Source organism: Microcoleus sp. Pol12B4 (genome assembly GCF_036701385.1).
Taxonomy (GTDB): Bacteria; Cyanobacteriota; Cyanobacteriia; order Cyanobacteriales; family Microcoleaceae; genus Microcoleus.
The window spans coordinates 1-45,337 of sequence record NZ_JAUBQR010000026.1; the positions used below are offsets into that span (position 1 = coordinate 1).

General features: G+C 46.6%; 30 protein-coding genes. 11 read left to right on the plus strand and 19 right to left on the minus strand.

Annotation, left to right across the window (positions count from 1 at the left end):
* Positions 1 to 244: 244 nt before the first annotated feature.
* Positions 245 to 2,659 (minus strand): tetratricopeptide repeat protein, encoded by a 2,415-nt coding sequence (locus QUA38_RS05940; protein ID WP_333160052.1) that lies wholly within the window; start codon positions 2,657 to 2,659, stop codon positions 245 to 247.
* Positions 2,616 to 4,814, minus strand: a complete 2,199-nt coding sequence (locus QUA38_RS05945) for a tetratricopeptide repeat protein (RefSeq protein ID WP_333160054.1) — start codon at positions 4,812 to 4,814, stop codon at positions 2,616 to 2,618. The genes QUA38_RS05940 and QUA38_RS05945 overlap by 44 nt, the downstream gene beginning before the upstream one ends.
* A gap of 361 nt (positions 4,815 to 5,175) precedes the next feature.
* On the opposite strand from QUA38_RS05945, the gene QUA38_RS05950 reads away from it, so the two are divergent.
* Together QUA38_RS05950 and mnmE are read left to right on the plus strand one after the other, a co-directional pair.
* Positions 5,176 to 5,343, plus strand: a complete 168-nt coding sequence (locus tag QUA38_RS05950; RefSeq protein ID WP_333160056.1) for a hypothetical protein — start codon at positions 5,176 to 5,178, stop codon at positions 5,341 to 5,343.
* Between the two features lie 170 nt (positions 5,344 to 5,513).
* The gene (mnmE, locus tag QUA38_RS05955) at positions 5,514 to 6,899 is read left to right on the plus strand and encodes a tRNA uridine-5-carboxymethylaminomethyl(34) synthesis GTPase MnmE (RefSeq protein ID WP_333160058.1); all 1,386 of its coding nucleotides are present in this window, start codon (positions 5,514 to 5,516) and stop codon (positions 6,897 to 6,899) included.
* A 251-nt stretch (positions 6,900 to 7,150) separates the two neighbouring features.
* Here mnmE and QUA38_RS05960 read toward each other — a convergent pair whose 3' ends face one another.
* The gene (locus QUA38_RS05960) at positions 7,151 to 8,689 is read right to left on the minus strand and encodes a SagB/ThcOx family dehydrogenase (protein ID WP_333160060.1); all 1,539 of its coding nucleotides are present in this window, start codon (positions 8,687 to 8,689) and stop codon (positions 7,151 to 7,153) included.
* A gap of 223 nt (positions 8,690 to 8,912) precedes the next feature.
* Here QUA38_RS05960 and QUA38_RS05965 point away from each other — a divergent pair, with 223 nt between their 5' ends.
* The 4 genes from QUA38_RS05965 (at position 8,913) to QUA38_RS05980 (ending at position 13,741) form a co-directional block, all read left to right on the plus strand.
* Entirely contained in the window at positions 8,913 to 9,434 is a 522-nt protein-coding gene (locus QUA38_RS05965; protein ID WP_333160062.1) for a pentapeptide repeat-containing protein, read from the plus strand.
* A 165-nt stretch (positions 9,435 to 9,599) separates the two neighbouring features.
* Positions 9,600 to 9,932, plus strand: a complete 333-nt coding sequence (locus QUA38_RS05970) for a hypothetical protein (protein ID WP_333160064.1) — start codon at positions 9,600 to 9,602, stop codon at positions 9,930 to 9,932.
* A 33-nt stretch (positions 9,933 to 9,965) separates the two neighbouring features.
* Positions 9,966 to 12,044, plus strand: coding sequence for a dynamin family protein (locus QUA38_RS05975; protein ID WP_333160066.1), 2,079 nt, complete (start codon positions 9,966 to 9,968; stop codon positions 12,042 to 12,044).
* 14 nt (positions 12,045 to 12,058) lie between these two features.
* Entirely contained in the window at positions 12,059 to 13,741 is a 1,683-nt protein-coding gene (locus QUA38_RS05980; protein ID WP_333160068.1) for a dynamin family protein, read from the plus strand.
* Here the strand turns inward: QUA38_RS05980 and QUA38_RS05985 are convergent.
* Positions 13,708 to 15,000 carry an endonuclease/exonuclease/phosphatase family protein gene (locus tag QUA38_RS05985; protein WP_333160070.1) on the minus strand — a complete coding sequence of 431 codons (1,293 nt, stop codon included), beginning with the start codon at positions 14,998 to 15,000 and terminating at the stop codon, positions 13,708 to 13,710. The two genes, QUA38_RS05980 and QUA38_RS05985, sit on opposite strands and share 34 nt — an antisense overlap.
* Positions 15,001 to 15,043: 43 nt before the next feature.
* A complete protein-coding gene (gloA2, locus tag QUA38_RS05990) occupies positions 15,044 to 15,430 on the minus strand; it encodes an SMU1112c/YaeR family gloxylase I-like metalloprotein (protein WP_333160072.1) in 387 nt (128 codons plus the stop codon).
* A 178-nt stretch (positions 15,431 to 15,608) separates the two neighbouring features.
* Here gloA2 and ilvC point away from each other — a divergent pair, with 178 nt between their 5' ends.
* Positions 15,609 to 16,658, plus strand: coding sequence for a ketol-acid reductoisomerase (ilvC, locus tag QUA38_RS05995; RefSeq protein WP_333040067.1), 1,050 nt, complete (start codon positions 15,609 to 15,611; stop codon positions 16,656 to 16,658).
* Positions 16,659 to 16,930: 272 nt separating this feature from the next.
* Here the strand turns inward: ilvC and QUA38_RS06000 are convergent, their stop codons facing one another.
* The 4 genes from QUA38_RS06000 to QUA38_RS06015 all read right to left on the minus strand — a co-directional run bounded on the left by QUA38_RS06000 (position 16,931) and on the right by QUA38_RS06015 (position 23,516).
* The gene (locus tag QUA38_RS06000) at positions 16,931 to 17,155 is read right to left on the minus strand and encodes a hypothetical protein (protein ID WP_333160074.1); all 225 of its coding nucleotides are present in this window, start codon (positions 17,153 to 17,155) and stop codon (positions 16,931 to 16,933) included.
* 332 nt (positions 17,156 to 17,487) lie between these two features.
* Positions 17,488 to 19,146 (minus strand): alpha/beta hydrolase, encoded by a 1,659-nt coding sequence (locus QUA38_RS06005; RefSeq protein ID WP_333160076.1) that lies wholly within the window; start codon positions 19,144 to 19,146, stop codon positions 17,488 to 17,490.
* 695 nt (positions 19,147 to 19,841) lie between these two features.
* A complete protein-coding gene (locus QUA38_RS06010; protein ID WP_333160078.1) occupies positions 19,842 to 21,845 on the minus strand; it encodes a cation:proton antiporter domain-containing protein in 2,004 nt (667 codons plus the stop codon).
* Between the two features lie 273 nt (positions 21,846 to 22,118).
* Positions 22,119 to 23,516 (minus strand): amidase, encoded by a 1,398-nt coding sequence (locus QUA38_RS06015; RefSeq protein ID WP_333160080.1) that lies wholly within the window; start codon positions 23,514 to 23,516, stop codon positions 22,119 to 22,121.
* 305 nt (positions 23,517 to 23,821) lie between these two features.
* Between QUA38_RS06015 and QUA38_RS06020 the strand changes: the two genes are divergently transcribed.
* Positions 23,822 to 25,084, plus strand: a complete 1,263-nt coding sequence (locus QUA38_RS06020) for a type IV pilus twitching motility protein PilT (protein WP_333160104.1) — start codon at positions 23,822 to 23,824, stop codon at positions 25,082 to 25,084.
* Positions 25,085 to 25,145: 61 nt separating this feature from the next.
* On the plus strand, positions 25,146 to 25,946 hold the full coding sequence (locus QUA38_RS06025; RefSeq protein ID WP_333160082.1) for a circadian clock KaiB family protein: 801 nt from the start codon (positions 25,146 to 25,148) through the stop codon (positions 25,944 to 25,946).
* Positions 25,947 to 26,272: 326 nt separating this feature from the next.
* Here QUA38_RS06025 and QUA38_RS06030 read toward each other — a convergent pair whose 3' ends face one another.
* From QUA38_RS06030 to QUA38_RS06075, 10 genes are all read right to left on the minus strand, one after another.
* Positions 26,273 to 27,913: a thioredoxin-like domain-containing protein gene (locus QUA38_RS06030; protein ID WP_333160084.1), complete on the minus strand. Its 1,641-nt coding sequence runs from the start codon at positions 27,911 to 27,913 to the stop codon at positions 26,273 to 26,275.
* A gap of 180 nt (positions 27,914 to 28,093) precedes the next feature.
* Entirely contained in the window at positions 28,094 to 29,092 is a 999-nt protein-coding gene (locus tag QUA38_RS06035; RefSeq protein ID WP_333160086.1) for a type II restriction endonuclease, read from the minus strand.
* Positions 29,073 to 30,500 (minus strand): site-specific DNA-methyltransferase, encoded by a 1,428-nt coding sequence (locus QUA38_RS06040; protein ID WP_333160088.1) that lies wholly within the window; start codon positions 30,498 to 30,500, stop codon positions 29,073 to 29,075. Before QUA38_RS06040 ends, QUA38_RS06035 begins: the two co-directional genes overlap by 20 nt.
* A gap of 161 nt (positions 30,501 to 30,661) precedes the next feature.
* Positions 30,662 to 30,790, minus strand: coding sequence for a hypothetical protein (locus tag QUA38_RS06045; RefSeq protein ID WP_333160090.1), 129 nt, complete (start codon positions 30,788 to 30,790; stop codon positions 30,662 to 30,664).
* Between the two features lie 30 nt (positions 30,791 to 30,820).
* Positions 30,821 to 32,152: a two-component system sensor histidine kinase RppB gene (gene rppB, locus QUA38_RS06050; protein ID WP_333160092.1), complete on the minus strand. Its 1,332-nt coding sequence runs from the start codon at positions 32,150 to 32,152 to the stop codon at positions 30,821 to 30,823.
* Position 32,153: 1 nt separating this feature from the next.
* The gene (rppA, locus tag QUA38_RS06055) at positions 32,154 to 32,867 is read right to left on the minus strand and encodes a two-component system response regulator RppA (protein ID WP_333160094.1); all 714 of its coding nucleotides are present in this window, start codon (positions 32,865 to 32,867) and stop codon (positions 32,154 to 32,156) included.
* Positions 32,864 to 36,013, minus strand: a complete 3,150-nt coding sequence (locus QUA38_RS06060; protein WP_333160096.1) for an efflux RND transporter permease subunit — start codon at positions 36,011 to 36,013, stop codon at positions 32,864 to 32,866. Before QUA38_RS06060 ends, rppA begins: the two co-directional genes overlap by 4 nt.
* 103 nt (positions 36,014 to 36,116) lie before the next feature.
* On the minus strand, positions 36,117 to 36,779 hold the full coding sequence (locus QUA38_RS06065; protein WP_333160098.1) for a hypothetical protein: 663 nt from the start codon (positions 36,777 to 36,779) through the stop codon (positions 36,117 to 36,119).
* 282 nt (positions 36,780 to 37,061) lie between these two features.
* Complete coding sequence (gene arsM, locus QUA38_RS06070; RefSeq protein ID WP_333160100.1) at positions 37,062 to 38,030, minus strand: arsenosugar biosynthesis arsenite methyltransferase ArsM; 969 nt, start codon at positions 38,028 to 38,030, stop codon at positions 37,062 to 37,064.
* 81 nt (positions 38,031 to 38,111) lie between these two features.
* The gene (locus QUA38_RS06075) at positions 38,112 to 39,674 is read right to left on the minus strand and encodes a hypothetical protein (RefSeq protein ID WP_333160102.1); all 1,563 of its coding nucleotides are present in this window, start codon (positions 39,672 to 39,674) and stop codon (positions 38,112 to 38,114) included.
* Between the two features lie 643 nt (positions 39,675 to 40,317).
* On the opposite strand from QUA38_RS06075, the gene psaA reads away from it, so the two are divergent.
* Positions 40,318 to 42,612 carry a photosystem I core protein PsaA gene (psaA, locus tag QUA38_RS06080; RefSeq protein WP_333037062.1) on the plus strand — a complete coding sequence of 765 codons (2,295 nt, stop codon included), beginning with the start codon at positions 40,318 to 40,320 and terminating at the stop codon, positions 42,610 to 42,612.
* 110 nt (positions 42,613 to 42,722) lie between these two features.
* Positions 42,723 to 44,951: a photosystem I core protein PsaB gene (psaB, locus tag QUA38_RS06085; protein ID WP_333037061.1), complete on the plus strand. Its 2,229-nt coding sequence runs from the start codon at positions 42,723 to 42,725 to the stop codon at positions 44,949 to 44,951.
* Positions 44,952 to 45,337 lie beyond the last annotated feature (386 nt).

Below are 45,337 nucleotides of genomic sequence, written 5' to 3' on the forward strand. Positions count from 1 at the left end.
CGAGAGAATACGCTTTCATTAGGTTTGACTACAACAATGATATTTTGTTGTACCTCATTACAGCGGAATCCGCTGTAAAAGCTGGCATTAACAGCGCTCCGGGGCTGGTTTACCTGCATTTTCTGTTTGTATGAAAGATTAGCGTGACCCAGCCCCGGAGCAATCTGAGATTATAAAAATCTGCCACATAAGAAATATAACACCCAGAAATAATGACTAATGACCAATGACTAATAACTAATGACTACTTGAGCTTTTCAATCTCAAATTGTGCATCTTTGTAACCGCCGGTAAGTCCTTGATCTAAAAACATTTTGCCGGCTTTTTCTAAATCGCTAATTGCTCCTGCTTTGTCTCCCAATGAGCGACGAACCATCCCTCTACCGTAGTAAGCAGCAGCATAATTCGGACTGATCCGAATAGCTTGCACGTAATCGGCGATCGCACTATTGTAATTCTTTAACTCCTGATAAATCTTAGCCCGATTGGCATAAGCTTCAGCATTGTTGGGATTGAACCCGATTGCTGCTGTAAAATCTGCGATCGCCCCCTGCGCGTCACCCCCTGCGCTGCGAGCTAAAGCACGATTGTTATAAGCATTATAATCATTCCGATTCACTTTCAGCGCTTGAGTGCAATCGGCAATTGCTTTCGGATAATCCTTCAAATTTAAATAAGCAATGCAGCGATTGTTGTAAGGAACCCCATCCTCCTCGCTCAGCGAAATTGCCTGAGTGCAATCGTCAATTGCCGCTTGATGCGCTCCCAAATTCAACTGCGTGCTGCAACGATTAGCGTAAGCATCTCCACTCTTGGGATCGATCGCAATTACCTGCGAATAATCCGCCAAAGCTCCCTGATAATCTCCTAGGTGAAAGCGAGCTCTCCCCCGACTGTAAAAAGCATCAACATTCTTAGCATCAAGTTTAATTGCCTCAGTATAATCTCCTATCCCGCCCTGCAAATCGCCACTCCCAGCACGAGCCAACCCCCGCGAATGATAAGCTTTAACAAGGTTCGGCTGCAACCGAATTACTTCGGTAAAATCCTGAATAGCCATCTTGTAGTCTTGCAGTTCTAAATAAGTAACTCCTCTTTCATAATATGTATCAGCATCCTTGGGCTGGAGATTCAAAGCTTGAGTGTAATCCTCAATCGCCCCGCGCTTGTCGTTAAAATCGTGACGGGCTAGCCCGCGGTTAAAATAAGCAGGAACATATTTAGGATTGAGAGCGATAGCTTGAGAATAATCCGCAATAGCTTCTTGATATTTTTTTAAATCATAATTAGCATTACCCCGCCAATAAAAACTTTCAGCATTTTTAGGATTCAATTGAATTGACTTATTAAAAGCCTGCAAAGCTGCCGCCGCATCTTGATTGCGAGACTTTTCCACTCCCTCTTCGTAATATTCCTTAGCTTTAAGCGGATTCGGGCGGCTCCAATAACTCAACAAAAATATCAGAACTATCGCCGCCCCGACGCCAGCCAAAATCAGCAACCAAAAGCGACTTCCCAAACGTGAATAAAAACTATCAGAAGACACCAAGCTGGGAGCAATACTTTTCTTGTGAGCCGTATTGACAGGCTCTTGGCGGTGCCTCAACTTGCTGAGAGCTACCAAAACTTCCTCCGCAGATTGATAGCGCTTGGCAAATTGGTGACAGACCATTTTGTCAATTATATTGGCTAATCCCACAGAACATTGAGCTCGGTTTCGCCATACAATTTCCCCCGTATGAGAAGGACTCGGATCTTGCAATTTGGGCAAATCCGTACCGGGTAAACCAGTGATAGCTTGGACTGCCATCATCCCGACTGCATAGAGGTCGCTGCTAAATTGCGGGTTGCCTTGAAATTGTTCGATCGGCATATAAGCCGGAGTTCCCGTAGCAATGGTGCGCGGAAATTCTGTATCGTAGTCACTGACGTGACTCGCAACTTCTTTAACCGAACCGAAGTCAATTAAAACTAATTTGCCGTCTGGTTTGCGACGGATTAAGTTGGAGGGATTAACATCGCGGTGAATCACTCCCTGAGAGTGTACGAAGGCGAGAACTTGTAACACTTCTTGCAACAGATCCAGCACACGTTCTTCTCGCCAAGGTTGACCGGCTACAATTTCCCTATTTAGGGCGTGTCCGGGGACAAACTCTTCGACGAGATAGAACTGATTGGCTTCTTCAAAATAAGCTAGTAAAAATGGAATTTGATCGTGTTTTCCCAGCTTTTCTAATATTTCTGCTTCTTGTTTAAATAAGCGATAAGCTGTTTTGAGAACTGTGGAAGTGTTGCTGGGAGGGCGCAGTTGTTTGACGACACATTGAGGGTGGCCCGGTCGGCGAGTATCGACAGCTAAATAAGTTTGTCCAAAAGCTCCTGAACTGAGAATCTGCACTACGCGATAACGCCTGTCTAAAAGTTGACCAACCATGTTCATATCTATAAGTGAGAATTGGTAACGGGGAGGTGGTAATTTTGAATTGGTAACGGGGAGTTGGTAACGAGAAGTTGGTAATTGGGAATTGGTAATTTGGTCTTTTTGTTTCTTCCTTCTTCCTTCTTCCTTCTCCCTTTTTTCTTCTTTTTTTAACATCTGAATGGTGACTAATATTTTATTTAGGGTCGTTGATTTGTGCTTGTGCGTTTTGGAAACCATCGGCTCTTCCTTGTTCTAGGAAGAGGGTTGCAGCTTTCTGAAAATCCTCGATCGCCCCGGTACGGTCTTTGAGTAGGCGGCGGACGAGGCCTCGGCTGTAAAAAGCGCTAGCATTGTTGGGGTTGAGCCGCAGCGAGTGAGCGAAATCCTCAACCGCTAAAGGGTAATTTTTTAGTTCTGAGTAAATAGTACCGCGATTGCTGTAAGCTACTGCATCGCTTGGATTGAGCCGAATTGCTTGAGTAAAATCTTCTAAAGCTCCCTGCTTGTCTCCCGAAGCCGATCGAGCTAATCCTCGATTGCTGTAGGCTTTGGGATTGTTGCCGTTGAGTCCGATCGTCAAACTGCAATCTTCGCTGGCCTTTTGAAATTGTTTTAAATTCAGATAAGCAACGCAGCGGTTGTTGTAAGCTGCTTCATCTTTTGGATCGAGGCGAATTCCTTCGGTGCAATCTGCAATCGCTTTGTCATAGGTGGCCAAATTCAAGTAAGCGCTGCACCGATTGGTATAAGCATCAGCGAGATCTGGTTGCAATTCGATCGCCTTAGTATAATCTTCCATCGCTCCTTGATAATCTGCCAGATTAAACCGCGCTCGACCGCGACTGTAGTATACGCCAGCTTGTTTGGGGCTAATTTGAAGGGCTTGAGTAAAATCTGCCATTGCTCCTGTTTTGTCGCCAGCAGCCGATCGAGCTAACCCCCGATTGCTGTAAGCTGTAGCATCGTTGGGACTGAGGCGAATTGCTTGAGTGTAGTCTTCAATTGCCGTGCGGTAGTCGCCCAAATCGTAGTAGGCTAAACCCCGCTGAGAGTATGCCTCACCGTCGCTGGGATTGAGTCGCACTACTTGGGTGAAATCTTCCACTGCGCCCCGCTTGTCCCCGATGTCGAGGCGGGCCATACCTCGATTGTAGAGAGCTTTGGTGTGGCTAGGATTGACTTTAATTGCTTGCGTGTAATCCTGTATTGCTTGCTCGGTTGCGCCCATGTCGTAGCGAGCGTTTGCCAGCTTGTAGTAAGTTTCCGCATCGCTGGCATTCAGGGCGAGCGCTTGAGTATAATCGGCGATCGCGCCTGTTGTGTCACCTTGCTGCGCCTTGGTAACGCCGCGGGCTAACAATTCTTTTGCCCTCCCCGGAGTTTGACTCTGCCAAAAGGAAATTATGACAGCAGTCAAGATTAAAGCTGCCGCTGTTGCAGCCAATAGCAGCAGTTTGGTTTGGCTTTGTCTTCGCGGTTGACTCATAGCGTCCGTGATGATTGTGGCTGGCGGCGGCTCAACCTCCAATTTTACGGCGATTTGTTTGAGGTCGGCTAAAACTTCAGCGGCCTCCTGATAGCGTTCCTCGCAGTCAGGGCGCACCATTCGATCGATAATATCTGCTAGGGCTGCCGAACAAGTTGCCCGGTTTCGCCAGGGAATTTCGTTTTTGTTGCTTTTTAAGGCACTCAATTCGTTGGGTGAGAGTCCCGTCACGGCAAGCTGAGCGATCGAACCTAGAGCGTAGATATCGCTATTGTAACGGGGGTTGCCGCTCAATTGCTCGATCGGCACGTATAACTCCTGAGCCGCCAAATCCTGTTTTTTTGCCACAGGCCGTTTAACAGAGTTCGGGGAGGTTTGCGACAACAAATGACAGTTAGCAAGTTCCGGGTTAATTTCTTTGTCTAAGCTAAAGTCTACCAATACAAATTTGCCGTCTGACTCGCGCCGGATTGCTCTGTCTGGTTGAATTCTGCGGTGAATGAAACCTTTCTCGTGGATGAACACCAAAATTTCTAATATTTCTGATAGCAGACCAATTACTTGGTCTTCATCCCAAGGTTGACCGGGTATTATTTCTTGACTTAAAGGTAATCCAGCAATAAATTCTTCAATTAAGTATAAACTTTGATTTTCCTCAAAATACGCCAATAATTCCGGGATTTTGTCGTGTTTTCCCAATTTTTCAATTATTTCTGCGTTTCTTTGAAATAAAACTTTGACTAATTCTGGAGTTTGCGAACTTGTGCCGGGTAGCCGCATTTCTCTAACCGTGCATTGCGGATACCCGGGACGGTGAGTATCTGCTGCTAGATAAGTTTTTCCCACCTCACTTGAGTCTGTGACTTTAATGATGCGGTAACGTCTGTCTAGAAGTTGACCAATCATGCTTTGCCCTCTACCCTATCAATTTTCCATTATCGCATGAAATCAGGAGACATCACTTTGGTGTCAAACTTTTAGCTATTGATTCGGGTGTGCCAAGCAGCCGAAAAAATTGCCAGTAGTAGGACTACAGGTGCTGGAAATTTAAAGGCTATCGCCCGGACTTTGAGCCTTATCTGAATTTGAGCAGTCCTGGACGCAGTGTTAAAAGCCGGGATGCAGTATTTCCCTAAAAAAAAACAATTTCTGCGTCGAGGACTATAGCATTAAGATTAGTCCCAGTCTGCTGCTCGTATCCGTTGATTTTAGATGAAACCACTAAACTTATAGTATAATTTAGTAACCGAGCAACAGATGACTTAAAATGAACGTACAACTCGTTGACTCCCTAATTCAAGTTATCTTATCTCTCTCCGCAGACGAGCAATTAGCTATTACGGACAAATTACTAGAAAACATCCCGTACCCTTCGACTCAGGAACTTATGCAGCTCGATCAAAGTGGTTGCTGTTTTGACTTTTTGCATGACTAACCTGATATTTACACGATAGAAGATGGAGAACCTATTGCGTGAGACTAAAAAAAGTAAAAATTAGGCATTTGAATGCAATTAAATCATTTTGACTGAATTAAAAAAATCAAATTATTCCTATATAAATATTCTTCCTTGTTCCTTGTTCCTTCTACTTAGAGTCATTAAAAATGTCTGAATCATTAACAAAAGGAGGAACGATCGCAGCGATCGCAACTGCCATAGTTCCCCAACAAGGCAGCGTCGGCATTGTGCGAGTTTCCGGTTCCGCAGCCTTAAAAATTGCCGAAACTCTGTTTCGCGCCCCAGGACGGCAAATATGGGAGTCTCACCGCATTCTTTACGGCCACATCCGCCGCCCCAAAACTCAAGAATTAGTCGATGAAGCTTTGCTGCTAATCATGAAAGCACCGCGTTCTTTTACTCGCGAAGATGTGGTGGAATTTCACTGTCACGGCGGCATTATGGCTGTGCAGCAAGTCTTGCAGTTGTGTTTGGAAAATGGGGCGAGATTAGCGCAGTCAGGAGAGTTTTCGCTGCGAGCTTTTTTGAACGGGAGGCTCGATTTAACTCAAGCTGAAAGTATCTCAGATTTGGTGGGAGCAAAATCGCCCGCTGCTGCACAAAGTGCTTTGGCTGGTTTGCAAGGAAAATTAGCGCAGCCAATCCGCAAATTGAGAACAACTTGTTTGGACGTGCTGGCAGAAATTGAGGCAAGAATTGATTTTGAGGAAGATTTGCCACCTTTAGATGAAGCTAAAACTTCTTTAGAAATCAATCATGTTTTGGAGGAATTGTCAACAATTTTGGCAACGGCAGATCGTGGAGAATTGTTAAGAACCGGTTTGAAAGTAGCGATTGTCGGGCGACCGAATGTGGGAAAATCGAGTTTGTTGAATGCGTGGAGTAAGAGCGATCGCGCGATCGTCACGGATTTACCAGGTACGACGCGGGACGTGGTAGAATCGCAGCTAGTTGTCGGCGGCATTCCGGTGCAGGTGCTCGATACTGCGGGCATTCGAGAAACCGAAGACAAGGTAGAAAAAATTGGTGTTGAGCGATCGCGCGCCGCAGCAAAACAAGCCGACTTAGTGTTGTTGACAATTGATGCGGAATCTGGCTGGACAGAGGAAGATTGGGAAATTTACGAACAAGTAAAGCACCGCCAGCTCATTATAATTATTAACAAAATTGACCTAGTAACAACAATTCCTAAATTACCTTTTACCCCTGAAATTAACGGCATAGTTACCGCAGCCGCAGCCCTCGATCGAGGCATAGAAGAGTTAGAAACAGCAATCTTAGATGCCGTCAGCGCGGGAAATTTGCAAGCAGCAAACTCAGACTTAGCAATCAACCAGCGACAAGCAGCGGCGTTAACCAGAGCTAAAATTTCTCTGGAACAGTGCACAGATACTATAAGCAACAAATTGCCTTTAGATTTCTGGACAATAGATTTGCGCGGGGCAATTCAAGCATTGGGGGAAGTTACGGGCGAAGAAGTGACAGAATCCGTGCTCGACAGAATATTTAGCAGGTTTTGTATTGGTAAATAGTCATAGAAAAAGAGTAAATTAAATAGGTAAGCTGTCTGGCATTTAAGTTGTATTTTTAGGGCGGGCGTCCCGCCCACCCCACAAAAATTTCACTTTTTATGGAACACCGAATTTCACTCTTTTTGGAACAGACCTCTTGCCCGTTCTTGAGAATGGTGTAAGATGTTAATTTCATCAAACTTGATTGTAAAATTTAGATGCGCCTGGGCTTAGTGAAGCAATACTACTGACAAATAACAACTAACTTATTGTCACGATCGAGGTCTTCCAAGACTTGTAATATAAAGCACAGCTTCACCCGCCGGAATACCTAGAACGTCATTGACCCGATCGTCAAAAAAGCCCGCGATACCGCTGACACCCAAACGCAGTTGCATAGCTGCTAAATTCAACCGCTGGCCCAAATGACCCGCGTCCATGTGCAAATAGCGGTAAACTCGATCGCCATATTTTGCTACAGCCCGGTTCAAATCGGCCGTGTGAAATAACAGCGCCCCCGCATCTCTGCCCAAGTCTTGCCCCAAGCACAAAAAATGCAACTCCCTGCGGAAATTTTTAAACCGAATTTGCCGCAATTCTTGAGCTTTTGGAGCGTAATAGTAACAGCCTTCTTCTAACCCATTCACTCCCGAAACAGCAATAAAAGTCTCGATCAAACTTATATCGAAATAGTCTGGATAACCGTCTAATCCTTGGTCGATATAGTGCTGGGGCTGGTAAGTAAAATCGAGCATAGCTAGCAGTTCGCCCAAGCTCAAAGAAGCACCTGTATAAGCACGGGTCGAACGCCTTTTGAGCATAGTGTTTTCTAAACTTTCCAGGTTCACTCCCCAAGGAATGGAAGGAGTGACTGTCGAAACTTTAGTACAAAATGGAAAGTTATATTTATCCTCTAATTCCCCTTCACTTTCCTCAATTTTCCAGCCGTCAGATCCGGTAGGATCTGCTTCTAAATGCGTGGCTTTGTGGAGGTATTTTAACAGTTGACCGTCGGAAATTTTAGGGTAATCTGTGGTGGTGTTTCCGGGCAAAGCTGTTTTAAATTTAGGCAAGTTTTGGTCAATATCTAGCAAGTCGGCTAAAGCAACTACACAAATAGCTCCTTCTTGCTCCGAGTCGATGTACAGTAATTCATTGACAGCTTCGTCGGCGAATCCTCCAATCAGGTGAGGTCGGTAATCGTTGACGGCGCAAGCTAACTCGATATTACTCAATAAATGACCGGTGTCTAGAAAAATTCGCCTATAAGCTCGGTCTTCGTAACGCCAAGAAGAACGGAAAAAAACAGTGGTAATGGCGATCGCCAATTGGGTATTTTCTAGCGCTGGCGGCTGGAAACAAGCGGCTTGCAATGATGGCCAAACTTGACTGTCCCAAAAATGAACAAGTGAATGAGTTCTGCACTGATAGTTGTACAGTCCGGCCGGCAACTGGGCAGTACCACGGGAGATTAAATAAACCTCTGCTGGGTAGAGTCCACCCGCCGACGGTGCAGATCGCAAATACAGGTAGCTATCGTCTACCGTCTGCACTTTCGCCGTCAACCCGTAGCTGCACAGCAACAAGCTAGATAACCGATGCCACCAAGCGGCATCGGGATCGGCATCGGCATCCTCCGAGGGGGCTTTTAGATAAGGCTTGAGGTCAAAATACGCTCCAATTTTATATTCTTTGAAAGGCACAGGTTGCTCTGTCCAATCTAGCTGTTTACTTTTAGCAGCAATGGTTTCAGGGTCGTATTTTGTCCGTTCGTGGTAGTGCTGAGCAATGGAGAGAGGAAGTTCTGGCATATTTCAGTAGAGGATTCGCTTTGGTTTCTCGATCTTGACATTACTAACCGCTTACTGGTTGAGCAAGGCAGAAATTTACAAATATAAAAAAAATCTTAGAAAAAATGCGACTGTTGTTACACAAGCTTAACATAAGAAGAGACATAAGTATAAATACGCAGAATAATAACCATTAATTACTGTTATGGATTGGCTGCAGTAGCTGTCGTCATGAGGAATGAAAATGCAAAAGCTAAGCGCTGAGGAATTGCTTGCTCAGTATGCTGAGGGCCAGCGAAACTTTAACGCCGTTGACTTAAGTGAACATAACTTGTTTCAAGCAGATTTAACAGAAATAAATCTTTCTGGTAGCATTCTGAGGCGAGCTTATTTGCCCTACGGAAATTTGACTCAAGCCAATCTTTATAAAACTGATTTGCAAGATGCTGAATTGGGCGACATTCAACTTTATCAAGCTAACTTGTCGGAAGCAACTTTATCAAGAGCTAACTTATCAAGAGCAAATTTGCGTCACGCCAATTTGCAAGGTGCTAATTTGCAGAAAGCCAATTTGCAAGGTGCGGATTTGTACAATGCAGATTTGACAAATGCCGATTTGAGATATGCGGATTTGAGCCGAGCTAATTTGGAAAAAGCAAAGTTAAGCAAAGCTCAATTAGCGGGCTGCAACTTATTTCGATCGCGCTTGGTTGATTTATCAGAAGCCGAGTGCGATCGCACTACTATCGGACCCGAAGGCTATTGATGATTTGCAGCGGCTAGTCTAGGGCGTAGGGGGATCGCCCTTTTTAAAATTTCTTAACATTTCTCGACACGCGGGAAAATGTGAGTTACAGTCGTAGAGAACTTATCGCTCCGCAACATAGACAATAAATAACACATTTTTCCAGCGAAAAAAAGGCTAAAATTTATGAATTCTCCTGACGAAAAATCCAGAGAACTCCGGCACAAAGAACAAGAACTGCGGAAGCGAGAACAAGAACTTCGACTCCGCGAACTAGAAGCCGAAATCGACCGCTCAGTGCCCGAACATCTAACAAGCAAGTACCAAGAACCCGACAGCCAAGCTAAGGGCAAACTCAAACAGTGGCGCAGAAAAATTATAGCAGCAGCTCAATTTACAGGCATTGTCATTGCTGTTGTTGTTGCAGTTCGCATAGCATCTTGGCTGGCAGCCGCCCTGATAGTGGGAGGCATTGCTTTGATAGCTTACAAAATGTTTATTGAAGAAGACAGAAGTTGAAAATCCCAAGCCGGGAAATATTAGGAAATACCCATGAACATTAAAGTAGAAACTAGCAATTTTCTCAACGATTTAGAGCGCGTAGCCGCCGTACGCCGAGAAATTGCCGCTCGCCTCAGCAACATCGCGACAGCCATCAACCTATCAGAATTAGCCGCAGGAGAAGCATCGGGAAAACTCGGTTTAGAAACAGACAACGCTGACATCAATGTCGCCAGTAAAAACTTGCGCCAAGGAGTTTTTCGGCTGCTAGTGCTAGGCGACATGAAACGCGGAAAAAGCACTTTTCTAAATGCGTTAATCGGCGAAAACTTACTGCCTAGCGACGTAAATCCCTGTACAGCTTTACTGACGATTTTGCGCTACGGTTCAGAAAAAAAAGTTACCGTTTATTTCAATGACGGCAAAAGCCCCAAACAGCTAGATTTTAAAAGTTTTAAACAGAACTACACAATTGGCCCCGCTGAGGCAAAACGCTTAGAAGAAGAAAAGAAACCAGCATTTCCAGATATCGACTGCGCCGTAGTAGAATATCCCTTACCTTTGCTGGCAAAAGGCATAGAAATAGTAGACAGTCCCGGACTAAACGATACAGAAGCCCGCAACGAATTATCTCTCGGTTATATCAACAACTGCCACGCTATTTTGTTTGTACTCAGGGCAACTCAGCCTTGCACAATGGGTGAAAGACGCTATCTAGAAAATTACATCAAAAATCGCGGATTGAGCATTTTCTTTCTGATTAATGCTTGGGACCAAGTACGAGAAAGTTTGATTGACCCGGATGATCCTGAAGAATTGGCAGAAGCCGAAGAGAAACTGCGACGGGTTTTTCAAGCTAATTTGGCTGAATATTGTTTAACAGAAGGGCACGATATTTACGACGAGCGAGTGTTTGCAATTTGCTCAATTAAGGCACTCAGGTTGCGGATGAAAAACCCGGATGCGGATTTGGCAGGAACTGGTTTTCCCGAGTTTATGGCCGCATTGAATACGTTTTTAACCCAGGAAAGGGCGATTTCAGAATTACGTCCGGCGAGGACTTTGGCGCGTCAAATTTCTGCTCGCGTCCGCGAAGCTGTTGGGCGCAGATTACCATTACTCAATCGCGATGTCAATGAGTTGAAGGAAAAGATTAATTCAGTTGAGCCGGAGTTTAAAAAGCTGACTCACATTCGCGATGAATTTCAACAAGAAATTATCGAAGTTAGAGATACTAAATCGCGGGCGATCGCAGATTCTTTCCGCACCTACGTTCTCAGCTTAGAAAATACCTTTGAAACAGATTTTTTGCGGTATCAACCGGATCTGAAATTTCTGGATTTCTTCAGCCAAGGCAAGCGAGAAGCCTTTGAAGCATCGCTAAAACGAGCATTAGAGCAGTACATCAACGACAAATTAGCAGCTTGGACTCTCACAGCAGAACAAGAGATGAATTCCGCATTTTCCCAGCTATCGAAAAGTGCGGCAAATTACGGAGCATCTTACACGAAAGTGACGGAAAAAATCACAGAAAAACTGACTGGGCAAAAAATACCAGCAGCCGTCAGCAACTCAAACGAAGATAACTCGCCCGCTTGGGCAAAATGGGCGATGGGATTGTTCTCCTTAACGACCGGAAATCTGGCGGGCGTAGCAATGGCAGGAGCGGGTTTTGATTGGAAAAATATCCTGCTTAATTTAATCACTGTGCTAAGCGTTAGTACAATTCTTGCTAGTTTGACTGGGATTGTTTTGGGACCGCTGTACTTGGCTTTATTGGGGATGGGTGTTGGGTTTTTGCAAGCAGACGGAACTCGCAAAGAGTTGGTGAAAGCCGCGAAAAAAGAGCTGGTGAAATATCTGCCGCAGGTGGCTCAAGAGCAGTGGCAGCCGATTCACGATGCTGTGAAAGAGTGCTTTGATGTTTACGGGCGAGAAGTGGGCGATCGCATGAATGCGGATATTAATTCTCGGAAAGCAGAGTTAGATAATTTGCTGGAACAAAAGGAATCTCGCGAGATTAATTGTCACGCTGAATCTGAGCGGTTGAAAAAATTGAAGGCTGATGTTTCTGCAGAGTCGCAGAGTATTGAATCGTTATATCAAGCTTTCCTAGCATCCGCTAAATGAAATAAAACAGCAATATGCAACAAACCGAAATTTATCAAAACCTGACCGACAATCTCAAATCAGCACTCGGTATTCTCGAACTTGACAAAAACTCCCAACTGTATCGAGATACCACCTCAATCTGCGACTATCTCGCCAAACCAACTTTTCAAATTGCTGTCTTTGGCCCGTTTAATTACGGCAAGTCAACTTTGCTCAATGCTTTGCTAAGAAATCGTGCTTTGCCGATCGACCTAGTACCCACTACAGGTGCTGCTATTTATGTCAACTACGGCGAGGAATTGCGCGCAAAAATTACCCTGAAAGACGGCACGGAAGTTAGCGAACCGGGGACTGATGTTTTGAAACGCTACGCCATCCTTGATGACGCGAGACAAATGCGGGGTGATGTGGCGGCTGTTAATGTTTACTGTCCTCACCCTTTCCTGAAAACGGGTGTGGAATTGCTGGATTTGCCGGGAACCAACGATCGGGAAGAACAGGATAATTTGGTTCGGGATAAATTGCTAACGGCTGATTTGGTTGTGCAGGTTTTAGATGCTCGCAAATTGATGACTTTAGGCGAACGAGAGAACTTGAGAGATTGGTTGAGCGATCGCAACATCAACACTGTCCTCTTTGTTGCCAATTTTCTCAATCTACTCGAACCAGACGACCAAAAACAAGTTTACAATCGCTTGTTGTTTGTTGCCGAAAGTTTTCGCTCGAACTTGCCGAACAATATCAGCAATATCTACCGCGTCGATGCTTTGCCGGCTTTGAGGGCGAGGCTGAAAGGAGATGTGGCGGCTGCCCAAACTACAGGAATTGCCACGTTTGAATCGGCTTTGCAAAGTATTGTGGCAGCTCAACAGGAACAACTAGCAGTTAAGTTGCCCAGAATTGAAGCTATAGCTACTAAAATTTGCCAATCTCTCCGAGCCAAAGCTGAAACTGTCACTGCAGAAATAGCAGCAGCTCAAAAAAAGCACAAAGACAAAATTGAAATTAAACAAAAAGCCGAAAAATTGATATCAAAAGGCTTTCAAGCCAGCGTTTCCGACTTCGAGATTTGGCTTTACCAGCCCACACTTTTGCAGCGGTATCAATCGGAAATGGCGCTGTCGCTTCAGGAAGGAAGTTTTGATGCGTGGAAGCTAAAATTTCAGCGAGAGGTCTTACATCAGCAGCAAACAATCGCAGAATGGGTAAATAAAGCTTGCGAATTCTTTGATAAAGAACAGCCGATCGCACTTTTGATTTCGTTTCCTCCAGCCCCGCAAGTCAGTTTACCGGAACCGCCACCACCTCCAGCTCAAAAGTCGATCGACAGCGAAGTGGCTCCAGTGGCGATCGCCACCGGCTTAGGTTGGCTGCTGGGCGGGCCTGTGGGAGCCGCAGTAGTCGGCGGTGCTAGCTATATTTTGAATAAAAGAACAGGGTATGAAAAGCCACCTGAATCGTCAGAAGCTTATCTAAATCAAGTAAATGAAATTTGCAGTGAGGCTGCTAAAAACTATCTCGCTCGCTTTAGCACCGATACTTTTTCCATGCTGCAACACTACAAGGAAATCGCCGGAAAAGTTATCTGTTTTCAAGACAGCAAAGAGCCGCTACAGACAAATATTCAGCAATACCAGATACAGTTAATCAATAATTTGTTAGAAAATATCGAATCCTGCCTTCAAATAACCAAATCTGTAATTAATGGCAAATGATCCGAACCGACCTTGCGGCCAGTACGAATCTTCAACACACCAATTTCTTTGCTGACTAAAAAGTGATCGATCGGAATATAAGCTAGCGGCATAAAAGTCGGCCAAGTCGGTAAAATACCAAACCCCGATCGCGCATTTCGCAAATTTCCGGTTTTTACCATATTTTTGTAGAAGGGCGACCACATTGTGGTATTGAAGTCCCCAACCACAATCAGCGGATTTTTGACTTGGGCGGCATACTCGCCGATGGCTGCTAGCTGTTTATTGCGATTGATAAAACTCTCCTGTTTGACTGGCACAGTCGGATGAGCAAGAATCAGAGAAATGATTTTACCTTGAAATTTAACATCCGCCGACAAGCTCTTTCTTCGATTTGAAAAGGCTTTAACAGAGGAATTTTCTAAAGGCAGCTTGCTGTATATTGCACTGCCAAATCTCTCAGATTCTTGCTGGGTAGAAGAGTAAGGAAAAATCTCGCTTAAAACCGATAATTCTTTTGCCCAAGTTGAGTTGACTTCTACAAAAACCGCGATATCAGGTTGTTCTGCTTTAACCAGCGAGATCACCTCAGAATATCGCCGATTACTCCTTAAAACATTGGAATGCAAAATCCGCAAGTTATGTCCGGGAGTTACTCCGGCAACTGCTGGCACTGGAAAATACCAAGGAACTATTTCCGCTAAATTAATAATAATGCAAAATGCGCTCACCAGCAACCATATTTTTTTTGAGCGCACAAGAGTGAAGAATATAAAAGTAGAGAAGCCCACCAGCAGATATTGTAGTTTAAAATGAGAACTCAATTCAAAAAAAATGTTTAATTCTCCCAGATAACCGACTATTGACAGTATGATATTTACAGTTGCTGCGATAATAAACCATTTTAAAATTACGTACTTCAAACTAAGGTTTTTGTTGGGGATGCTGTGCATCACCGCCCATTTGAGCTTGATTTTAAGGTCGTCAGTAATCGGCAATTTATCAATTTCTCTTACCAGTCGTTCTTCCTGTTCCAACACTCGCCGCTTTTGATAAAATCTCACCAGCAAGCTATCTACCACAAAATAACTAAAATAATTGGCAACAAATCCTACAAATACCAACACACCTAAACCGATCAGCATACCAAAGGAACCGCCGACTTTGACTAAACCCGACCAAACGGCTGCGTCACCTGTTTTCCCTGTAGCTAATATGGCTATAAATAGCATTAAAGCCGGCAATCCGATCGTGATTGTGTTTCTGATGAGAGAGTCCATTGTTTATCTTCTGTGCTAAGCTTTTTCAAATGGGGATATGGGTCTAAATCTCATAAATTTCTAACGGTAAGTTGTCGGGATCTCTGAAAAATGTAAATCGTTTTTCGGTGATCTCGTCAAGGCGAATTTCTTCTACTTCTACTTGTTGGGATTTTAAATAAGCAACTGATGCTTCTATCTCCTCAACTGCAAAAGCTAAATGTCTCAAACCGCAGGCTTCAGGATTGTTAACTCTTTCAGGAGGATGCGGAAATGAAAAAAGCTCAATGATGTCGCCGTTTCCGACTCGCAAATCTAATTTGTAAGAATTCCTCTCGGTTCGGAAAGTTTCTTTGATAATTGAACATCCCAATACTTCTACATAAAATTTCTTCGATGCTTCGTAATCCGAGCAAATAATCGCCACATGATGTATTGCTTTTATTTTCATATTAAAAAAGTTAGTTAGTGGCGTTTTTGCAAATGCACAGCACGCTATTGACAATTATATTTGACGATCGCAGACTCGGCGCAAAACCCTGCTAAATTCAGGGCGATCGGTCTTTATTTTCCCCCGCACAAATCTTAATCGAAAAATTTCTGTAAAAAAAGTACCCTACTTTGATAAAATGAGAGTTTTGCAGTCAATCACTCAATTTGCATCTCAGGAAACAAGCACTATGGCCCGTATGTATTACGACACCGACGCGAACCTAGACCTCTTAGCCAACAAAACGATTGCTATCATCGGCTACGGTTCCCAAGGACACGCCCACGCCCTTAACCTCAAAGACAGCGGCATGAATGTCGTTGTTGGTTTGTATCCCGGTAGCAAATCGGCAGCCAAAGCAACCGACGCGGGTTTAACAGTTCACCCGGTAGACAAAGCAGCCGCCGCCGCTGACTTCATCATGATTTTATTGCCCGATGAAGTTCAAAAAACTATTTACAAAGAACAAATCGAACCGAACCTTTCTGAAGGAAATGTTTTAGCATTTGCTCACGGTTTTAACATTCACTTCGGCCAGGTTGTTCCCCCTGCCAATGTAGACGTAGTAATGGTTGCCCCCAAAGGCCCCGGACACTTGGTGCGGCGGACTTACGAACAAGGGGAAGGCGTTCCGAGTTTGTTTGCAGTATATCAAGATGCTTCCGGTCAAGCGCGCGATCGGGCAATGGCTTATGCTAAAGGTATCGGCGGCACCAGAGCCGGCATCCTTGAAACCACTTTCCGCGAAGAAACAGAAACGGATCTTTTTGGCGAACAAGTAGTTTTGTGCGGCGGTTTGAGCGCATTAATTAAAGCTGGATTTGAAACTTTAGTTGACGCCGGATACCAACCGGAATTAGCTTATTTTGAATGTTTGCACGAAGTTAAACTTATCGTTGACTTAGTAGTAGAAGGAGGCCTCGCCAAAATGCGCGATAGCATCTCCAATACCGCAGAATACGGCGATTTAACTCGCGGCCCCCGCATCGTTACGGATCAAACCCGCGCCGAAATGCGGAAAATTCTCAGCGAAATTCAATCAGGCCAATTTGCCCGCGAATTCGTTCTGGAAAACCAAGCCGGCAAACCGGGCTTTACCTCCATGCGCCGTCAGGAAGCAGAACATCCTATTGAAGAAGTTGGTAAAGATTTGCGAGCTATGTTTAGCTGGTTGAAAAAGCACGCCTAATCAATTTTAGATTTTAGATTTTAGATTTTAGATGGGAAGACCAATCTAAAACAGTCCTGGAGGCATAACCTCTATTTGTAGGGTGTGCAATGCACACCTTACTGCTTTGAGGAAAATCTAAAATCTCAAGTTTAATCGATTTGAGATTGGAGGAAAAATCTAAAATCTACAATCTCAAATCTTCATGTTTGGTTGTGCTTCGCTTAACAAAAGCTACAAGAAAATGGCTGAGTATTATTAGAGGAACCGGGTTTCTCGCTGGTAGCTCAAAACTATCGACTGGGACTAGGACTTTTTTGCAATTTATCAATATCCTGTTGCCTTTTCTCGTTGAAATCTCTCGGCCTCAACCAATCTGGCCACAACCCCACGAAGAACTTTCGACTTGCTACGCTACTATCTCTTACAGGTTTGGGGAGAAAAGTTAAGGTGTCGCCGTAAAGGGTAAACAGGGCTGCAAACAGCAGCAACAGCGGGATAAGATTTTTTTTAGGCATGGCAGTTTGGGAGTAGAGTTTGTGAAAGCGCTTTGTTATATTTTGCCCTTGCACGGACAAAATATATCAGAGACAGCTTAAGAAGAAAAATACACCCTTCGGGGCTACGCGGTCGCGCAGAGAAAAGGAAAGACTGCTGCTCACAATATGAGGTCCTCTCAAACGACCACTACAAACACTTTTATTATAGGTGTTGGACCGGACATCAAATTATTAGCTAATGACTAATAGCCGTAAGGTGCGCACTGCGCACCCTACATAATTATTTTCGATGTCGAGACCTGTAGCAGATACTAAGGTTTTTGGGCGCTTACCTACTTAATTATTAATGACTACTTATTTCCTTGAATAAAAGTTTGCACTACTGCATTAATTTCAGGGGAAATTTCTGTTACCAGCCGCACCGGAATTTCATTTGTAGAGGCAAATTGTGCGTATTCTGGCGTTAGAAAAACTGCATATTTGTCAGCTTCTGGAGTTAGTTGAGCGGCGGTCGCTAAACTTACAGCTTTTATATAATTGCGTATGCTAGCAGCTTTGTCGCCAACAAGTTCATCCCCGGTAATTACTGTGCTAGGTCTGCGAACTTGGTTTAAAGTTGTACTGGGATCTTTGACGCTTAAGTGGGTTCCTCCTACAAAACCGACTAGCCATTTTGGAGATGGAATCTTTGGGAAGCCGGCAATTTGTTCTGCTAAGGCGGGAGTGGTTTTGTCCGCAGAAGATGCTACTATTAATGTGGGAATTTCAATTGAACTCAAACCCGTTTCTCCAAATAGTAATGAGGTTATGGGATTCATGGCGATCGCCCTTTTAATCCTCCCATCCCGCAATTGATACCGTTCTTCGGGCAATCCGGCCGCCGCGCACTGAATGCCTTCGCCTAAGCTGAACCCAATCAAATCTCCCTGACACCGCTGTTTGAGTGCGCTCAGTTGCAGTTCGGCACCGACCAAGGACAAGGCTGTGGCACCGCCGAAAGAATAGCCAATTATTACCGATGGGTCGATCGCGATTTTCCCCTGCAAATTATCATCAGTTTGGTTCAATTTTGTCAGTTCGTCGAGTACAAAACTGATGTCTTTGGGACGGTCTAAAAACTCTTGAGGAGCTAGCAAGGGACACTTTCCCGCCATCGCAGCATTGGTATTCGTCTCGTTGCTGCCCGGATGTTCTAAAGCTGCTACTACATAGCCGTGAGACGCCAAATGTTCGGCTAAGTAGCGCAAATCCGTGCGGACGGAACCCAACCCGTGAGAAAAGACGATCGTCGGTTTGTCGGCTGTCGCAGCTTTCGACCAATACACATCGACTTGAATACGCCGATTGCGGGCGCTATCGTTTAAATCTAGCGCCTCTACCTGCACGAAATTAGAGCCTGGCTGGGTTGGATCGAAAGGCAGGTTAAACACGGGTTTAACCGGTGCTAACTGAGGTGCGATCGCCGCCATAAAGCGCTGAGTTTGCCAAAAACTTGCGTTCATATTTCCCAAAACTGCGAAAGCTCGATCGAGATCCACCACGACCCGCGAACTCGGATAAGATTCAATAAAACTCAATACCGATAAGCCTTCCGGCGCATTTGCTCCCTGCAGCAGAGCCGCTCGCAGCGCTTCCACACCCCCACCGTCGCGCCTGGGTATCACTGTAGTCAAATCCGTCAGGATGGCAGTGCCGATGCCCGTATTTAGCAAGTTGCTCAGGCCGACTACATTTAAGGGAATTTTCGCTTGCAGCGCCCGAAAAATTTTACTCCGCTGTTCGGAGGACAGGAGATTGGCATAGGCTTGCAGTTTTGCCGGGACATTTCCTGTTTCTGCGAGTTCGCGCAAATCTGCCACCGATATTGAAGATTCTAAAATACCTTTGCGGACAACAACCGTTTCTGCAGCTTTTACAGGAGATGTCATGTCGCTGAAAGGATTAATCGAAATCGAACCCAAAACACTCGCCACCGAAGAAAACCATCTGAAATTTGGTCTGATGCTCATTTTTACCTTATTGAACTAGAGGGGGTAGATCACCATATTCTCAAAATTCTCCCAGATACCGAGAAATTGTCCTAGATGCCGAAAATTGTCTTCATCGGGGTGCGATCGGCAAAGCATCTACGCATATTTACTTGCCGATCGCACATTCGGTACCTAAGTGCACTTCTTGTGCGGGTGCTAACGATGATGAGTTGAAGGATTTTTTAATCGACCTCCCAAAAAATACAAACTTCGCGAGTGCAAAGAGCGATCGGCTCGCCCGATTAATTTTCCGAAAATTGCACGGCGCGCGTCCTGACTGGGCGTAATATTAATTCTGATGATACCGGATTTGATATTTATTAAGGCACTAAGCCAAGTTGCAGTAAAGGAAAGATTCAAAATAGGGTCTATCGATTAGCTATCAAAGCTTTGCCTAAAAACTATGTACGGCGATCAAGTGTATTTCAGAGTCGCCCAGCGGAAATTTTGCTAGCAATTCCGTTGGATTATGATTTAATATAGAACTTACACAATTGTCACAAATAGGCGGGTTAAATTTTAGGTATGCAGTTGCGCTTGTGGGCTCTTTCTTAAGCTAAGAGCCCACAAGCACAACTACATACTTTTGTTTAATTTGCCACTTGGCTTTAGTCTTCAAACATTAACTGCAGATGAATGCAGATTCATAACATCATCGGCGGTTAAAATCTTCCTCAAGATACAGGAAAATAAACAACAAGCATCGAAATATTTTGGTGAGTCCGAGCGATCGCTTCCGGTTCTTTGAGAGTTCCCGGTTTTTCCCACAAATTCTGTTGCTGAGGAATTGTTGTTAAAATGAGCAAATCGTGTTCTAACAAATTCTGCGAAACTAGCTTTATAAAATTTCCCCGCATCAGATTTACTGGTATCTCAGAAAGAATTTCCACCTCCGCCGCACTTTTCTGGCTTTTCTCCCGTTGTGTCTCCACCAACAACACTTGCAAACTCGCCTTAAGTTCCGCGGCCAAACTCTTAGCAATATCCACGGTTTCCTGAAATCCAAACCGCGTCAACTCGCTGTCAGTTACCGCCAAAATAACTCTGGCTGTATTCTGGAGAGGATCGGGAAATCGAGCAATAAGTACGGGTACGGGCGATCGCCTTACCACATTGTCAATGATGCTGCCAAAAAAATTGTCGCGAGTTGTGGAAAATCCCTTCCAACCACAAACTATTAAACTAGCCTCGCGTTCGGTTGCACTCCGCAGGATTCCGCGATCGATCGCATCATCTATCCTCGCGATCGGTTCAACCGCACAAGCAGCAGCATGAGCCACAGTTTCCGCAGCCGTCAAAAGTTGAGTTTGCTGCATTTTATCTGCAGGTGAAATTGCTTCCCCGCGATCGGACAAAATATGCAGCGGCAGCAAAGTTCCCTGATATCTTTTTGCTAATATCAAAGCCAAACGCAGCAAATTATCTTCCGTATTCGGATTAGCAACAGGCACTAAAACTCGATCTCCCCATGAATTCTTTCCCGAAGTAGCAGTCGGCAAACTCGACCCCGGCTGCTGCATTTCTTGACCCCACCGAGATACAATCCAAGGAGAAGCGACACAAGTTACTAAAATCATGGCAATGATGCCGTTCACCGTTACGCGATCGACCAATTTAATGTCAAAAGCAACCGTAATCGCCGCCAAAGTAGAAGCAGCTTGAGCCACAGAAAGACCGAACATTACCATAATGCTGGGAAACTCAAAACGAAATAATTTCCCCGGTAGCCAAGCTGCCAAAAACTTACTCACGACCTCTGCTAAAATCATCACCACCGCCACCAACAAAGACTGCGGCTGCTTCACCAAAATTAGCGGGTCAATTAACATCCCCACAGAAATCAGAAAAAACGGCACAAACAGCGTGTTGCCAATAAACTCAATCCGATTCATCAACGGACTCATTTTGGGAATAATTTGAGTAATAGCAATTCCCGATAAAAACGCACCAATAATTGCCTCAATCTCAATTAATTCTGCTGCGTAAGAAACTACAAACAGGGTAGCTAATACAAATATAAATTCGGCATTTTCGTCGTGTCCGAATTTCTTAAAAAACCAGCGACCGATTTTGGGAACGCCCCACAAAGTAGCAAAAGTGTAGATAGCAAGAGATGGAATTAGAAACAGCCAAAATTCGAGAGTGAGATTTCCTTTGAAAGCTTTGACAACAATTGCCAGCACCAACAATCCCAACACATTCGTAATTAAAGTCCCGCCCAAAGTCGTAGTAATAGTCTGAGTTCGCATCAATCCCAATTTGGTGAGAATTGGCAGCGCTAAAAGTGTGTGCGTAGCGAAACAAGAAGCAACTAAAATTGAAGCTAGCCAGCTATATCCCAACAGCAGCATCGCTCCTGTCCCCAATATCATCGGTAGCGAAAAAGTAGCCAGCCCAAATATGACAGCTTTGTCCGCATTGAGTTTGAGGTCGTCGAGGCTAGTTTCCAGTCCCGCTAGGAACATCAAAAACAGCAATCCTACAGTACCTAACAAAACAATAGTAGCGTCCCGTTGCAGCAAATTGAGACCGTTTGGTCCGACAATTACGCCAGCAATAATTAAACCGACTATCCCCGGCAGCCGCAAGCGCTCAAATAACAGCGGTGCGAGTAGCATGATTGCTAAAAGAACCAGAAAAACGGGAACGGGAGCGGTAATCGGGCCCGAAGTTAACATGAATTTTACCCTAAATATTGGCAGCGAACTGGTACTATATTTAAGATAAAACCATCAAAATATCTATCAATCTAAAGAGGTATTCTTAATGATTTACGGCATTATTGATAATAACTATGACTGGGGGGGAGAAGCCCTGTTTCTTGGTAAAATATGGGTTTGATGACAAGCAATTCCTTAGAAAAACCTGGTTTCTAGTTCCCCGCGCACAAGTCCTGCATTTGGAATAATACCCATAAAAAAGGGAAACGTGCTCTTATCCCTTGCTCTTCCCTATTTAAAATCTAAAACGGGGAAAGGTTTTGCCACTTCCATCTGCGCCGCTAAAGCAATTAAAGTTGCTTCCGCCGCCGGCCGCCCGATAATTTGAATTCCCACGGGCAAACCGTTGTTATCTAAAATAGCAGGAAGTGCGATCGCAGGCAAACCGCTAGCATTAAACGGCGGACAAGGAGCTACCCAATTAATAATGCGCTGCAAAGTTTCTTCAAAACTCAAATCCGCCCACTCCCCAACCCGGATTGGCGAGTGCATATAAGTTGGCAAAACTAACACATCAAATTTTTCAAAGAATCCCACAATCCGCCGTGAAATAACCTGCATTTGATTCACCGCCCGCAAATATTCCCCAGCGGAAATAGTTCTTTCTAACAGCCAGCGATTTATCGGTTCCAAAGCATGGCCTGGAATGCCACTTGCCGCCGCCCCCGACTGCCAAATTGCGATAAACGGTTCGATTAAACCTGTAAAATCTGGGCATCCAGGTTCGACATCATGACCCAAATCTGTCAGTAACTTGACGGTTTCGAGTACCGCTTGCTGACAGATAGGCGCAGCCTCGCCCACAGGGGAAATAGTCGTAGAAAACGCAATTCGCAGTTTGGCTTGCTTTTGACGGGAAGCCTCTAAAAATGTCGGATTTGAATCAGGTAGCCAATACGGATCGCCTGTTGTGTAGCCTGACATCACATCCAAAAGTGCGGCGGCGTCAGCTACTGTACGCGCCAATGGTCCGTTGGCAGAAATGCCGCTGAGGTAATCTCCGACAGGTGCCCAGGAAACTCGCCCCCGCGATGGTTTAATGCCCACTAAACCGCAGCAGGAAGCTGGGCCTCGAATCGAACCGCCGCCGTCTGAACCTTGGGCGATCGCGCACAAACCCGCTGCTACAGCCGCCGCTGAGCCGCCGCTGGAACCTCCGGGCGTATAGTCTAAATTCCAGGGATTGCGCGCCGGTGGGAAACCTTCTGGTTCGGTGTAAGGTAATGAGCCAATTTGAGAGGTTGCTGTTTTCCCCAGAATGTTAAATCCCGCTGCTTTGATCCGCCATACTACTGACTCGTCGTAGGCAGAGATGTTACCCAGCAAAGCCTGAGTGCCGTAGGTACAGGGAACGCCGGTAACGGGTGTCAAGTCTTTAATGGCGATCGGCACTCCGAAAAAAGGTGGCAATTCCTGTGGCTTGTTTAACCCAGCTAGTTTTTCGGTTTGAGATTTAGCTAGGGCGATCGCCCGCTCGGCCGTTACAGTAAAATAACTGCCCAGCTCAGGGTTTAATCGCTCAATGCGTTCCAAGTACAGATTGACAATTTCTAAAGGCGACACTTCCAGGGTGCGGATCGACTCCGCCAACTCCAGAGCTGGAGTAAAAGCCCGATCGACAGAATTCATCGGTTTAAGTCCTTAATATTTGGCTAAAGTATCAATTTATACTGCTTGGTTGCGGAAAACTCTTTTCATTAAAAAAAATCTCCAAAAAAGTCGAAAATCCATATTTGCTCGGAAGGCGAGATTGATCGCATCCTCCAATTGGCACAATATTTCCTTAGTATTGCAGCATTATGACTCCCTCTTAGGATAGACTGAGTACAACAGTTAAGCTTTTGTGCAAGACCCGCACAATGGCGATCGGCATTGTTCAACTCCCACAAATCATCTGTTCGAGTCAGCCTTCTCACCAACTTAAGGTAGCGCATATGACACAGCAGCATCCGCCAGCTCCTCGCCCGCCCGTACCCGGAGCTCCCCCACCGCCAGGAATGCCCCGTCCTCCAGCTCCAGGGATGCCCCCCAGAGCAGCAGGAATGCCGCCAGCACCGCCACCAGCACCAGCACCAGCACCAGCACCGCCACCCCAATCCTTCGCCACACCTAAAGCCCCGATCTCCAGCAGCGGCGGATCTCCAACTTTGAAAGAGCTAGTGCTGCGAGCCAAAGATGAAGGAGTATCCGACCTTCACCTCGGAGTAAACGAAGTGCCCCGCTTCCGCACGCGGGGTGAGATTGCCGACATCGGGTATCCACCAACAGACTTAGATACGTTTTTTGGCTGGTTGCGCGAGTGCATGAGCGATGAAGAAATTGAAATTTTCCAAAAAACCCTAGACTTTGACGGCGCTTTCGACTTCGGGTTCGTGCGGATTCGGATTAGTTGCATGGACTCCTTGGCCGGCCCGGCAATGGTGCTGCGGCTAATTCCTTCCAAAATAATGACACTGGAGGAATTGAAGCTGCCGGAAGTCTTTAAGAAAATATGCGGCTACCACAAAGGGCTGATTTTGGTGACTGGCCCGACAGGTTCGGGTAAGTCTACCACCTTGGCCGCGATGATCGATTACATCAATAAGAATAAAGCTTACAATATCATCACGATCGAAGACCCGGTAGAATTCGTACACGAAAGCAAAAAATCCTTGATCAAGCACCGGGAAGTCGGCAGACACACCCTCAAGTTTATGAACGCTCTCAAAGGCGCTCTGCGACAAGACCCCGACATGATGCTAGTAGGAGAAATTCGGGACAGAGAGACGGTGGAAATCGCCCTCAAAGCCTCTCAGACCGGTCACTTAGTTGCAGGAACCCTGCACACCAACAGTGCCATTAAAACTCTGAACCGGATTCTGGATATGTTCGGACCCGAAGAACAGGAGGCCATACGGGTTTCAATTTCCGAATCCCTAGTGGCAATTATTGCTCAACTGCTGTGCAAAACCACAGACGGGAAGCGGGCTGCTTTCCACGACGTTTTGATCAATACCGACGTGGTTAAGGAATACATTCTGAAGGGCCAGAATGAGGAAATTAATCAAATCATGATTAAAGATACTTATGAAGGCATGACGACGATGAATAAGTCGCTCTACGGCCTTTATCAAGAAGGTCGGATTACTGAAGAACTTTGTGTAGAGAACTCGCCATACCCGAACGAAATGGCTCAGATGCTGCGAGGTCGAGTCTAAAGGTGGAGTGTTAACAGTTAACTGTTAACAGTTAACTGTTAACTTTTATTGGTGTACTGAATTGAAAGTCGATCGCCCGATTTTGCCAGAAATTTTCAAAGGCATTGCGCTGTTTACGCCAGGGGGAGACTTAATCTATTGCATAGACCCCCGCAAGCAAACTCGGTGGCACTTGCAGTTGTGCGTAGCTCTACAGGAGATCCTCGGTTTGTCGGAACCCCCGCATTTTCTGATACCTTGCTACACGGCAACCGTTGACTGCTGGCTCGATCCAGGCGATCGGCAAGTGCGGCTTGCTGCCGAGGCTTACCCCCCCGTGCTGCGACATCAAACGCTGCTGAATGCCATTTTTGGGACTGGCGACTTAGTGTGGCATCCCCGGAGTGAAGAAATGTGCGAACCGATGGCAATTGCTACTTATCACCAACAATTCCCCGAACTTTGGGAAAATCACGACTTAGTTGTACAGTATGCCAGCCCAGAAGCTAGATCGGGCTGGAGCAGTTCGATCGTAACTCCCTTGGACCTTCCGCCATCGCAGCAGGCTCGGCTGCCCAAACCAACAGCACTTACCCCACCGCCACAAACTCAAGGGTACGTTTTGCGTCTGTTTGTTTCCGGCAGCAACCCCAGCACCGAACGCACTCTCGAAACTTTACACCAGTTTTTAGAGAAATGCCTTGATCGTCCCTACACTTTAAAAGTAATTGATGTTTTGAAACATCCAGAACAAGCTGAGGCAGATCAGATTTCAGCAACTCCTACTTTGATTAAAATCTGGCCGAAACCCGTGCGACGAATTGTCGGCGAATTGAATGATAATGAAAAAATAGTGCGGCTGCTGAGCTATTCGGAATTTTAGATTGGGGCGAGGATTTTTGCGATTATTTAATACCGGCGATTGCGGTTTTAGTAGCCATGGAATTAACAACATTTAGTAATTCAGTCCTGGACGCAAAAAGTGGTTTGGCGTTCTACTTATATCGGTTAGGTATTGTTGGGCAGTACACCCTAAATATATAGGTTCTGCATCCAGGAGTGAATTGCGGGTGAGGCACTGTACTCACCGCGAATAATTAGGGTAACTTACTTGGCTTAAAAATTGTGGTAAGGTGCGCTGAAGAGCACCCTACTTTACCACAATCAATCTGGCAATCAGGAGAATTGAAGTCAAAAAAGTTGATCGACTCAATCAGGAAGACAAACATCTGGAGCGCACAAACTGGGGAAATCCAAAGTTGTGACTTCCAGCGTATCCAACTCAACTCTCCGAATTACATGATTGTTCGTATCAGCAACAAACAAATGAGGCCCGATCGCACTCAACCCTGAAGGTTCAAAAAATCGAGCGTTGAGACCTTTAGCATCAACCAAACCTGCTGTACCATCTCCAATCATTGTTCTGCACGTACCGCCCCGGTGGTCGATCCGCTTAATTTTGTGATTGTAAGTATCAGCCACCCAGAGGTAATTTTGAGCGTATTCAACACCCAAACAGTGCTGCAACCTGACTTCATCACCGCGACCATCTTTATCCCCAAAACCAAACAATTCACCGCTACCACAAACAGTGCGAACCTTCGGGTCTTCATCTATACCCACAGCCCTAATCGAACTAATTTCGCTGTCGGCAACAAACAACTCCGATCGATCCGTAGCGAGGCCACTGGGCTGAGAAAAAGCAGATTCTGCAAGATTCCCGTCCACACAGGATTCTCGGCCTATACCCGCATAAGTGCCGATCGTGCCAGTGTCTAACTGCATTTCCCAAATTTGGTGGGAACCCGCCATTGCAATAAAAAGTCTATTTCCAACTCTTTCTAAATCCCAAGGCGAATTCAATTGTGTTTCTAAACCCTTGCCGCTGCGGGGTGAAATTTCGTGACTTTGTTCGCCGGTACCAGCAACAGTTTCTACCCGTTGAGTCGTAAAATCAATCTTTCTGAGAGCATGATTTTCCGTATCAGCAACATATAGAATTTGACTTTCTGCATCAAAAGCCATACCTTGAGGTGCAAAAAACTCAGCCTCTTCAAAGTCCCCATCAGTTAAACCCGGTTTGCCGCTACCGATGACGTGCAGCACCTCACCTTCGAGGGTGCTGACAACAATCCTATTGTGGCCGGAATCGGCAATAAATAAGCAAGAACCGACTAAGTTTTGTATGACTGAATTAGCAGGCCCGGGCAATACAGTTTCATCTACAGATTCATTTTCCTGAGTCATTTCGCCCAAAAGCGCCACCTGTTGGTGAAGCTGTTTTGCCTCCGTTGCAGCGATCGCAAATGCCAGCACTTTACCGGGAAAAGCCAGCGGTGTTGATACAGGTTGGCGCTGTTTTTCTAAGCGAAAACTGAGTTGTTTAAAGTTAAGTGCATTTTTATCTTTGTATTCAGCAATTAACTTGCCAACTAACTCGTCAAGTGCTTCTCTATTGCCTTCGCCGGAAACAAAGCCGACGACATAACTTTCAGGATCGATCACCATTAAAGTCGGCCAAGCGCGAACCGCGTAGCTTTGCCAAACTTTCATGCCGCTGTCTACGATTACGGGATGTTCGATATCGTAGCGGAGGATAGCTTGGCGGATGTTTTCTACTTCTTTTTCGTTTTCAAATTTAGCTGAGTGAACGCCGATAACCGTGAGGGAATCTTTATATTTTTGTTCAAGGTATTTTAAGTCTGGCAGGACGTGCAAGCAGTTGATGCAGCAGTATGTCCAGAAGTCAAGGAGGACGACGCGTCCTTTTAAGGATTCAATGGATAAAGGTTTTTCGGTATTCAGCCAGGGGTAGTTTCCGGGGAATTCTGGTGCTCTGACGCGGGGCATGGCATCTCCTGGGTAGGATGTGAATGATTTTTTTACTTCTTTAATTTAGCGGGAAGTTTGGCAGGATGGGAAGAAAGCTTACTAAACCGGGGCTTTTGGAGACAGCGAAGATGGCTGTGTCACAAGACGGGGGTTAGGGAGGATGTTAAAACAGACACGGAGTCAAAACGGTTTTTGCTTTTATAAATTACATAACCAACGACAAATAGATGCAACTTGATTCTCCTCATTCAGATTGGCAGCATTAGTGAGAGTCCCGTTTTCCAGTTGATGCCAAATTTCACCCGCCATCCTTGTCGCCACCGCTGAACCCACAAAGAAAGTCAGAGGTGAATGTCCAACCCGGAAAAAAGCTTCGCGTATGCGATTTAGTGCCGCTTGTGCCGTTTTCCAATGCTCATCTGCACCGGCAGGATCGATTCCGCCTTTAAGTTCGCCCAATGCAATAACATAAGGCGCCACCATAGATGGGTCAATTGCGCTGGATTGACTGACTACCAACTCCGTCGGGGCAAGATTAAATAAACATAAATCCACATTGCTCCTGACTAGCGGAACAGTTAGGTTATAAATCAATGTGCGATTACCCAGCTCGCTCTCCCAACTTATTCCACGTAAAGACAACTCAATTTCTGTGTCATCATTTGTCATGGCTATCCACTTTTTTGTCTTTGAGTGTTGCCAGTAATATCTCTTACCAGCAATGGTGAGAGTCGAGAGGATAGCACGAGTTAGTTTTCTTTGTGCTAATGCTCCGCCAACATTACGCATTGAGCCACCAAGCGTGTCACCACGAGTCAGTAGAAATCTAAAGACCAATTCCTCCACAAAATTTGTGCCTGCTGGCTCAAGAAAATTCCTGATTAGACCATTGATAGCTTCAATTTTATCATTTGGCATCAAATGAGCAAGAGACTTGTCAGATAATCCTGCTGCAGTCAACAATCCCATTTCAATGCCCTTAACATTTAACAAATCAGCAGGACTCTCAGCTTGACCCGCAGCTTCTTGAAGTGCTCTTGCTTGGGCAACGTAAGGTGTAGCGCGTCGATTTTTTTCAAGGGCAAGTGCAACAAAACCCCCACGAGTGTCTTCATAGGTTGTGACAAGATCGTCACTGGATTGAAGATGGTTACGATAAACACACATAGGCTTCGAGTTATTGTTTTTTCCATACATAAACGCACTTCCTCAAAGGAGCGCGTCCATAATTTCCCATCTGTTGACTACTATTCCCCTTATCACCTGGTAAGACTAGAATATTTTCAGTAAGAAAGCCGAGTTGTTCAGCAAAATCAGAAAGAATCATGTCCACTGAAATGCTTATACCTGCGTAGCGCACATTGTCATTAACCATAAACAAAAATGCCCCAGGTTTAAGGATACGAAAGCTTTCTTGTATTACGCAAGCCATTTCATAGAAATATCCTCTTACCATTCTTGGTATACCATTGTTGTTCAATATACCCTGTGACTTTTGGCTGTCCAAATATCTTAATATAGCCTGCAATAGAGTTTGCGAATTAGCAATACTTAAAGCTACTTCCCAAGCCTGATTGATAGCCAATAAATCTTTGGGGTGATTCTCAACCGTACAACTTAGCATTTCCTGACGCAGATTAATTAATTCCTTTTCAGAAATTCCTAGTAAAGCTAGCTCTAGTGCATAGGTGCGAGTATAGTCATATCGATTGCAGTATGGTGGAGATGTGATGATTGCATCGTAGGTAGAGTCCGGCAAATCAGGCATTATCTTCAGACAAGAACCTTGATGCAAATTAATTTTGCCTTGTTGATTATTCTGAGTTTGAAAAAGCTCAAGTTGTTGTGTAGGAGGTTCTAAGTCGTTAACAAGTTCATTAAATTTTTTGGTAATAGCTTGACTGAACTCCAAAATCTCACCTTTATTGAAGGACTTCTTTGACGTGCCATGACCCGAACGGTAATCCCAACGAAGATACTGTCCATCTTTGCGTGTATAGCTTACGGATTCTAAAACACACAGTAAAGTCAAGACTAAAACTGATTGAACCTTGGTATTTTCTTGATAACAAGCTCCAAGATATTGCTCGATTTCTATTTTAGTTTCTTCGGAGTAAGCCCCTTTAGTGATTCTCAATTCTGGCAGAGTGACTGGGTTTCCAAATTGTTTCCATATTTGCAAATTAAACCAGGTCTTTAGCCGCTGAAAATCATCAAGAGTGAAGGCAGTGTCTAAAAGGATTTTGGTATTAATTATATGTTGACCAATAGGTAATAATTCAATCCCCTCACCATCTATTCCCAAGTCGCTAGCAGCAAATAAAGCAGTTCCACTACCTGTAAAAGGATCTAAAATTTTGCCTTGAATGACTTGATATTTTTGGAATAAGAACTCTACCAGAGAAGCGGAGAAAGCTTCCTTATACTTGTACCACCTATAAATGGGTCTAGTTTTGTTAGCCTGAAAACTAACCAAAAGTCGCGTAAGCGAGGTCTGGACTACAAACTGGTCTTGAAAGCGATCGTGTAATTGCCTGTCAAGGTTATCAATCTCTCCCAGAAAGTCACTTTCCACTTCAGAGGCGATGTTGGAGATGCTTGACATATTTACCATGACTACAAATTATTAAATAACTAACTGTCGATCGTAGTATACCAGTATCTCCAATCAAAGAACGGGCAGATGTCGCTACCCTTGTAAAGTCTCTCTGACGAACCAGAGAATTAACCGCTTCAGAAATTCGTCCCTCTTGCTGAGCCCCAATTTTATCCTGGGTTTTCCCGGCTGTTATTTTCCAGCATCACCAATACACCGTTAATTTTATTCGGGTCGATCGCACTTGCGATCGAGTTAACCCACAGATTGATATTCTGCGGTTCCCCTGGCAAAGGCAATAGGACGCCGCCATCGCAGTAATATTGTTCTCATTTGAGTGGTAGACGGATTGTAAATGTACTGCCTTTTCCTAACTCACTCTGGACTTGAATGCTGCCTTGATGAGCCACTGCGATCGCATTTGCAATCGATAGCCCTAATCCTGCCCCACCTGTAGCTCTAGAGCGATCGCTCTGCACTCGGTAGAAACGATCAAAAATTCGCGTTTGCTCGGCTGGGGCGATACCAACACCCGTATCCTGAACTTGAATCACCGCTTCCTTGTCGGTGCAATCGAGGATGGCAAGGATTAGCCCTCCTGGGGGAGTGTAGTTAATAGCGTTGGTAATTAAATTTGTCACCATTCGGTAAAGTTGGGCTTCATCCCCAAGAATTACAACGGCTCGCGAAGCACGATTTTCTAACTTTAATTCCACCTCAGACACCATTGCTAAACCTGCAAGTTCTTCTACTAAATCGCCAATCAGATAGTTGAAACAGCAATGCTGCAATTGAGTCGGAATCTGTTGTTGCTCAATTCTACAAATAAACAATAAATCTTTCACTAACCTAGAAAGGCGGATGTTTTGTCGTTCGATAATATCCAGGTTTTGACTAACCTCCGGTAAATCTTCAGCCAGACGAGTATCCTCAACAGTAGTCTGAATGACAGCCAGAGGCGTTCGCAATTCATGAGCGGCATCGGAGGTGAATTGCTGCATCTGGAGATAGGACTGATAAATTGGTCGCATCGCTAATCCAGATAACCACCAACTAGCTCCTCCCACTAGCAGCATGACTAAGGGTAAGCCTAAAAAGAGCAACAATCGCAAAGTGCTCAGATAAGCATCCCATTCTTTGAGCGATCGCCCAATTTGCATATAACCCCAAGGCAAACCGCTGTTTGTTCTCAGTAATAGAGAAATTTGATAAAAGCGATCGCCATTAGAAAGATGCAGAATTTGCCAAAACTCTTTTGGTGCAAAGTTTTCTAATACATCCGGCTGCTCTCCAACCTTCCCTAATATTGCCCCAGATTGGTCTAAAAAGCGGAGATAATATCCCTCCTGCTGAAACACCCTAGCAGTATGTCGCGCCCCGTCATTGCCTGAAGAGTAACAGTTTTCATTCCACAGACACAAACCGGGCAAAATAGTTTTCAAGCTGGATGAAAGCTGTCCCGGTTGTTGTAATTGTGGTTCGATAGTGTCATGCAGCGTTCCGGCTAAGGACTGTAGTTTTTCCTGGAGGATGTATCGCTGCGTGTGAAACACAACCTGATAGACTGCAACACCGCATATACCTAACAACAACCCAATGACGATCGCATACCAACCCGCAAGTTGCCAGCGCGTGCGGTTAAATAGCTTGTTGGAGTGCATATTACTTGTTCAAGCGATACCCGAATCCATGAACCGTTTCAATCATCCCGTCACAGCCATAATCTGCCAGCTTGCGGCGCAACAGACGAATTCTAGCAGCAACTACATTGCTCATCGGGTCAGTATCCACATCCCACAGCCGAGTCAAAAGTCGATCGCGCGAGAGGATTTGATTCGGGTGCTGCATAAAATATTCCAATAACCGAAACTCATTAGCCGTCAGAGGAATCACCCTTAGCTGTCCTCCGTCATCTGTAGTGGAGATGGTTGATTTAGTATAGTTAAGCCGCAATCGCCCCACCTCAAGCTGGTCAGAATTAAAATGGGGCGACTGCTCCGGCGACACACTCCGTCCCCGTCGCTGGAGAGCTCGCAACCGGGCTAACAACTCCGCTTTAACGAACGGTTTCATCAGATAGTCATCAGCCCCAGCATCCAGCCCAGCCACCATATCCTCAGTGCGATCTTTTGCCGTCAACATCAAAACGGGTAAAGGATTATTCTGCCGGCGCAAACGTTGGCACAGTTCCAGCCCAGAAGTTCCCGGTAGCAACCAGTCAAAAATCGCCACCGTGTACTCCGTCCATTGGTCTTCCAGATAGTTCCAAGCAGTTGTGCCATCTTGCACCCAATCCACCAGGTACTTTTCTCGGCTCAAGGTGCGTTGCACGATCGCACCCAAATCGGGTTCGTCTTCCGCCAGCAGAATTCTCATTTTATTGCAACCTCGTCCTCTTTCGTTGGTGTCTGCTCAATGCCATAGTTTCTCAACCCGGTTGCTTCCATAATCCGTTTCGGCATCAGAAACTTGCCAAATCGAGCATACAATGCAGGTAGAACCAGTAGGGTGAGAGCAGTTGAGGTAAAGAGTCCGCCGAGGACGACGATCGCCAAAGGCTGCAACAATTCCTTACCAGCCCCACCGCTTAAGACCAGGGGAATCATCCCCAATGCCGAAGTGAGTGCTGTCATCAGAATCGCCAGCAAGCGTTCCATCGAGCCTTCGACAATGACTTTGGGAAGCGGCATTCCTTGTGCCAGTTTGGTGTTGTAGTTGTCTACCAGCAGCAATCCATTGCGCGTCGCCACGCCAAATAGCGTCACAAATCCCACCATTGAGGGAACAGAAAGAACACCGCCCGTTAGCAGCACGGAGATGACACCGCCAACCAGTGCTAATGGTAAATTGATCATCACCATCAGCATCGCAGGAACGGATTTTACGGTGAAGTACATCAATACTGCGATAGCCACCACCGCTAATATTCCGAAAATTAGGAAGTTTTGAGCAGCGCGTTGTTCCGACTCATACTGTCCGCCGTACTGAATATAGTAGCCTTGGGGCAGTTGCACTGATTGCTTAACCTTGGCGCGAATGTCACCGACGACCGAACCAACATCGCGTCCCTGTACGTTGGCTGACACTACAATTAAACGCGAGACGTTTTCCCGGTTAATCGTGTTGGGTCCATTACCAAAATCAACCTTTGCTACCTGCGACAGCGGGATTATTTGACCTGTTGGGGTATTGACCTGGAGGTTGCGAATAGTGTTGAGATTGCGACGGGCTGATTCGTTGACCCAAACCAACACATCGACCAATTGTTGACCATCGGCTACTTGACCAACCACGCGACCATTTAGGGCTGTTTCGGTGAAATCTGACAATTGGGCGATCGTCAATCCGTAGCGAGCGGCTGCATCTCGGTTAAATTGAATTTGTACTTGACGGATCGGAATTTGGGGCTCAAGCTGAAGGTCTACCAATCCCTTCACGTCTTTCATTGTCGTTTCGATTTGTTCTCCAATGCGGCGTAGTTCTTGTAAATCGTTGCCGAATACTTTAATCGCGATCGCACTTCTCACCCCCGACAACACTTCATCCATGCGGTGACTGATAAATCCACCGATATTGGTAGCAACTCCCGGAAACTGACCCAATGCCTCCCGCAAGGCTTGAATCGAGGCAGGACGGTTTTGCATCGCAGCTTCACTCAGTTCCACGTCCAGGTGGGCCAAGTTCACCGATGCCGCATCCGGGTCACCCGGAGCACGCCCCGATCGCAGTTGTACTGATTCAAACCGGGGGTCATCCTTAAGTGCTGTTTGAATCGCTAACCCGACGCGATTGGTTGATTCCAATGAGGAACCCGGATAAAGGGCGATCGCATTCATCAGCGATCGTTCCTGGAATGTTGGCAGAAAATCCCGTCCTAACGTCGGCACAATCAGCATGGCCGCTACCATTGAGGCTGTTGCCAGTCCTAAAATTAAGGTAGAGCGACGCATCGCCATTCGCAGCAACGGATCGTAAAGTTGTTTAGACCACCGGGCTAGGAAGGGTTCTGTCGTCTGCATCCGGCTGTGGGGCAGCAGAATGGCACACAATGCAGGGGAGATTACTAGGGATTCCAGGCTGGAGATGATTACCACCACCAGATAGGCAATGCCCATTGGGGTGAAGATCCGCCCCTCTACCCCAGAGAGTGTGAAAATCGGTGAAAAGACAATAATGCCAATTAACGTCGCCCCAATCAGCGACTCGCGCACCTCCTGAGAACCCTCAAAAATAATCTCCAGTGGTGGCTGGGGATTGGGCGAGAGGCGATTTTCGCGTAAGCGGCGATCGGTATTTTCGCAGTAGACGATCGCATCATCCACTGCTGTCCCGATCGCCACTACCAATCCGCCGAGGGTCATGGTGTTGAGTTCCAGCCCGATCCAGGAACACACTAACAGCGAGAACAGTAGCGAGAGAAAGAAATCCAGCAAACAGATGGTGAGGGTGCGCCAGTTCATCAGAAAGGGAATCAGGATGGCTGCGACAATCAAACTGCCTTCGATCAAGGCCGATCGCACATTACCAACTGAGGCATCAATGTAGGCATCTTGCCGGAAAGTGACATTCGCCTTCACATCTTTGGGTAAGCCCGGTTTAATTTCCTCCATCGCCTCGATGATGGCTTGCGTGACGGTGGGACTATCCACCAAAGGTTGCTTGTTGACCATCACGACCACAGCCCGTTTAGTATTCCAACTGGCATCGCCTCGCTGGAGTGCAGCCCCAATCTTCACCTCTGCGACATCCCGCAGTAGAATGGGTTTTCCCTCCTGCACCTTGACGACCGCTTTTTGCAAATCTTCGATGTTCTGGATTTGTCCCTGTCCCCGAATCACTAATTCGCGTTCGGGGTCAATCAACAATCCACCGGCGGTTTTGGCATTTGCCTCGTTTGCAGCCTTGACGACTTCCTGAAGGGAAACCTTCAACGCTTTGAGTTTTTCAGGATTAGCAATGACCTGAAACTGCTGAATTTCTCCGCCGTAGACTAGCACTTGCGATACGCCTGGAACTGCCAGCAAGCGATTGTTGATTTTGCCATCCACCAAACGCCGTACTTCCATGATCGATGTAGTGTCTGACATGAAGGCATATTGAATCACCGTCCCGATGGGGGGAGCTAGGGGCGATATCTGCGGTGTACCTATGCCTTCTGGAAGTCGGTCTTGCGCGTCCTGCAAGCGCTCTGCCACGAGTTGACGAGCTTGATAGGGGTCAGTACCCCATTTAAACACCACCCGCAATACAGAAATTCCTACGGCTGAGGAGGTACGGACGACTTCAACTCCTGGTGTTCCGTTGACCGCACTTTCTAGCGGTAACGTCACCAATGATTCCACCGCTTCCGGCGCAAGACCGAGGGCTTCTGTCTGTACTTCTACTTGAGGGGGCGCAAAGTTGGGCAACACGTCGAGGGGCATTCGACTTACAGTATGCAGGCTCCAGATGGTCAGGGCGGTCGCCCCGAACACCACTAACCATCGTTGAGCAATAGACCATTTGGGGATGACGTTTAACATAAGGAGGAAATTTGGATAGCATGAGGCAAGCTTTTAGGAGACGGAGTAAAGAAATTTACTCAGTCGCGATCGACTGTTACCAAAAATCTTGGTTTTTGAATGTCTACCGATCCTTGCCTTTTAACCCAAAGAGGGCGAATCCACCCACCAGTAAAACTCCTGCGCCTGCTACCCACATCAAAGGTGACGATCCTTGAGCAGGCTGCGTTTCTGCTGGCGATGTAGCGGCCGATGCTGGCGATGTAGCGGCCGATGTAGCGGGTGAGGCCTGCGTTTCTACTTGCGATGTAGCGGGTGATGCCTGTGTTTCTGCCTGCGGTTTACCTCGCAATGCCTCCGAGTACAAAAACGTTGCCCCCTGCATCACAATCTGATTTCCCGGAACTAAATTGCCTTCTTTAATTTCCACCACATCTCCAGAGTCGCTACCAATCTGAACTGAGATTGGTTTGTAGGTTGTTCCTTCCTGGATGTAGACGAGCTTTTGCCCATTGGCATCAACTAAGCTGGTGCTGGGAACTTTGACAATACCTCCATCGGTTGTAGGGGCGATCGCCTCTGTCTTAATTCCCAATGCGGTTGCTTTACTGGCATCGACCTTGATCGGCTGCATAATCTTCGCCGCATCGCCACCTGCAAACTCGCTGTTATGTCCAACGTGTGCCCGCACCGGGGCCGAAGCCGTGCACAAAACTAATCCCAAAACAAAACTAGACCCGTAACGGACGATCGATAATGAACTTGAATTTAAAGATTTCGATAGCATAAAAATTTCCTCCTCACATTTACCGAACGGGGGTGATGAAAACAGCCACTCCTCTCAAGAGCAATCTATTCCTTACTTCAGAGTTGTGAGCCTTCTCCCGCTAGGATGTCAGGGGGAAATAAAAATTTGATGAAAATTTGAGGCGAAGTCTAAAATTAGAGACCTCTTGACCATGGCTCACTAACATGAGGTGCCAAGAGGGCATAGGAAGCCCCCACACCTCACTTCTTTGAGAAACGCTCTATTCCCCAAAGATTACAGCCACCTTATTCCGAAATAAATCTAACAGCAACCACCGCCGTTATAATGCCAAGTCGAATCAGTAATCAACAACTTATTTGGCATTAATCCGCCTAACTTCCCAGCAGTTTTATCGCACACCGCCGCCGGAACTCCCCGCTGCAAAACGTGACCCGCCCCATCATCAAACAGCTCTTCAGACCCCGTATAAATCGCCGTCTTGCCCGTGAAAATGCAAGCTCCGTCATCCGGTACATCCACTTTGAAAGACACCGAATCCAGGCTTTCTAACAGCAAATCCGCATCCAATTGATAATTGTGTTTGTCCAGCAATCGGTAAGGACGGCGCGCCCGCACTTCGACTTGCCCAAAACCAACGTCTACAAGGTGTTGAACGTATTCTTCGTATGTCAGGGCACCGGACAAACACAAGGCCCGCAAGCGTTGGTCTTCCTTCAAATGCTGGGGAATGGGGCGAGTTGCGATCGGATCGCTCATCAACAACCGGCCACCCGGTTTTAACACCCGATAAGTCTCTTTTAATGCTTTAGCTAAATCCGCCGGTTCAAAGATATTAAACAAGCAATTTTGTGCCACAACATCTACAGAAGCATCCGGCACCGGCAACGCAAAAGCATCGCCTTCACAAATTTCTACAAAACTCGCATCAAACCAATCATTTTCGTGGGCGGCTATTTGCAAGTTTCGTGCAGCCGCATCTCGCATTGCTGGAACCGGATCGACGGCAATAACCGCTCCTTTGTGTCTAGAAAAATATGCAAATTGTAGTGCTTCCAAGCCGCCGCCGACACCTACATAAAGCACGAAGGGATTGCCGACAAGTTCGGCGGCGTGAACGGTTGTGCCGCAGCCGTAATTCATTTCTTGCATTTGTTCGGGAATTTTTAATCCTGGCAATTGCAAGGGACTGCTTTGGACGCAGCAAAGTCCGATTTGGGGTGTTTCGGCAACATCACTGTAGAATTTGGCTGCTGTTTCGAGGTAGGTCATTTTTTAGTGTTCTTTAATTTTTAACGGCAGATAGATCACGGGCGGGACGCTGATGCCACGAAGAAGCCCAGAAAGTTTTTGTTAGGTGGCAAATTCGACTTTTTGTTCGGATTTGGGCGGATTTTCGGGTTCGGAAACTGTTGTTTCGGGAGGGGCTAATTCGCTGGTTCCCTGGCTAGGAGTTTCAGCGGCAACTGGTGGCGTTGGCGGTACAAGATTGGGAGACTCTTCTGGTATCGCGGGAGCGACTACTTTTGGTACTGCAGCTTTTCCTGTTATTTCTGGCAGGGTTGGTGGCTCTGAAGGATTAGCAGGTTGCGGTTCTTGACGCAAGAAGTTGCGGAACCGATTGTAGTATCCTCTATATTCCTGTCTTTTTGTTTGGGGAGATGCTGTTGGGCTCGGTTTTATTATTTTAACGGGTGCAACAACTTGCGGGGTTTCTAACTGTGGAGTTGCTGCCGGTATTGGTTCTGTTACTTGAACTGGTTCTACAATTTTCGGCGCTTCGAGTTGGGGGGTTGCTGTCGGTGTCGGTTCTATTACTTGTATGGGAGCAACTTCGGGAGCGACTGTTGGCTCTAAGCTCGGTTGGGTAACAGGAGTTTCTGGAACCGCTGGTGAGGGTGGGACAACTGGTGTTTTTTCTAATGCAGGTGTCGGTTGTGGTTCGGGGGTTGGGGTTGGTTTGGGTTCGGGAGCCTGGTAGGTACGATCGACTATACCGCGAGTTTCTGCTGCTGTTAGTTCGCCCCGCACTAATTTAGAAAGAGGATCTTGACCAAGCGGTTGGAAATTTATCAGTCTGACTGTATTATTAAAGGCGTTTTTGACAATTTTTCCTCGTTCGTCAATTAATTCTAGCTGTACCCAGTTTTTCCCTGGTTTGAATCCTTTAAGATATATAGGTTGCCACTGGTCGATCGCAAAGCTTTGGCCGTTGACTGTGGCTCGAATTTTCCAATCGAGTATTTCATCTTGGGAATTTTCTTGCGCTACTTCGTGGGGGGGAGCATTTGTCAAGTAAAAGTCCAGCAGGATGGGTTCTGCCCCATAGCCGCCTTGGGGGCTGTTGTACATTAATAAGGGCAATGTTCGATCGGGATTATTGTCGTCTGTTTTGGTAAAAATGTGAAAGGTGGTTTGAGCAGCGGCACCTTCGTTTTTAAAGCTTTCTCCCCAAGGGCGAGTCGCGAACACCTGCAGGGTATGGGTTCCGGGTTCTAAGTCGGAGAGCGTTAAAGGTTGGTTGATGTCGTAAACTGCTGCGTAAGGTTGGTTGTCTAATAAAACTTGCACATGGGGGCCCAAACCCAAGTTTGCACCTTTGAAAATGGGCAAGTCCTTCACTTGGAACTGAACAGACACATTTATATCCTGAAGCACTTCGTCAGGTTTTGGATTCAAAATACTAATTTGAGGCTGGTAGATTTCTAGAGCCTGACGCAGTTGTTGAATGGCTTCTGGGGGAGAAACCTCTGAGATTTTGTTTACCTGGGCGGTAGCTGAGCCGCTCTTGTTCCCTGATTTGGGCAATTCGGAATGGCCCGCGCCACAACTTGCTAAACCCAAAATTAATACTGCTACTGCGAACAATGCCAGCAGCCTGCCTGCAACCGTTCTGTGCCAATTGATCCCAATCACGCAACCATACTCCTAGAAGCCTTCTCATAGGGAACTATAGCCCAAAAATGAATTTAGTATTGGGGAATTGCCGCTCATGAATTCCAAAGGCTCCTAGGAGGCAGGATTGAAGCAGCAGCTGGCAACCCATCCTCTCCGACTATTAATTCGCGCAGATGTTTTCCAAAACATATATCTACAAATGAGTATTCCTAAATTACTTTATCTTTGAGTTTTGTAAAGTTAATGGCAGTACCCCTTGACTTTTTTGAGGGACTGTGGAATTTAAAGGCGTTATTACATCAAGAATTGAACCTTTTTTAAGTATTGTTAACAAGCGATTAATACTTCTCTAGCAAGCTTATAATTCATAAAACTCCCTCAAAAGAAGCAGCCGTATCAAGTCTGAATCAAGGACGCGATCGGTGGCTCATCTGGCGAGAAGAGTTGGCAGTACCCAGTCACATTGTTAGCGACACTGGGAAACTGGCTTCTTCAAAGAAGCAAAATGCTTGGGGAGACGATGCACCTGCGTATAGCTCTGCAAAGAGTAAAGTGTAGTGCAGTGTCGGCTTTTTCGAGAATCCCCCGCCTAATCAAGCGCGGGGAGTGTCCGGTACAGTATTCAGTTCTCGTTCCTTGTCTTACCGAGAGGAGAGTCTTCATGACCATTAGTCCTCCAGAGCGAGAGGTAAAAGCTAGGGTAGTAGTCGATAAGAATCCGGTTCCAACTTCTTTCGAGAAGTGGTCAAAACCCGGTCATTTTGATCGCACTCTAGCTAAGGGGCCAAAAACCACCACTTGGATTTGGAACCTCCACGCTAACGCTCACGACTTTGACAGTCATACAAGTGACTTAGAAGACGTTTCGCGCAAAATCTTTAGCGCTCACTTCGGCCACTTGGCAGTAATCTTCGTATGGTTGAGTGGCGCATATTTCCACGGCGCTAAATTTTCCAATTACGAAGCTTGGCTGACAAATCCTACAGCCATCAAGCCCAGCGCTCAAGTGGTCTGGCCGATTTTTGGTCAAGAAATTTTAAATGCAGATGTAGGCGGCGGCTTTCACGGGATTCAGATCACCTCTGGTCTATTCCAATTGTGGCGCGCCAACGGCATCACTAACTCATACCAGCTATATTGCACTGCGATCGGCGCCCTGGTAATGGCAGCTTTGATGCTGTTTGCCGGTTGGTTCCACTATCACGTCCGCGCTCCGAAACTGGAATGGTTCCAGAACGTGGAATCGATGATGAACCACCACTTGGCAGTTTTGTTAGGCTGCGGGTGCTTGGGCTTCGCAGGACAACAAATTCACGTTGCTCTGCCGATCAATGCTTGCATGGACGCGATCGATGCAGGTGCACCGCTGACAGTCGGCGGTAAGCTGATCAAAACAGTTGCCGACATCCCCCTGCCGCACGAGTGGATTTTGACACCGGGCTTGATGGCTGACATCTACCCGAGTTTCGCTAAAGGTTTAACCCCCTTCTTCACCCTCAACTGGGGCGCATATACAGACTTCCTGACCTTCAAAGGCGGTCTGAACCCCACCACAGGCGGTTTGTGGCTGACTGATACAGCACACCACCACTTAGCTTTGGCAGTGCTATTCATCGTCGCTGGTCATATGTACCGGACGAACTGGGGCATCGGCCACAGCATGAAAGAAATCCTAGAGAACCACAAAGGCCCCTTCACTGGTGAAGGTCACAAAGGTCTCTACGAAATCCTGACTAATTCTTGGCACGCGCAACTGTCGATTAACTTGGCACTGATGGGCTCTCTGAGCATCATCGTCGCCCAACATATGTACGCGATGCCTCCGTATCCGTACATCGCGACCGACTACCCGACTCAGCTATCCCTGTTCACCCACCACATGTGGATTGGCGGATTCCTGATTGTTGGAGCAGCCGCTCACGGAGCAATCTTCATGGTTCGGGATTACGATCCCGCTGGAAATGTCAACAACTTGTTGGATCGCGTGATCCGTCATAGAGATGCGATCATTTCCCACCTGAACTGGGTTTGTATATTCTTGGGCTTCCACAGCTTCGGTTTGTACGTTCACAACGACACGATGCGGGCTTTCGGTCGTCCTCAAGATTTGTTCTCGGATACCGGGATTCAGTTGCGTCCGATATTTGCCCAGTGGGTGCAAAACATCCACGCTTTGGCTCCGGGAACAACAGCGCCTAATGCTACGGAAATCGTTAGCCACGCTTTTGGCGGCGGTGCAGTAGTAGTAGCCGGCAAAGTAGCGATGATGCCGATCGAGTTGGGTACGGCGGATTTCATGGTCCACCACATCCACGCTTTCACCATTCACGTTACAGTCCTGATTCTATTGAAGGGCGTGTTGTTTGCACGCAGTTCTCGCTTGGTTCCTGACAAAGGCAACTTGGGCTTCCGGTTCCCTTGCGACGGCCCCGGCCGTGGTGGCACCTGCCAAGTTTCTGGTTGGGATCACGTGTTCCTAGGCTTGTTCTGGATGTACAACTGCATTTCGATCGTGATTTTCCACTTTAGCTGGAAAATGCAGTCGGACGTGTGGGGAACAGTATCGCCAGACGGCACAATTTCTCACATTACCGGTGGCAACTTCGCACAAAGTGCGCTCACGATTAACGGCTGGCTGCGGGACTTCCTCTGGGCGCAAGCTTCTCAGGTGATTCAGTCCTACGGTTCGGCACTGTCGGCCTACGGTCTGATGTTCCTAGCTGGACACTTCGTCTTCGCCTTCAGCTTGATGTTCCTGTTCAGTGGCCGTGGCTACTGGCAAGAACTGATTGAGTCGATTGTTTGGGCTCACAACAAGCTCAAGGTAGCTCCGTCGATTCAGCCTCGTGCTCTGAGCATTATTCAGGGTCGGGCTGTGGGTGTAGCTCACTACCTCCTAGGAGGAATTGTCACTACGTGGGCATTTTTCCTAGCGCGAATCATTTCGGTAGGGTAAACTACCCCTAGGTTTTGGATTCTCGATTTGGGAGGAATCTCAAATCAAGAATCCAAACTCCGAACCGAATCCCTTCAATTTTGTTCAGGATTCAGGATTAATCAAGGCTTATGGCAACGAAATTTCCAAAATTTAGCCAAGACCTTGCCCAAGACCCGACCACACGGCGGATCTGGTACGGGATTGCCACAGCACACGACTTTGAAAGCCACGATGGCATGACCGAAGAAAATCTTTACCAAAAGATTTTTGCTTCTCACTTCGGCCACCTAGCAATCATTTTCTTGTGGACATCGGGCAGCCTGTTCCACGTAGCATGGCAAGGTAACTTTGAACAGTGGATTAAAGACCCCCTAAACGTCCGCCCGATCGCTCACGCGATTTGGGACCCGCAATTCGGCGCTCCTGCTGTAGAAGCTTTCACTCAAGGGGGCGCTTCTAACCCGGTGGATATCTCTTATTCCGGTGTCTACCATTGGTGGTTCACCCAAGGGATTCGGACTAACGCCGACCTGTATCAAGGAGCTATCTTCTTGCTACTCCTGGCCGCTGTCTTCCTGTTCGCAGGTTGGTTGCACCTCCAGCCCAAGTACCGCCCCAGCTTGTCTTGGTTCAAAAATGCTGAATCTCGCCTCAACCACCACTTGGCTGGTTTGTTCGGTGTCAGCTCTTTGGCTTGGACTGGTCACATGGTTCACGTTGCTATCCCCGAATCTCGCGGACAGCACGTAGGTTGGGACAACTTCCTGTCTACCCCGCCTCACCCAGCCGGTTTGGCTCCGTTCTTCACTGGTAACTGGGGCGTATACGCCGAGAACCCAGATGCAGCGAGCCATGTCTTCGGTACTTCCGAAGGCGCTGGAACCGCAATTCTGACTTTCTTGGGTGGCTTCCACCCTCAAACAGAATCCCTGTGGCTGACAGACATCGCTCACCACCACTTGGCGATCGCAGTTCTGTTTATCGTTGCCGGTCATATGTACCGGACTAACTTCGGTATCGGTCACAGCATCAAAGAGATGTTGGATTCTAAGGCTGGTTTGGTCGGCGGCAAGAGTGAAGGGCAGTTCAACTTGCCTCACCAAGGCTTGTACGAAACCTACAACAACTCGCTGCACTTCCAACTGGCATTTCACCTCGCTGCTTTGGGCGTAATTACCTCCCTGGTAGCACAGCATATGTACGCGATGCCTCCCTACGCTTTTATAGGTAAGGACTTCACGACTCAGGCTGCGCTTTACACCCACCACCAGTACATTGCTGGATTCATCATGGTCGGCGCTTTCGCCCACGGAGCTATCTTCTTGGTGCGGGACTACGATCCTGAAGCAAACAAAGGCAACGTGCTCGATCGCGTGTTGCAGCACAAAGAAGCGATTATCTCTCACTTGAGCTGGGTGTCGCTGTTCTTGGGCTTCCACACTCTCGGCTTGTACGTTCACAATGACGTTGTAGTTGCTTTCGGAACTCCTGAAAAGCAAATCTTGATTGAACCAGTGTTCGCACAGTTCATCCAAGCTGCTCACGGAAAAGCTCTCTACGGCATGGACGTGCTGTTGTCTAACCCTGACAGCATTGCTTCTACCGCTTGGCCCAACTACGGCAACGTATGGCTCCCAGGCTGGTTGGATGCGATTAACAGCGGTACTAATTCTCTGTTCTTGGCGATCGGACCTGGCGATTTCTTGGTTCACCATGCGATCGCACTAGGCTTGCACACCACCACCTTGATCTTGGTCAAGGGCGCTCTGGATGCACGCGGTTCTAAGCTGATGCCGGACAAAAAAGACTTCGGTTATGCTTTCCCTTGCGACGGCCCCGGCCGTGGCGGTACTTGCGACATCTCTGCTTGGGACGCGATGTACCTGTCTGTATTCTGGATGTTGAACACCCTAGCTTGGGTAACGTTCTACTGGCACTGGAAGCACCTGGGCATCTGGCAAGGTAATGTGGCTCAGTTCAATGAGTCCTCTACCTACCTGATGGGCTGGTTCCGCGATTACCTCTGGCTGTATTCTTCTCAGTTGATCAACGGTTACAACCCGTATGGTACTAACAACTTGTCAGTCTGGGCTTGGATGTTCTTATTCGGACACCTTGTTTGGGCAACTGGTTTCATGTTCCTGATCTCTTGGAGAGGTTACTGGCAAGAGTTGATCGAGACTTTGGTTTGGGCTCACGAGCGCACTCCTTTGGCTAACTTGGTTCGCTGGAAAGACAAGCCTGTTGCTTTGTCGATCGTCCAAGGTCGTTTGGTTGGCTTAGTTCACTTTACTGTGGGCAACGTCCTCACTTACGCGGCCTTTGTAATTGCCTCGACAGCCGGGAAATTCGGGTAACTCTGAACTCTGGTTTCTAGGTAATTAAATGAAATCCCCTGCCTTCTGGCGGGGGATTTTTTTGTATAGCAGAAGGAAGTTCGGCAACGGATTGTGTAACGGATGTAACGGATGGATGGAATAAGATCGATGGGTCGAAGCAAAATGCAGTTCGATTAATGTTCATCGGCGGGACAACGCGAAGCGGTTGGCTGAGTTTGTTAATCAGGAATAAGAGTGCGAGCGATCAGTCCTAAAAACCTTCAGGCCAAAGCTTTTTGCGGTAATTTGCACCTACAAAAAAATTTATAGTGTGAGCGGGGTAAAATTCTTAGCGGGTGACAACGTACCTATAATGCTTGCTGCATAAAGGATAGAGCCAAGAAGCCGCGCTGAAAATAGAGACG

What these genes read in the sequence shown, in the direction of transcription:
- QUA38_RS05940 (WP_333160052.1), bottom strand. Translation starts at nt 2,659, where the DNA reads ATGGTTTCCAAAACGCACAAGCACAAATCAACGACCCTAAATAAAATA.
- QUA38_RS05945 (WP_333160054.1), bottom strand. Translation starts at nt 4,814, where the DNA reads ATGATTGGTCAACTTCTAGACAGACGTTACCGCATCATTAAAGTCACA.
- QUA38_RS05950 (WP_333160056.1), top strand. Translation starts at nt 5,176, where the DNA reads ATGAACGTACAACTCGTTGACTCCCTAATTCAAGTTATCTTATCTCTC.
- mnmE (WP_333160058.1), top strand. Translation starts at nt 5,514, where the DNA reads ATGTCTGAATCATTAACAAAAGGAGGAACGATCGCAGCGATCGCAACT.
- QUA38_RS05960 (WP_333160060.1), bottom strand. Translation starts at nt 8,689, where the DNA reads ATGCCAGAACTTCCTCTCTCCATTGCTCAGCACTACCACGAACGGACA.
- QUA38_RS05965 (WP_333160062.1), top strand. Translation starts at nt 8,913, where the DNA reads ATGCAAAAGCTAAGCGCTGAGGAATTGCTTGCTCAGTATGCTGAGGGC.
- QUA38_RS05970 (WP_333160064.1), top strand. Translation starts at nt 9,600, where the DNA reads ATGAATTCTCCTGACGAAAAATCCAGAGAACTCCGGCACAAAGAACAA.
- QUA38_RS05975 (WP_333160066.1), top strand. Translation starts at nt 9,966, where the DNA reads ATGAACATTAAAGTAGAAACTAGCAATTTTCTCAACGATTTAGAGCGC.
- QUA38_RS05980 (WP_333160068.1), top strand. Translation starts at nt 12,059, where the DNA reads ATGCAACAAACCGAAATTTATCAAAACCTGACCGACAATCTCAAATCA.
- QUA38_RS05985 (WP_333160070.1), bottom strand. Translation starts at nt 15,000, where the DNA reads ATGGACTCTCTCATCAGAAACACAATCACGATCGGATTGCCGGCTTTA.
- gloA2 (WP_333160072.1), bottom strand. Translation starts at nt 15,430, where the DNA reads ATGAAAATAAAAGCAATACATCATGTGGCGATTATTTGCTCGGATTAC.
- ilvC (WP_333040067.1), top strand. Translation starts at nt 15,609, where the DNA reads ATGAGAGTTTTGCAGTCAATCACTCAATTTGCATCTCAGGAAACAAGC.
- QUA38_RS06000 (WP_333160074.1), bottom strand. Translation starts at nt 17,155, where the DNA reads ATGCCTAAAAAAAATCTTATCCCGCTGTTGCTGCTGTTTGCAGCCCTG.
- QUA38_RS06005 (WP_333160076.1), bottom strand. Translation starts at nt 19,146, where the DNA reads ATGAGCATCAGACCAAATTTCAGATGGTTTTCTTCGGTGGCGAGTGTT.
- QUA38_RS06010 (WP_333160078.1), bottom strand. Translation starts at nt 21,845, where the DNA reads ATGTTAACTTCGGGCCCGATTACCGCTCCCGTTCCCGTTTTTCTGGTT.
- QUA38_RS06015 (WP_333160080.1), bottom strand. Translation starts at nt 23,516, where the DNA reads ATGAATTCTGTCGATCGGGCTTTTACTCCAGCTCTGGAGTTGGCGGAG.
- QUA38_RS06020 (WP_333160104.1), top strand. Translation starts at nt 23,822, where the DNA reads ATGACACAGCAGCATCCGCCAGCTCCTCGCCCGCCCGTACCCGGAGCT.
- QUA38_RS06030 (WP_333160084.1), bottom strand. Translation starts at nt 27,913, where the DNA reads ATGCCCCGCGTCAGAGCACCAGAATTCCCCGGAAACTACCCCTGGCTG.
- QUA38_RS06035 (WP_333160086.1), bottom strand. Translation starts at nt 29,092, where the DNA reads ATGTATGGAAAAAACAATAACTCGAAGCCTATGTGTGTTTATCGTAAC.
- QUA38_RS06040 (WP_333160088.1), bottom strand. Translation starts at nt 30,500, where the DNA reads ATGTCAAGCATCTCCAACATCGCCTCTGAAGTGGAAAGTGACTTTCTG.
- rppB (WP_333160092.1), bottom strand. Translation starts at nt 32,152, where the DNA reads ATGCACTCCAACAAGCTATTTAACCGCACGCGCTGGCAACTTGCGGGT.
- rppA (WP_333160094.1), bottom strand. Translation starts at nt 32,867, where the DNA reads ATGAGAATTCTGCTGGCGGAAGACGAACCCGATTTGGGTGCGATCGTG.
- QUA38_RS06060 (WP_333160096.1), bottom strand. Translation starts at nt 36,013, where the DNA reads ATGTTAAACGTCATCCCCAAATGGTCTATTGCTCAACGATGGTTAGTG.
- QUA38_RS06065 (WP_333160098.1), bottom strand. Translation starts at nt 36,779, where the DNA reads ATGCTATCGAAATCTTTAAATTCAAGTTCATTATCGATCGTCCGTTAC.
- arsM (WP_333160100.1), bottom strand. Translation starts at nt 38,030, where the DNA reads ATGACCTACCTCGAAACAGCAGCCAAATTCTACAGTGATGTTGCCGAA.
- psaA (WP_333037062.1), top strand. Translation starts at nt 40,318, where the DNA reads ATGACCATTAGTCCTCCAGAGCGAGAGGTAAAAGCTAGGGTAGTAGTC.
- psaB (WP_333037061.1), top strand. Translation starts at nt 42,723, where the DNA reads ATGGCAACGAAATTTCCAAAATTTAGCCAAGACCTTGCCCAAGACCCG.